51 protein-coding genes (2 of these 51 running past the window's edge) are annotated in these 57105 nt (G+C 71.2%); 21 read left to right on the top strand and 30 right to left on the bottom strand.

Annotation, left to right across the window (positions count from 1 at the left end; genetic code table 11):
- Both ACFQRI_RS23795 and ACFQRI_RS23800 read right to left on the bottom strand, forming a co-directional pair.
- Positions 1–477, bottom strand: the 5' portion of a protein-coding gene (locus tag ACFQRI_RS23795) for a DinB family protein (RefSeq protein WP_380672224.1). 90 nt of this gene lie to the left of the window's left edge; 477 of the gene's 567 nt are visible here — the first part of the coding sequence; the start codon lies at positions 475–477; its stop codon lies beyond the left edge, outside the window.
- A 41-nt stretch (positions 478–518) separates the two neighbouring features.
- Positions 519–3032: a DEAD/DEAH box helicase gene (locus ACFQRI_RS23800; RefSeq protein ID WP_380672226.1), complete on the bottom strand. Its 2514-nt coding sequence runs from the start codon at positions 3030–3032 to the stop codon at positions 519–521.
- A gap of 153 nt (positions 3033–3185) precedes the next feature.
- Between ACFQRI_RS23800 and ACFQRI_RS23805 the strand changes: the two genes are divergently transcribed.
- The 6 genes from ACFQRI_RS23805 (at position 3186) to ACFQRI_RS23830 (ending at position 11267) form a co-directional block, all read left to right on the top strand.
- The gene (locus ACFQRI_RS23805; RefSeq protein WP_380672228.1) at positions 3186–3380 is read left to right on the top strand and encodes a hypothetical protein; all 195 of its coding nucleotides are present in this window, start codon (positions 3186–3188) and stop codon (positions 3378–3380) included.
- Positions 3381–3500: 120 nt separating this feature from the next.
- On the top strand, positions 3501–5372 hold the full coding sequence (locus ACFQRI_RS23810; RefSeq protein ID WP_380672230.1) for a methylmalonyl-CoA mutase family protein: 1872 nt from the start codon (positions 3501–3503) through the stop codon (positions 5370–5372).
- Complete coding sequence (scpA, locus tag ACFQRI_RS23815) at positions 5369–7573, top strand: methylmalonyl-CoA mutase (protein WP_380672232.1); 2205 nt, start codon at positions 5369–5371, stop codon at positions 7571–7573. Before ACFQRI_RS23810 ends, scpA begins: the two co-directional genes overlap by 4 nt.
- Before the next feature lie 76 nt (positions 7574–7649).
- Positions 7650–8639 (top strand): methylmalonyl Co-A mutase-associated GTPase MeaB, encoded by a 990-nt coding sequence (gene meaB, locus ACFQRI_RS23820; protein WP_380672234.1) that lies wholly within the window; start codon positions 7650–7652, stop codon positions 8637–8639.
- A gap of 102 nt (positions 8640–8741) precedes the next feature.
- On the top strand, positions 8742–10823 hold the full coding sequence (locus tag ACFQRI_RS23825) for an ATP-binding protein (protein ID WP_380672236.1): 2082 nt from the start codon (positions 8742–8744) through the stop codon (positions 10821–10823).
- An 87-nt stretch (positions 10824–10910) separates the two neighbouring features.
- On the top strand, positions 10911–11267 hold the full coding sequence (locus ACFQRI_RS23830) for a GntR family transcriptional regulator (protein ID WP_380672238.1): 357 nt from the start codon (positions 10911–10913) through the stop codon (positions 11265–11267).
- Here the strand turns inward: ACFQRI_RS23830 and ACFQRI_RS23835 are convergent.
- From ACFQRI_RS23835 to ACFQRI_RS23850, 4 genes are all read right to left on the bottom strand, one after another.
- A complete protein-coding gene (locus ACFQRI_RS23835) occupies positions 11257–12993 on the bottom strand; it encodes a putative bifunctional diguanylate cyclase/phosphodiesterase (protein ID WP_380672240.1) in 1737 nt (578 codons plus the stop codon). The genes ACFQRI_RS23830 and ACFQRI_RS23835 overlap by 11 nt on opposite strands.
- A 218-nt stretch (positions 12994–13211) precedes the next feature.
- Positions 13212–14114 (bottom strand): oxidoreductase, encoded by a 903-nt coding sequence (locus tag ACFQRI_RS23840; RefSeq protein ID WP_380672242.1) that lies wholly within the window; start codon positions 14112–14114, stop codon positions 13212–13214.
- Positions 14115–14197: 83 nt separating this feature from the next.
- On the bottom strand, positions 14198–14869 hold the full coding sequence (locus ACFQRI_RS23845; protein ID WP_380672326.1) for a M50 family metallopeptidase: 672 nt from the start codon (positions 14867–14869) through the stop codon (positions 14198–14200).
- A gap of 206 nt (positions 14870–15075) precedes the next feature.
- The gene (locus ACFQRI_RS23850) at positions 15076–16038 is read right to left on the bottom strand and encodes a LacI family DNA-binding transcriptional regulator (RefSeq protein WP_380672244.1); all 963 of its coding nucleotides are present in this window, start codon (positions 16036–16038) and stop codon (positions 15076–15078) included.
- Between the two features lie 142 nt (positions 16039–16180).
- On the opposite strand from ACFQRI_RS23850, the gene ACFQRI_RS23855 reads away from it, so the two are divergent.
- Complete coding sequence (locus tag ACFQRI_RS23855) at positions 16181–17689, top strand: sugar ABC transporter ATP-binding protein (RefSeq protein WP_380672246.1); 1509 nt, start codon at positions 16181–16183, stop codon at positions 17687–17689.
- The gene (locus tag ACFQRI_RS23860) at positions 17682–19622 is read left to right on the top strand and encodes an ABC transporter permease/substrate-binding protein (protein WP_380672248.1); all 1941 of its coding nucleotides are present in this window, start codon (positions 17682–17684) and stop codon (positions 19620–19622) included. The genes ACFQRI_RS23855 and ACFQRI_RS23860 overlap by 8 nt, the downstream gene beginning before the upstream one ends.
- Before the next feature lie 49 nt (positions 19623–19671).
- On the opposite strand, the gene ACFQRI_RS23865 is transcribed toward ACFQRI_RS23860, so the two are convergent.
- Both ACFQRI_RS23865 and ACFQRI_RS23870 read right to left on the bottom strand, forming a co-directional pair.
- A complete protein-coding gene (locus tag ACFQRI_RS23865; RefSeq protein WP_380672250.1) occupies positions 19672–19851 on the bottom strand; it encodes a DUF397 domain-containing protein in 180 nt (59 codons plus the stop codon).
- Positions 19848–20690, bottom strand: a complete 843-nt coding sequence (locus ACFQRI_RS23870) for a helix-turn-helix domain-containing protein (RefSeq protein WP_380672252.1) — start codon at positions 20688–20690, stop codon at positions 19848–19850. The genes ACFQRI_RS23865 and ACFQRI_RS23870 overlap by 4 nt, the downstream gene beginning before the upstream one ends.
- Positions 20691–20801: 111 nt before the next feature.
- On the opposite strand from ACFQRI_RS23870, the gene ACFQRI_RS23875 reads away from it, so the two are divergent.
- The gene (locus ACFQRI_RS23875; protein ID WP_380672254.1) at positions 20802–21020 is read left to right on the top strand and encodes an HC3 family zinc finger protein; all 219 of its coding nucleotides are present in this window, start codon (positions 20802–20804) and stop codon (positions 21018–21020) included.
- Here the strand turns inward: ACFQRI_RS23875 and ACFQRI_RS23885 are convergent.
- The 4 genes from ACFQRI_RS23885 to ACFQRI_RS23900 form a co-directional block, all read right to left on the bottom strand.
- Complete coding sequence (locus ACFQRI_RS23885) at positions 21010–22263, bottom strand: MFS transporter (RefSeq protein ID WP_465269733.1); 1254 nt, start codon at positions 22261–22263, stop codon at positions 21010–21012. The two genes, ACFQRI_RS23875 and ACFQRI_RS23885, sit on opposite strands and share 11 nt — an antisense overlap.
- 280 nt (positions 22264–22543) lie before the next feature.
- Positions 22544–23857 carry a M20 family metallopeptidase gene (locus ACFQRI_RS23890; protein WP_380672256.1) on the bottom strand — a complete coding sequence of 438 codons (1314 nt, stop codon included), beginning with the start codon at positions 23855–23857 and terminating at the stop codon, positions 22544–22546.
- Positions 23858–23879: 22 nt separating this feature from the next.
- Positions 23880–24653, bottom strand: coding sequence for an EI24 domain-containing protein (locus tag ACFQRI_RS23895; protein ID WP_380672258.1), 774 nt, complete (start codon positions 24651–24653; stop codon positions 23880–23882).
- A gap of 117 nt (positions 24654–24770) precedes the next feature.
- The gene (locus tag ACFQRI_RS23900; protein ID WP_380672260.1) at positions 24771–24980 is read right to left on the bottom strand and encodes a hypothetical protein; all 210 of its coding nucleotides are present in this window, start codon (positions 24978–24980) and stop codon (positions 24771–24773) included.
- Positions 24981–25159: 179 nt separating this feature from the next.
- Here ACFQRI_RS23900 and ACFQRI_RS23905 point away from each other — a divergent pair, with 179 nt between their 5' ends.
- The gene (locus ACFQRI_RS23905) at positions 25160–26167 is read left to right on the top strand and encodes an iron-siderophore ABC transporter substrate-binding protein (RefSeq protein ID WP_380672262.1); all 1008 of its coding nucleotides are present in this window, start codon (positions 25160–25162) and stop codon (positions 26165–26167) included.
- Positions 26168–26222: 55 nt separating this feature from the next.
- A complete protein-coding gene (locus ACFQRI_RS23910; RefSeq protein ID WP_465269734.1) occupies positions 26223–26699 on the top strand; it encodes an Lrp/AsnC family transcriptional regulator in 477 nt (158 codons plus the stop codon).
- Between the two features lie 93 nt (positions 26700–26792).
- On the opposite strand, the gene ACFQRI_RS23915 is transcribed toward ACFQRI_RS23910, so the two are convergent.
- Entirely contained in the window at positions 26793–28223 is a 1431-nt protein-coding gene (locus ACFQRI_RS23915; protein ID WP_380672264.1) for a gamma-aminobutyraldehyde dehydrogenase, read from the bottom strand.
- Between the two features lie 191 nt (positions 28224–28414).
- Between ACFQRI_RS23915 and ACFQRI_RS23920 the strand changes: the two genes are divergently transcribed.
- Together ACFQRI_RS23920 and ACFQRI_RS23925 are read left to right on the top strand one after the other, a co-directional pair.
- Positions 28415–29788, top strand: a complete 1374-nt coding sequence (locus tag ACFQRI_RS23920; protein ID WP_380672266.1) for an APC family permease — start codon at positions 28415–28417, stop codon at positions 29786–29788.
- A 74-nt stretch (positions 29789–29862) separates the two neighbouring features.
- Positions 29863–31233 (top strand): aspartate aminotransferase family protein, encoded by a 1371-nt coding sequence (locus tag ACFQRI_RS23925; RefSeq protein WP_380672268.1) that lies wholly within the window; start codon positions 29863–29865, stop codon positions 31231–31233.
- A gap of 222 nt (positions 31234–31455) precedes the next feature.
- On the opposite strand, the gene ACFQRI_RS23930 is transcribed toward ACFQRI_RS23925, so the two are convergent.
- The 7 genes from ACFQRI_RS23930 to ACFQRI_RS23960 form a co-directional block, all read right to left on the bottom strand.
- Positions 31456–33684, bottom strand: a complete 2229-nt coding sequence (locus ACFQRI_RS23930; RefSeq protein WP_380672270.1) for a DUF8189 domain-containing protein — start codon at positions 33682–33684, stop codon at positions 31456–31458.
- A gap of 29 nt (positions 33685–33713) precedes the next feature.
- A complete protein-coding gene (locus ACFQRI_RS23935) occupies positions 33714–34370 on the bottom strand; it encodes a DUF4232 domain-containing protein (RefSeq protein WP_380672272.1) in 657 nt (218 codons plus the stop codon).
- A gap of 272 nt (positions 34371–34642) precedes the next feature.
- On the bottom strand, positions 34643–35905 hold the full coding sequence (locus ACFQRI_RS23940) for a pyruvate dehydrogenase complex dihydrolipoamide acetyltransferase (protein WP_380672274.1): 1263 nt from the start codon (positions 35903–35905) through the stop codon (positions 34643–34645).
- A gap of 26 nt (positions 35906–35931) precedes the next feature.
- A complete protein-coding gene (locus tag ACFQRI_RS23945) occupies positions 35932–36927 on the bottom strand; it encodes an alpha-ketoacid dehydrogenase subunit beta (RefSeq protein WP_380672276.1) in 996 nt (331 codons plus the stop codon).
- A gap of 151 nt (positions 36928–37078) precedes the next feature.
- Positions 37079–38176, bottom strand: coding sequence for a pyruvate dehydrogenase (acetyl-transferring) E1 component subunit alpha (gene pdhA / locus ACFQRI_RS23950; RefSeq protein WP_380672278.1), 1098 nt, complete (start codon positions 38174–38176; stop codon positions 37079–37081).
- Between the two features lie 18 nt (positions 38177–38194).
- Entirely contained in the window at positions 38195–39655 is a 1461-nt protein-coding gene (gene lpdA / locus ACFQRI_RS23955) for a dihydrolipoyl dehydrogenase (RefSeq protein WP_380672280.1), read from the bottom strand.
- Between the two features lie 331 nt (positions 39656–39986).
- Positions 39987–41204 (bottom strand): PucR family transcriptional regulator, encoded by a 1218-nt coding sequence (locus ACFQRI_RS23960; RefSeq protein ID WP_380672282.1) that lies wholly within the window; start codon positions 41202–41204, stop codon positions 39987–39989.
- A 306-nt stretch (positions 41205–41510) separates the two neighbouring features.
- On the opposite strand from ACFQRI_RS23960, the gene ACFQRI_RS23965 reads away from it, so the two are divergent.
- Positions 41511–41663 (top strand): hypothetical protein, encoded by a 153-nt coding sequence (locus ACFQRI_RS23965; protein WP_380672284.1) that lies wholly within the window; start codon positions 41511–41513, stop codon positions 41661–41663.
- A 92-nt stretch (positions 41664–41755) separates the two neighbouring features.
- Here ACFQRI_RS23965 and ligD read toward each other — a convergent pair whose 3' ends face one another.
- Positions 41756–42748, bottom strand: coding sequence for a non-homologous end-joining DNA ligase (gene ligD / locus ACFQRI_RS23970; protein ID WP_380672286.1), 993 nt, complete (start codon positions 42746–42748; stop codon positions 41756–41758).
- Positions 42749–42909: 161 nt separating this feature from the next.
- Here ligD and ACFQRI_RS23975 point away from each other — a divergent pair, with 161 nt between their 5' ends.
- The 4 genes from ACFQRI_RS23975 to ACFQRI_RS23990 all read left to right on the top strand — a co-directional run bounded on the left by ACFQRI_RS23975 (position 42910) and on the right by ACFQRI_RS23990 (position 45614).
- On the top strand, positions 42910–43650 hold the full coding sequence (locus tag ACFQRI_RS23975) for a DsbA family protein (RefSeq protein WP_380672288.1): 741 nt from the start codon (positions 42910–42912) through the stop codon (positions 43648–43650).
- Positions 43647–44273, top strand: a complete 627-nt coding sequence (locus ACFQRI_RS23980; RefSeq protein WP_380672290.1) for a vitamin K epoxide reductase family protein — start codon at positions 43647–43649, stop codon at positions 44271–44273. Before ACFQRI_RS23975 ends, ACFQRI_RS23980 begins: the two co-directional genes overlap by 4 nt.
- Before the next feature lie 97 nt (positions 44274–44370).
- Positions 44371–44805 (top strand): ATP-binding protein, encoded by a 435-nt coding sequence (locus ACFQRI_RS23985; protein WP_380672292.1) that lies wholly within the window; start codon positions 44371–44373, stop codon positions 44803–44805.
- A complete protein-coding gene (locus ACFQRI_RS23990; protein ID WP_380672294.1) occupies positions 44802–45614 on the top strand; it encodes an RNA polymerase sigma factor SigF in 813 nt (270 codons plus the stop codon). Before ACFQRI_RS23985 ends, ACFQRI_RS23990 begins: the two co-directional genes overlap by 4 nt.
- A gap of 87 nt (positions 45615–45701) precedes the next feature.
- Here ACFQRI_RS23990 and ACFQRI_RS23995 read toward each other — a convergent pair whose 3' ends face one another.
- Positions 45702–46478 (bottom strand): M23 family metallopeptidase, encoded by a 777-nt coding sequence (locus ACFQRI_RS23995; protein ID WP_380672296.1) that lies wholly within the window; start codon positions 46476–46478, stop codon positions 45702–45704.
- Between the two features lie 581 nt (positions 46479–47059).
- On the opposite strand from ACFQRI_RS23995, the gene ACFQRI_RS24000 reads away from it, so the two are divergent.
- Together ACFQRI_RS24000 and ACFQRI_RS24005 are read left to right on the top strand one after the other, a co-directional pair.
- Positions 47060–47152, top strand: coding sequence for a putative leader peptide (locus ACFQRI_RS24000; RefSeq protein ID WP_380672298.1), 93 nt, complete (start codon positions 47060–47062; stop codon positions 47150–47152).
- Between the two features lie 94 nt (positions 47153–47246).
- Complete coding sequence (locus ACFQRI_RS24005) at positions 47247–48152, top strand: sulfite exporter TauE/SafE family protein (protein ID WP_380672300.1); 906 nt, start codon at positions 47247–47249, stop codon at positions 48150–48152.
- Positions 48153–48391: 239 nt separating this feature from the next.
- On the opposite strand, the gene ACFQRI_RS24010 is transcribed toward ACFQRI_RS24005, so the two are convergent.
- A complete protein-coding gene (locus ACFQRI_RS24010) occupies positions 48392–49561 on the bottom strand; it encodes an NAD-dependent epimerase/dehydratase family protein (protein ID WP_380672302.1) in 1170 nt (389 codons plus the stop codon).
- Positions 49562–49713: 152 nt separating this feature from the next.
- Here ACFQRI_RS24010 and ACFQRI_RS24015 point away from each other — a divergent pair, with 152 nt between their 5' ends.
- Positions 49714–50166 (top strand): GtrA family protein, encoded by a 453-nt coding sequence (locus ACFQRI_RS24015; RefSeq protein ID WP_380672304.1) that lies wholly within the window; start codon positions 49714–49716, stop codon positions 50164–50166.
- On the opposite strand, the gene ACFQRI_RS24020 is transcribed toward ACFQRI_RS24015, so the two are convergent.
- The 7 genes from ACFQRI_RS24020 to ACFQRI_RS24050 all read right to left on the bottom strand — a co-directional run.
- Positions 50132–52432, bottom strand: coding sequence for a glycosyltransferase family 2 protein (locus tag ACFQRI_RS24020; RefSeq protein WP_380672306.1), 2301 nt, complete (start codon positions 52430–52432; stop codon positions 50132–50134). The two genes, ACFQRI_RS24015 and ACFQRI_RS24020, sit on opposite strands and share 35 nt — an antisense overlap.
- Entirely contained in the window at positions 52429–53382 is a 954-nt protein-coding gene (locus ACFQRI_RS24025; protein WP_380672308.1) for an NAD-dependent epimerase/dehydratase family protein, read from the bottom strand. Before ACFQRI_RS24025 ends, ACFQRI_RS24020 begins: the two co-directional genes overlap by 4 nt.
- Positions 53383–53446: 64 nt before the next feature.
- Entirely contained in the window at positions 53447–53908 is a 462-nt protein-coding gene (locus ACFQRI_RS24030; RefSeq protein WP_380672310.1) for an SRPBCC family protein, read from the bottom strand.
- A gap of 10 nt (positions 53909–53918) precedes the next feature.
- Positions 53919–54755, bottom strand: a complete 837-nt coding sequence (locus ACFQRI_RS24035) for a phosphoenolpyruvate hydrolase family protein (protein WP_380672312.1) — start codon at positions 54753–54755, stop codon at positions 53919–53921.
- Between the two features lie 34 nt (positions 54756–54789).
- A complete protein-coding gene (locus ACFQRI_RS24040) occupies positions 54790–55986 on the bottom strand; it encodes a Tm-1-like ATP-binding domain-containing protein (RefSeq protein WP_380672314.1) in 1197 nt (398 codons plus the stop codon).
- Positions 55987–56119: 133 nt separating this feature from the next.
- The gene (locus ACFQRI_RS24045; RefSeq protein WP_380672316.1) at positions 56120–56296 is read right to left on the bottom strand and encodes a hypothetical protein; all 177 of its coding nucleotides are present in this window, start codon (positions 56294–56296) and stop codon (positions 56120–56122) included.
- A 123-nt stretch (positions 56297–56419) separates the two neighbouring features.
- Positions 56420–57105 carry the 3' portion of an acyl-CoA dehydrogenase family protein gene (locus ACFQRI_RS24050; RefSeq protein ID WP_380672318.1) on the bottom strand. 493 nt of this gene lie beyond the right edge of the window, so the window shows 686 of its 1179 coding nt (coding positions 494–1179); its start codon lies beyond the right edge, outside the window; its stop codon occupies positions 56420–56422.

A 57105-nucleotide genomic window follows, 5' to 3' on the forward strand; every position in this document is an offset into this window, starting at 1 on the left:
GGCCATCGGGGCGTCCGGGTACGGCTCCGCCGGGCCGCACGGCTGCCGGAGCCCGGCTTCGCCCAAGCCCCGCACCCCCGTCAGCCAGGCGTCCAGCTGCGCCTCGAGCTGGTCGAGCGCCGCGTCCGCGTCGCCCGCGTACTCCCACGACTCGTAGGAGGCCGCGGGCGCGCCGAAGTGCGCCGCGTTGCGGGCGGCGAGCACGCCGACGATGACGTGCCCGAGCCGCCAGGCGATGGTGGTGAACGGAGCGGGCTCCGGCGTGGGGAAGGCGTAGTCGATGGTGAACTCACCGCTGCCGGCCTGGACCGGCGCCGACGACGTCCCGCGCGGCCGCACGCTCCACGCCGCGGGAACCGGCGACCAGAAGTACTCCTCGTCGGTGAGCCCGCGGAGGCGGGGCCGCAGCTGATGGTCCCAGTGGAACTCGATCTGCGCGCGCAACGACCGGTTCCAGTCGACGTTCTCGGCATCCATGGAGCCACCGTGGCACCGGGGGCCGACAGCAGCACTCCGGCCTACTGCGGTCCCACGTCGGTCACGCGCAGCACGGCGTGCCCGGCCTCGTCGGAGGCCTCCAGGTCCACCTCGGCGCTGATGCCCCAGTCGTGGTCCTGCTCCGGGTCGGCGAAGACCTGCCGCACGACCCAGCGGGTGGCCTCCTCGGTGATCATCAGCAGCGCCGGGCCGCGCGCGTCCGGGCCGATGCCGATCTCGTCGTACTCCTCGAAGTACTCCTCGATCGCCTCTTCCCACGCCTGGGCGTCCCAGCCGTCCTCGCCGTCGAGCTCGCCGAGCTCGGCGTAGCGGCGCAGCGAGGCCAGCTCGACGCGGCGGAACATCGCGTTGCGCACCTGCACCCGGAACGCCCGGGTGTTGCGGGTGACCCGCTCGGGCGCGTGCTCGACGATCGGCGTGTCGTCCTCGTCGCCGGGGTTGCGCAGCTTCTCCCACTCGTCGAGCAGGCTGGAGTCGACCTGGCGGACCAGCTCGCCGAGCCACTCGATGATGTCGGTGAGCTCCTCGGTCTTGGCGTCGTCGGGCACGGTGTGCCGCAGCGCCTTGTAGACGTCGGCGAGGTAGCGCAGGACCAGTCCCTCGGAGCGCGCCAGCCCGTAGTGGTTGACGAACTCGACGAAGTTCATCGCCCGCTCGAACATGTCCCGGGCCACCGACTTCGGCGAGAGCTCGTGGTCACCGACCCACGGATGCCCCTTGCGGTAGGTCTCGTAGGCGGCTTCGAGGAGCTCCTCCAGCGGCTTGGGGTGGGTGATCTCCTCGAGCAGCTCCATCCGCTCGTCGTACTCCAGGCCGTCGGCCTTCATCTGGGCGACGGCCTCGCCGCGGGCCTTGAACTGCTGCTGGGCCAGCACCTGCCGCGGGTTGTCCAGCGTCGACTCGATCACCGACAGCACGTCGAGGGCGTAGCTCGGCGACTGCTCGTCGAGCAGCTCGATGGCGGCCAGCGCGAACGGCGACAGCGGCTGGTTGAGCGCGAAGTCGAACTGCAGGTCCACCGTCACCCGCACCCGGCGGCCCTGCTCGTCGGGCTCGTCGAGGTGCTCCACGACGTCGGCGGCCAGCAGCGCCCGGTAGATCGCGATGGCGCGCAGGACGTGCTTGCGCTGGGCTGGCCGGTCCTCGTGGTTGTCCTCCAGCAGGTGCCGCATCGCGGTGAACGCGTCGCCGGGGCGGTTGATCACGTTGAGCAGCATCGAGTGGCTGGCCTTGAAGCTGGAGCGCAGCGGCTCCGGCTCGGCCTCGACGAGCTTGTCGAAGGTCTTCTCGCTCCAGGACACGAAGCCCTCGGGCGCCTTCTTGCGCACGACCTTGCGCTTCTTCTTCGGGTCGTCGCCGGCCTTGGCCAGCGCCCGCTCGTTCTCGATCTCGTGCTCGGGCGCCTGCACCACCACGAACCCGGCGGTGTCGTAGCCCGCGCGACCCGCGCGACCGGCGATCTGGTGGAACTCGCGCGCCTTGAGGTGCCGGGTGCGCACCCCGTCGTACTTGGTCAGCCCGGTGATCAGCACGGTGCGGATGGGCACGTTGATGCCCACGCCGAGCGTGTCGGTGCCGCAGATGACCTTGAGCAGCCCGGCTTGCGCGAGCTGCTCGACCAGCCGCCGGTACTTGGGCAGCATCCCGGCGTGGTGCACGCCGATGCCGTGGCGCACCAGGCGCGAGAGGGTCTTGCCGAACCCGGCGGTGAACCGGAAGTCGCCGATCGCCTCGGCGATGCGGTCGCGCTGCTCGCGGGAGGCGACCTTGACGCTCATCAGCGCCTGCGCCTGCTCCAGGGCTTGGGCCTGGTTGAAGTACACGACGTAGATCGGGGCCTGCTGCCCGGACAGCAGCTCCTCGATGGTCTCGTGCAGCGGCGTCTTGGCGTAGCGGAAGTTCAGCGGGATCGGCCGCTCGGCGGAGGTGACCACCGCGGTCTCGCGGTCGGTGCGCCGGGTGAGGTCCTTCTCGAAGAAGCTGACGTCGCCCAGCGTGGCCGACATCAGCACGAACTGCGCGCGGGAGAGCTCCAGGATCGGCACCTGCCACGCCCAGCCGCGGTCCGGCTCGGCGTAGAAGTGGAACTCGTCCATCACGACCTGGTCGACATCGGCCTCGGCGCCGTCGCGCAGCGCGATGTTGGCCAGGATCTCCGCGGTGCAGCAGATGATCGGCGCATCCGCGTTCACGCTGGAATCGCCGGTCATCATCCCGACGTTCGCCGCGCCGAAGACCTCCACGAGGCTGAAGAACTTCTCCGAGACCAGCGCCTTGATCGGCGCGGTGTAGAAGCTGCGCTTGCCCGCGGCCAGCGCGGCGTAGTGCGCACCGACGGCCACCAGGCTCTTGCCGGACCCGGTCGGCGTGCTGAGGATCAGGTTCGCGCCGGTGACGACCTCCATCAGCGCCTCTTCCTGCGCCGGGTAGAGCTCGATGCCCTGATCGAGGGTCCATTCGACGAACCCCTCGAACAACGAGTCCGAGTCCGGGTCGCCGGCGGTGGGGTCTGGGAGCTGGTCGGTGAGGTTCATCGCTCCCCCATCGTCCCCGGTCACCCGGAGGGCTGAGCAGGCGGGGTACCGGTCGGCGCGTGCTCCGGAGAGGTGGTCGAGCTGGTGCGCGGCGCTCCCGATCGGGGACCATCGGAGGAGGTCGTCCACGCGTGCTGGAAGGGAGCGTCGACCGTGGAGCGCAGCGTTCGGTTCGTCGGCGGGCCGCTGGACGGTCGCGTCCAGGACCTGCGGGAGCACGAGGCGGTGGCCGGGCGCCTGCTCAAGCACGTCCACCTGCACGAGGGACCCAAGATCGAGACCCACTACGAGCTGCACTACTCGCCGGAGAACGGCTGGGTCTACCGCCTGTGCGGAGCGGGCCCGTAGCGCCGTTCGGGGGAGGCCCGCCGCGCGCGGCGACGTTCTGCCGCAGGTGCGCGAGCCCTGCGACAGGGCTCACAGCTGTGATCGGTTTCGCCGCGTCCGTGTCGGCTTACCATTCTGGCCATGGTGGCGCACTCAACGTCGAGCGGCGGCAAGCCCGAGCTCGCCCTGGCCGCGGAGTTCGACGAACCCACCCGCGAGCAGTGGCGGGATCAGGTTCAGAAGGCACTGAAGCGCTCCGGGTTGCTCGGTGACGAGCCACCGGAGGGACCGGTCGAGGACGTGCTGGCCTCCCGGACCTACGACGGCATCGACATCCACCCGCTCTACACCGAGGCCTCCGAGGGGGCGGGGCTGCCGGGGCTGGCCCCGTTCGTGCGCGGTGCGCGCGCCCAGGGCAGCGCTGCCGAGGGCTGGGAGGTCCGGCAGCTGCACGAGCACCCGGACGCCGCCGAGACCAACCGCGAGATGCTCGCCGACCTGCACAACGGCGTCGGCTCGCTGTGGCTGCGGGTGGGCTCCGGCGGCATCGCCGCCGACGAGCTGCCCGACGCGCTCGACGGCGTGCACCTGGACATGATCACCACCGCCCTGGACGGCGGGGCCGAGTTCGCCGCGGCCGCCGAGGCGCTGCTGGCGCTGGCCGCCGAGCAGGGCGTGCCCGCCGGGCAGCTCCGCGGCAACCTCGGCGCGGACCCGCTCGGCGTGCTGGCCCGCACCGGGCGGCCGGGCGACCAGGCCGCCGCGGTGGCCCTGGCGCAGCGCTGCGCGAACGAGTTCCCGCAGCTGACCGCGCTGGCGGTGGACGCGCTCCCGCACCACGAGGCGGGCGGCTCGGACGCCCAGGAGCTGGGCTGCTCGCTGGCGGCGGCCACCACCTACCTGCGGTGGCTGACCGAGGCGGGCATGGACGTCGACACCGCGGCGCAGCAGCTGGAGTTCCGCTACGCGGCCACCGCCGACCAGTTCCTGACCATCGCCAAGCTGCGCGCGGCCCGCCGCCTGTGGGAGCAGGTCACCCGCTCCTGCGGGGCGAGCGAGCCGGCCCGGGCGCAGAACCAGCACGCGGTGACCTCGCGGGCGATGCTGACCCGGCGGGATCCGTGGGTGAACATGCTGCGCGGCACGATCGCCACCTTCGCCGCGGGCGTCGGCGGGGCGCGGTCGGTGACCACGCTGCCCTTCGACGCGGCGATCGGCCTGCCGGATGACTTCGCCCGCCGCATCGCGCGCAACACCCAGGCGCTGCTGCTGGAGGAGTCGCACCTGGCGCAGGTGATCGACCCGGCGGGCGGCTCCTACTACGTCGAGACGCTCACCGACGAGCTCGCCGAGGCCGCCTGGTCGTGGTTCCAGCGCATCGAGGCCGCCGGCGGGTTGCCGGCGGCGCTGGAGTCCGGGCTGGTCGGCGAGGAGATCGAGGCGACCTGGCAGCAGCGCCGAGCCGCGATCTCGCACCGCAGCGACGCGCTGACCGGGGTCAGCGAGTTCCCCGACCTGGACGAGGAGCCGCTGGAGCGCGAGCCCGCGCCCGAGCGGCCGACCGGCGGGCTGCCGGTGCACCGCTACGCCGAGGACTACGAGGCCCTGCGCGACGCCGCCGACCGGCACCGGGCCGAGACCGGCACCCGGCCCGCGGTCTTCCTCGCCACCCTGGGCCCGCTGGCCAAGCACAACGCGCGGGCGTCCTTCGCGCGCAACCTGTTCGCCGCCGGTGGCGTCGACGCCACCGAGGCGGGGCCGACCGAGACGGTCCAGGAGGTCCTGGCCGCGCACGACGGCGCCCCGGTGGTCTGCCTGTGCTCCAGCGACGCGCTCTACGCCGAGCGCGCCGCCGAGACCGCGCGGGCGCTCAAGGAGGCCGGCGCGAAGACCGTGCTGCTGGCCGGCGAGCCCGCGGAGCCGATCGAGGGCGTCGACGGTTACGTCCACGTCGGCTGCGACGCGCTGACCGTGCTCGAAGACGTCCACGCCGAGTTGGGAGTCCGAGGATGACCCAGATCCCGAACTTCGCCGAGATCCCCCTCGAAAGCCCGCGGTCCGCCGACGAGGACCGCTGGCAGCAGGAGGTGCGCGCGGCGACCGGCAAGGACCTCGACGCGCTGACCTGGGAGGCGCCCGAGGGCATCGGGATCCGGCCGCTCTACACCGAATCCGATGTGGACGGTCTGGACTTCCTGTCCACCTATCCGGGCATCGCCCCGTTCCTGCGCGGGCCGTACCCGACGATGTACGTCAACCAGCCGTGGACGGTGCGGCAGTACGCGGGCTTCTCCACCGCCGAGGCCTCCAACGCCTTCTACCGCCGCAACCTCGCCGCCGGGCAGAAGGGCCTGTCGGTGGCCTTCGACCTGGCCACCCACCGCGGCTACGACTCCGACCACCCGCGCGTGGCCGGCGACGTCGGCATGGCCGGGGTGGCCATCGACTCGATCTACGACATGCGGCAGCTCTTCGACGGCATCCCGCTGGACCTGATGAGCGTGTCGATGACCATGAACGGCGCGGTGCTGCCGGTGATGGCCCTCTACATCGTGGCCGCCGAGGAGCAGGGCGTGGCGCCGGAGCAGTTGGCCGGGACCATCCAGAACGACATCCTCAAGGAGTTCATGGTCCGCAACACCTACATCTACCCGCCGCAGCCCTCCATGCGGATCATCTCGGACATCTTCGCCTACACCAGCCGGAAGATGCCCAAGTTCAACTCCATCTCGATCTCCGGCTACCACATCCAGGAGGCCGGGGCCACCGCCGACCTGGAGCTGGCCTACACCCTGGCCGACGGCGTGGAGTACCTGCGCGCCGGGCAGCAGGCCGGGCTGGACATCGACGCCTTCGCCCCGCGGCTGTCGTTCTTCTGGGGCATCGGGATGAACTTCGCGATGGAGGTCGCGAAACTGCGCGCGGCGCGGCTGCTGTGGGCCAAGCTGGTCGAGCAGTTCGGCGCGCAGAACCCGAAATCGCTGTCCCTGCGCACTCATTCGCAGACCTCCGGGTGGTCGTTGACCGCCCAGGACGTCTACAACAACGTGGTGCGCACCTGCGTGGAGGCGATGGCCGCCACCCAGGGCCACACCCAGTCGCTGCACACCAACGCCCTCGACGAGGCGCTGGCGCTGCCCACCGACTTCTCCGCGCGCATCGCCCGCAACACCCAGCTGGTGCTGCAGCAGGAGTCGGGCACCACCCGCGTCGTGGACCCGTGGGGCGGCAGCCACTACGTCGAGCGGCTCACCGCCGATCTCGCCGAGCGCGCCTGGACCCACCTCACCGAGGTCGAGGACGCCGGCGGCATGGCCCAGGCCATCGACGCGGGCATCCCGAAGATGCGCATCGAGGAGTCCGCCGCGCGCACCCAGGCGCGCATCGACTCGGGCCGCCAACCGCTGATCGGCGTGAACAAGTACCGCTTCGACGGCGACGAGCAGATCGACGTGCTCAAGGTCGACAACGCCGACGTGCGCGCGCAGCAGCTGGACAAGCTGCGCAGGCTGCGCGAGGAGCGCGACGAGCGGGCCTGCTCCGACGCGCTGCGCAAGCTCACCGCCGCGGCCGAGGCCTCGATGTCCGGCGAGCGCCCCGACGACCTGGAGCACAACCTGCTCACCCTGGCCGTCGACGCCGCGCGCGCCAAGGCCACCGTCGGCGAGATCTCCGACGCGCTGGAGCAGGTCTTCGGCCGCCACTCCGGGCAGATCCGTACCATCACCGGCGTGTACCGGGAGGAGACCGGCGCCTCCGACCAGCTCGAATCGGCACGAGCGCAGGTCGAGGACTTCGCCGAGGTCGAGGGGCGCCGTCCGCGCATCCTGGTGGCCAAGATGGGCCAGGACGGCCACGACCGCGGCCAGAAGGTCATCGCCACCGCCTTCGCCGACCTCGGCTTCGACGTCGACGTCGGCCCGCTGTTCCAGACCCCGGCCGAGGTCGCCCGCCAGGCCGCCGAATCCGACGTGCACGTCGTCGGCGTCTCCAGCCTCGCCGCCGGACACCTCACCCTGGTGCCCGCGCTGCGCGACGAGCTGGCCGACGTGGGCCGCGAGGACGTGGTGATCGTGGTCGGCGGCGTCATCCCGCCCGCCGACTTCGACGCGCTCTACCAGGCCGGCGCGTCGGCGATCTTCCCGCCCGGCACGGTCATCGCCGATGCCGCCACCGGGCTGCTCGCCGAACTGCGCACGCGGCTCGAGCACTGATGGTCGGTCCTCGGTCCGCGCGCCGCGGCGCACCGAATCGACCGGTCGAGCGAGACGACTTCGGAGACAGCTTCTGATGCCACGCCGGATCGACGTCGACGCCTACGCCGCGGGCGTGCTGGAGGGCTCGCGGACCAAGCTGGCGCAGGCGATCACGCTGGTGGAGTCCACCAACGCCGCCCACCGCGAGCAGGCCCAGCAGCTGCTGGCGAAACTGCTGCCGCGCACCGGCGGTTCGCACCGGGTGGGCATCACCGGCGTGCCGGGCGTGGGCAAGTCGACCTTCATCGAGGCGCTGGGGTCGATGCTCACCGAGGCCGGGCGAAAGGTGGCGGTGCTGGCGGTGGACCCGTCCTCGACGCGCAGCGGCGGCAGCATCCTCGGCGACAAGACCCGGATGGGCAAGCTCGCCTCGGATCCCTCGGCGTTCGTGCGCCCCTCGCCCTCGGCGGGCACGCTCGGCGGGGTCGCCCGCGCCACCCGCGAGACGATCCTGCTGATGGAGGCCGCCGGCTACGACGTGGTGCTGGTGGAGACCGTCGGGGTCGGCCAGTCCGAGGTGACCGTGGCCGGCATGGTCGACTGCTTCCTGCTGCTGTCCCTGGCGCGCACCGGCGACCAGCTGCAGGGCATCAAGAAGGGCGTGCTGGAGCTCGCCGACGTGATCGCGATCAACAAGGCCGACGGCGAGCACGAGATGGAGGCCAAGAAGGCGGCCCGCGAGCTGCGCGGCGCGCTGCGGCTGCTCACCCCGGCCAGCCCGTCCTGGACGCCCCCGGTGCTGACCTGCAGCGGCCTGCGGTCGCTGGGCCTGGACGAGGTCTGGGAGCAGATCCGGCAGCACCACGACGCGCTGTCCGAGTCCGGCGAGCTGGCCGCCAAGCGCAGCCGCCAGCAGGTCGAGTGGACCTGGTCGATGGTGCGCGAGCAGCTGATGTCCGAGCTGGTGCACCACCCCGGCGTGCGGGCGATCGTCGACGAGGTCGAAACCGGCGTCCGCGACGGCGATCTCACCGCGGGCATGGCGGCCGGCCGCCTGCTGGAGGCCTTCCGCCAGCAGGGCTGAGCCCCGACTGCGGCGAACGGGTCAATCGCGCTCTCCGCGGGAACCTCCCCCTCCCCCGAAGGCGTCCCACGATCGATCGAACGATCTCGGTGGGAGGCAGTCGTGGGTGAGGCGCGCAACGAGTTCGCGGGCACCGCGGGCAACGTCGTGCAGGCCGGGCACATCAGCGGTGGGGTGCACTTCCACCAGCCCGCGAGGCCCGGGGTCCCGGTCCCCCGCCAGCTCCCGGCCCGGATCGCGCACTTCACCGATCGCACCGGTCCGCTCGCCCGGCTGGACTCCTGGCTGGACGACGCCGGGGACCACGCGGCCGCCGGGCTCGTGGTCGGTTCCGGTGGCATCGGCAAGAGCTCGCTGATCACGCACTGGGCGCACCGGGCGCGGGAGCGGTTCCCGGACGGGGAGCTCTTCGTGGACCTGCGCGGCTACCACGACCAGGGCCGGTGCAGCGCGGACGAGGCGCTGGAGCGGCTGCTGCGCTCGCTGGGCGTTCCGGGCGAGGAGCTGGCGATCGGAACCGACGCCAAGGCCGCGTTGTACCGCTCCTTGCTGCACGGTCGCCGTATGCTGATCGTGCTGGACAACGCCGCGACGGCGGACCAGGTCCGCCCGCTGCTGCCGGGCTCGCCGACCTGCCGCGTGGTGGTGACCAGCCGCAGCCACCTCACGAGCTTGACCACCGGAGAAGGAGCCCACCGGATGTCGCTGGACGTGCTGCCTCCGGAGCACGCGCTCGAACTGCTGCGCAGCGCCGCCGGTGCCGAGCGGATCGACGCGGAACGCGATGCCGCGGCCGAGCTCGCCGACTACTGCGGGCACCTGCCGCTGGCCCTGCGGATCGCCGCCGAGCGCCTCGCCGCGGCCGAGCACCTGGGCGTCGCCGAGCTGGTCGAGGAGCTCGCCGACGAGCGCGCTCGGCTGGACGCGCTCACCACCGACGACGACGCCGGCGCCGTGCGCGCCGTGCTGTCCTGGTCCTACCGCTCGCTGCCCGCCGAATCCGCGCGCGCGTTCCGCCTGCTCGGCCTGGTCGGCGGACCGGACGTCGAACTCGACACCGCCGCAGCGCTGCTCGACCTGCCGCGCGCCGGAGCCCGTCGCGTGCTCGGCGCGCTGGTCGGGGCGCACCTGCTCGACGAGCACCGCCCCAAGCGCTACCGCTTCCACGACCTGACCGCCCTGTACGCGGCCGAGTGCGCCCAGCGCGACGAGCCCGCGCCCGAGCGCGACGCCGCGGTGCAGCGGCTGCTGAGCTGGTACCTGCACGCCGCGATCGCCGCGGCCTGGTGCGCCGCACCGGAATTCAGCCGCCTCCCGATGCGGACACCGGACCCGGACGTCGAGGTGCCGGAGTTCGCCGACCGGCTCAGCGCGCTGCGCTGGTACGACGCCGAGCGGGAGAACCTGCTGGCAGCGGTGCGGTTGGCCGGTGAGCGCGAGCAGCACGTCCACGCCTGGCAACTGCCCACCGCCCTGTTCGGGCTGCTGCTGGTCCGCAGGCCGCTGGCCGACTGGATCGAGACGCACCGGATCGGTCTGGCGGCGGCCCGCGCGCTCGCCGACCAGCGTGCCGAGGCGTGGCTGCTGACCAGCTCGGCCATCGCGCACCGGCACCTGCGCGAGAGCGGCACCGCGCTGCGCGAGCTGGAGCGCGCCATCGAGCTGTGGCAGCGGACCGGACCGGCGTGGGCGCACGCGTGGGCGCTGCGCGACCTCGGCGAGCTGCAGGTCGGGATGGGGCGCGATGCCGAGGCCGACGAGGTCCTGGAGCGCGCGCTGGCCGCGCACGTCGAGCTCGGCGACGACTACGGCGAGGCGACGACGCTGTCGGTGCTGGCCAAGGCCGAGCACCGGCTCGGCCAGCACGAGGAGGCCCTGGACCACCTGCACCGCGCCATCGAGATCCGGCGCGCCCGCGGCGACGCCCGCAACGAGGCCAGCTGCCTGCACCACATCGGCCGCGCGCTGGGCGCGCTCGGCCGCACCGACGAGGCCCTGACCCACCTGCACCGCGCGATCGAGCAGCACGAGCAGCTGGACTCCCGCTTCGGGGAGGCCGAGGCCCGCGAGTTCCTCGGCGGACTGCTGCAGGACGTGGGCCGGTCGGCCGAAGGCCGCGAGCAGCTGCGCCTGGCCGCCGAGCGCTACGACGAGCTGGGCGTGCCGCACGACCTCGCCAGCTGAACCGCCGGCGAGAGCCCCTGCTCCGACCTGCCGGTGCCAGGTCGGTGATACTGAGCGGGTCAGCGACGGCGACCGGGACGGTGCAGCATGCGGATCCACGTCGACCAGAACTCCGACGTACCGCCGTTCGAGCAGATCCGCTCGACCATCGCCGAGGAGATCTCCTCCGGCGAGCTGGCGGTGGGCACCAAGCTGCCCACCGTGCGCGCGCTGGCCACCGAGCTCGGCGTCGCGCCGAACACGGCGGCCAAGGCCTACCGCGAGCTTGAGCAGGTCGGGCTGCTGGAAACCCGCGGGCGCGCGGGCACTTTCGTCAGCGACGCGGGCGACCAGGCCGCCGCGCGCGCCGCCGAGGCCGCCGCGTACTACGCGCAGGTCGCCCGCGCGCTCGGGCTCTCGCGCAGCGAGGCGCTGGCCATCGTGCAGGCCGCGCTCAAGTCCTGAACAACCGCTCGGGCACTTCGGAGGACGGCGCGGGCTCTCCGGCGCACGCCCCCTCGACGACCTCGCAGCCCATCTCGCGCCACCGCGCGGCCTGCTCCTCGGTCTCCACCCGCGGCACCCAGATCCGCACCCCGCAGGAGCGGATCATCGGCACCAGCGACCGCAGCGCCCGCACCTCGGCGACGTCGCCGAACCGCGCCTCGTGGGCCAGTCGCACGGCCTCGGCCGCGAGGTGCACCGAGGCGATCGGCAGCTCGCGCAGCAGGCGCAGATCCGCGGGCGAACCGCAGAACTCGTGCAGCGCGGCCCGCACGCCGCGGGCGCCGAGGTTGCGCAGGTTCTCCCGCGCCTCCTCGTCACCGCTGATCGCCGCGACCGGCGCGGACAGCCGCAACCAGCGCGGTTCCAGCTCGCCGTGGTCGAGCACGTCGTGCACCACCGCGGCCAGGTCCGGGTCCTGGGCCTGGTTCGGGCTCAACGACACCGACAACCGCACCCGGTGGCCCTCGCGGTGCCACTCGGCCAGCTGGTTCCAGGCGGTGCGCAGCACCCAGTCGCGCAGCGAAAGGGTCACCCCGGAGCGCTCGGCGAGCCGCTGGCAGTCGCGGTGCTCGACCACGCGGCCGTCGTCGGCGTCCCAGCGCAGCTCGGCTTCCAGGGAGGCGAGCTCACCGCCGTCGAGCAGCCGCTGCGGGCGGTAGACGACCTCGAACTCGCCCATCTCCAGCCCGCCGGGCATCACCGCGGCCAACCGGGCCTCGGTGCGCTCCTCGGTCGCGCCGTCCGGGTCGAACAGCGCCCACTGCCGCTTGCCCGCGGCGTCGGCCTGCCGCAGCGCCACGTCGGCCGACCACAGCAGGTCGGTCGCCTCGATCTCGCCGACCCGGCGGCGCACCACGCCGACGCTGGCCGAGGCCGCGATGCCGCGCCCGGAGACGTAGACCGGTTCGGCCAGCAGCTCGTTGATCTCGCGGGCCAGCTCGGGCACCTGCGGGGTGCCGTGCTGCTCCCGGACCAGCAGGGCGAACTCGGTCCCGCCGAAGCGGGCGACGATCGCCTCCTCGTTGGCCACCAGCTGTTCCAGCCGGCGCGCCACGGTCTTGATCAGCGCGTCGCCGACCTCGTAGCCCAGCCCGTCGTTGATCAGCTCGAAGCCGTCGAGGCCCAGGTGGTAGAGCGCCACCCTGGATTCCGGGGGCAGCTTGACCAGCAGGGTTTCCAACCTGCTCCGGAAGAACTGCCGATTGGGCAGACCGGTGAGCGCGTCGTGCAGCGCCTGGTGCTGGAAGCGCTCCTGCAGCAGGCGCAGCTCGGTGATGTCCTCGACCATCGTGACGACGTCGACCGGCTCGCCCGATGAGTCGCGCCGCACCGCCGCGCACAGGTGGACCCACGCGTCGGTGCCGTCGGCGCGCAGCAACCGCCTGCGATCGCCGATCCGCGCGCCGGCCGGCCCGTCGACGAGCTCGCGGTAGGCCGCCGAGAGGTGATCGGCGTCGTCGGGGTGGAAGACGTCCTGGATGGTCCGCTCGGAGAGCTCGCCGGCCGACGACCCCAGCAGCCGCTCCAGCGCGGGATTGACCCGCACCAGCCTGCCGTCGGTGTCGCTGACGGCCACGCCGATCGGGCAGGCGGTGAGCACCTCGTCGAAGCTCGCGCGCACCGCTTCGGGCGTCGCCGCCCGGGAGCTCCCGGCGAGCGCGCCGTCGGCCTCTCCCTCGGTCATCCCAACCCGTTCGTCGACTGGCAGCTCACCTGCTGCGTGCGGCGAGCGGAGGCGCTCCCGGCTCCCGCTTCCGAGGACGCCCCGCTCGCCGAATCGATCACCTCGCCGAACAGGTTACTCGGCGAGAGCAACCGATCGCGGAATTGATAGCACCTCGGCCCCTCCCGCGCGATCAACGGGCGGGGTCGAGGTGACTGCGAGCGGGTTGCGGCCGGAGCTCAGTGCCCCGCGGACTCCAAGGACTCGCCGTCGGCGACCAGCGCGTCCAGCTCGGCGATCTCCTGGTCGCCCAGCACCAGCGCGCCCGAGGCGGTGTTCTCGTCGAGGTGGGTCAGCGACGAGGTGCCCGGGATCAGCAGCACGTTCGGCGAACGCCGCAGCAACCAGGCCAGCGAGATCTGGGCCTGGGTGGCCTGGTGCTTCTCGGCGATCTTGGCCAGCAGGTCGTGCTCGCGCGCGTAGCTGTCGGCGAAGCCGGAGCCCAGCGGGAAGAACGGCACGAACGACACGCCGAGCTCGGCGGTGCGGTCGAGCAGGTCCGCCGAGGTCCGGTCGACCACGTTGTAGAGGTTCTGCACCGAGGCGATCTCGGCGTGCTGGCGGCCCTCCTCGAACTGCTCCAGGGTCACGTTGGACAGCCCGATCCCGCGCACCAGTCCCTGCTGCCGCAGGTCGGTCAGGGCTCCGAGCTGGTCGGCCAGCGGGATGGAGGTGTCCGCCTCGTGCAGCCGCAGGTTGACCAGGTCCAGGGCCTCGACCTTGAGCCGGCGCAGGTTGTCGTGCACCGCCGACCGCAGCGCGTCCGGGTGCTGCGAAGGCAGCCAGTTGCCGCGCTGATCGCGGTACGCGCCGATCTTGGTGGCCAGCACCAGGTCGTCGCCGTAGGGGTGCAGGGCCTCGGCGATGAGCTCGTTGACCACCCACGGCCCGTAGAAGTCGCTGGTGTCGATGTGGTCGATGCCGAGCTCGACGGCGCGGCGCAGCACCTGGATCGACCGTTCGCGATCGGCGGGCGGGCCGAAAACGCCCGGACCGGCCAGCTGCATCGCGCCGAAACCGACCCGGTGCACCCTCCGCTCGCCCAGCGGGAACACGCCACCAAGAGAATTCGCAGTCGTCACGCCGCGATGCTGCGCCAAATCCCGCGGTTCGGCAAGGAGCGCATTCTCATAGCGCGCGCCGTTCCGGGAGTACCGGCACCGGTTCAGACCTGGGGCATCAGCAGCAACCAGTATCCGCCGACGATCAGGGCGGCGGCACCGATCAGGAACCAGACGAACAACCACAGCCCGCCGGGCGCGCCGGTGAGCCGGGCGAGCTGGTCGGCGTCGGAGTCGCGCGCGCGGCCGCGGGCGCGCTTGCGGCTGAGCTCGCTGAGCGGGCGCAGCCCGCCGAGGAGCAGGAACCAGCACAGCAGCGACCCGCACAGCGCCTGCCAGGCCGGGGTGGCGAACCAGGACACCGCGAACAGCGCACCGCCGGTCACCAGCACCGACAGCACGCCGAAGGCGTTGCGCACGGCCAGCAGCAGCGCCACCAGCAGCGCGATCCCGGCCCAGAGCATCTGCCGCGCGAGATCGGCGTTGACCAGCCACGCCCCGCCCAGCCCGAGCAGCGAGACGGAGGGGTAGCCGGCGAGCAGGGTGAAGACCATGCCCGGCCCGTGCGCCTTGCCGGTCGACACGGTCAGCCCGGAGGTGTCGGAGTGCAACCGGATGCCGTTGAGCTTGCGCCCGCTGAGCAGCGCCACCACGGCGTGCCCGCCCTCGTGCGCGATGGTCACCACGTTGCGCAGCGGCAGCCAGCTGCCGCGGTTGAGGACCAGCGCGAGCGCGATCAGCCCCGCGACGAGCGAGGCGAGGTTGCCCGAGTCCATCAACCGCGCGGTGTAATCCCGCACCAAACCGTCCACAGCAGACACCCGAAGCACTCGACGACAGGACCCGGCCACCCTACCGAGCGACCCCACCCCCGAGGACCCGCGCGGGGGCATGCGGGTGAGGCGGCGTCCCTCTTGATGAAAGGAGTCCCGGGAGGGCCCGCCGGGACCTTTTCATCGAACGGGACGCCTCCCGAAGCGCCTCACCCCGAGCTGCGGGCCACCAGCGCCGGGGTGATCGCCGTGCGGCGGGAGGTGGTCTCGACGCCCGCGAGGCGGTCGTGCAGGACGCGCACCGCCTCGGCGGCGATCTCCGCCTGCGGCTGCCGGATCGTCGTCAGCGCCGGCTGCCCGAGCTCGGCGTACGGGATGTCGTCGAAGCCGGTCACCCGCACCTCCTGGGGCACGCGCACGCCCCGGCGGGCGAACTCGGCGAGCACCCCGAGCGCGATGACGTCGTTGCCGCACACCACCGCCTCGGGCAGCCCCTCCGACAGCAGCCGGCCGGCCGCCTTCTCGCCCCACTCCTTGCTGAAGTCTCCGAGCAGCACCTCGTCCCCGGCGCCCGCGCGCCGGTAGCCGTCGAGCCGCGACTGCGCCGAGGAGTCGGTCGGCTCTGCGCCGACGAAGACCGTCCGCCGCGCGTCGAGGTGCCCGAGCAGCTCGCGCATCCCGGCCTCGTTGTCCACGCCGACCCAGCTCGCGTCGAAGCCGTCGACGCGCAGGTCCAGCTGCACCACGGGAATGCGCGCGGCCGCGGCGGCCAGCGCTTCCTCGCTGCGCTCGCGGTGGCACGGGATGAGCAGCAGCGCGTCCACCCGGCGGTCCAGCAGCGCCTGCACCTGGCGGCGCTCGACCTCGGGCTGGTAGTCGGAGTTGGCCAGCAGCAGGCTCCGGTTGCCGCCCTGCAGCTGCTTCTCCACCTCCTCCACCAGGGTGGCGAAGAAGGGGTTGCCGATGCGGGGCACGACCATGCCGATGGTGTGCGTGGTGCGGCTGCGCAGCGACGCGGCCACCACGTTCGGCTCGTAGCCCAGCTCGCGCGCCGCGGCGACCACCTTGTCCCGGTTGGCCTGCCGCACTCCGCGCTGCCCGGACAGCGCCCGCGAGGCGGTCGCGACCGACACGCCCGCGTGCGCCGCGACGTCGTGAATCGTGACGCCCACGCGCTCCCCCTTCGTTGGATGGCGATCGGATTGTAATCGATTTCAGTCACATCGCCGGTATGGATGATCGATTCAGTGTGCTCCAATGTGCCGCGACGCGGAAACCGATTACACCCCTGCTCAATGACGAGTTGGAGCCTCGATGACCAACGAAGGGCGCCTGGAGCTGATCGGGGTCGGCAAGACCTACCCGGGCGTGCGCGCGCTGGAGGAGGTCGACTTCGACCTGCGACCCGGCGAGGTGCACGTGCTGCTCGGCGAGAACGGCGCCGGCAAGAGCACGTTGATCAAGATGATGGCCGGGGTGCACCGCCCCGACTCCGGCGAGATCCGGGTCGACGGGCGGGTCGTGCGCTTCAGCGGCCCGGAGGACGCCGAACGGCTGGGCATCGCGACCATCCACCAGGAGATGGCGCTGGTGCCGCAGCTGACCGTGGCCGAGAACATCTTCCTGGGCCGTCCACCGCGGCGCTTCGGCGTGATCGACCGGGCCAGACTGCGCCGCGAGGCCGGCGAGATCCTCGCCCGGATGGGCCTGTCGCTGGACCCCGACGCGGTGGTCGGCGAGCTGGGCGTGGCGCAGCGCCAGCTGGTGGAGATCGCCAAGGCGCTGAGCCTGGACACCCGCTTCCTGATCATGGACGAGCCGACCGCGGTGCTCTCCCGAACCGAGGTGGACCGGCTGTTCGGCCTGGTGCGCGAGCTGACCGCCCAGGGCGTCGGGGTCGTGTTCATCTCGCACCTGCTCGGCGAGGTCGCCGAGATCGGCGACCGGGTCAGCGTGCTGCGCGACGGCGCGAAGGTCGGCGAGCTGCCGGCTTCGGCCGAACCGGACGAGCTGGTGCGGCTGATGGTGGGGCGCACCGTCGACGACCAGTACCCGCCGCGCGAGGCCGAGATCGGCGAGGAGCGGCTGCGGGTGCGCGGGTTGACCACCCGCGGCCTGCTGGAGGACATCTCGTTCAGCGCCCGCGCCGGTGAGGTCGTCGGGATCGGCGGTCTGGTGGGCGCCGGGCGGACCGAGCTGGTGCGCGCCCTGTTCGGCGCCGACCACTACGACTCCGGCGAGGTCCTGGTCGACGGCGAGCCGGTCCCGCCGGGCGACATCGCCGCGGCCCGCGCGGCCGGGCTGGCCCTGGTGCCCGAGGACCGCGGCGGCCAGGGCCTGGTGCTGGGCGCCTCGGTCGCCGAGAACCTCGGCCTGGCAACGCTCTCGGACAGCACCCGGCGCGGGCTGATGGACCTCGACGAGCAGCGCAGGAGCGCCGAGGAGTCGGTGCGGCGGCTGCGCATCCGCGTCGCCGGGCTCGACCAGCCCGCGATGACGCTCTCCGGCGGCAACCAGCAGAAGATCGTCATCGGCAAGTGGCTGCAGGCGCGACCGAGCGTGCTGATCCTCGACGAGCCCACCCGCGGCATCGACGTCGGGGCGCGCGCCGAGATCTACGAGCTGATCAACGAACTCGCCCGCGCGGGCAACACGGTGCTGGTGGTCTCCAGCGACCTGCCGGAACTGCTCGGCCTCAGCGACCGGGTGCTGGTCATGGCCGACGGCCGCCTGCGCGGTGAACTCGACGGTGCCGAGGCGACCCAGGAGCGCGTGCTCGCGCTGGCGGTCTCGGCCGACTCCGAAGGGAACGACGATGCCTGACAACGAAGTCGGCGCCGGGACCCGGTTGCGGTCGGCGCTGGGGCGCGCCGGTGGGCCGCTGGGCGGCCTGGTGGTGCTGGTGGTGCTGCTCTCGCTGCTGTCGCCGGACTTCCTGACCGCGAACAACCTGCTCAACGTGGGCGTGCAGGCCTCGGTCGTGGCGATCCTGGCCTTCGGCCTGACGTTCGTGATCGTCAGCGGCGGCATCGACCTGTCGGTGGGCAGCGTCGCCGGGCTGGCCGGGATCGTGACCGGCTGGGCGGCGAGTTCGCTGGGACTGCCGATGTGGCTGGCGATCCCGGTCGGCCTGGCCTCGGGCGCCGCGGCCGGTCTGGCCTCCGGCGCGCTGGTCACCGCGGGCCGGGTGCCGCCGTTCATCGCCACGCTGGCGATGCTGTCGGTGGCGCGCGGCCTGGCGCTGGTGGTCGCCGACGGCCGGCCGATCTCGATGGACGGCTGGGTGGGCCGCATCGGCAGCGGCGAGCTGTTCGGCGTGCTGCCCTACCCGGTGCTGATCATGCTGGTGATCGGCCTGCTCACGGCGTTCGTGCTGCGCCGCACCTATGCGGGCCGCGCGATGTACGCCATCGGCGGCAACGCCGAGGCCGCCCGGCTCTCGGGCATCAAGGTCACCCGGCAGAAGCTGCTGATCTACGCGCTGTCCGGCCTGTTCGCCGCGCTGGCCGGCATCCTGCTGGCGTCCCGGCTGGCCTCGGCGCAGCCGGAGGCGGGCACCGGCTACGAGCTGGACGCGATCGCGGCGGTGGTCATCGGTGGCGCGAGCCTCGCGGGCGGTGTCGGTTCGGCGCTGGGCACCTTCGTCGGCGCCCTGGTGCTGGCGGTGCTGCGCAACGGGCTGAACCTGCTGGACGTCTCGGCGTTCTGGCAGCAGGTCGTGATCGGCCTGGTGATCGCCGCGGCGGTGCTGTTCGACACGCTGCGCCAGCGCCGCAGGGGCGGGCGCAAGACCCCGGTGCTGCGCACCCCGGCGGTGCGCCGCGCGGTGGCCGCGGTGACCGCGCTGGTCGTCGTCGCCGCGGGCTGGGCCGTCTACCAGCGCCAGCAGGCGGCGGATTCGGGCAAGCCGGAGATCGCGATGTCGGTCTCGACGCTGAACAACCCGTTCTTCGTGGATCTGCGCGCCGGTGCCCAGGCCGAGGCCGACCGGCTCGGCGTGGAGCTGCGCGTCACCGACGCCTCGGAGGACTCCTCGCAGCAGGCCAACGCGGTGCAGAACGCCATCGCGCAGAACTCCGACGCGATCATCGTCAACCCGGTGGACTCGGACGCGATCGTCCCGTCGGTGAAGGCCGCCAACGAAGCGGGCATCCCGCTGGTCGGCGTGGACCGCGCCCCCAGCGCGGGCGAGGTGGTCACCACGGTGGCCTCGGACAACGTCGAGGGCGGCCGGATGGCCGCGCGGAAGCTGGCCGAGCAGGTCGGATCCGGCCCGGTAGCGGTCCTGGAGGGCGAGCCCGGCACCTCGGCCGCCCGGGAGCGCGGCGAGGGCTTCGCCGAGGAGATCGCCAAGCACCCGCAGATCGAGGTCGTGACCTCCCAGCCGGCCGACTTCGACCGCACCAAGGCCCTGGACACGACGCAGAACATCCTGCAGGCCCACCCCGAGGTCCGAGGCGTGTTCGCGGCCAACGACGAGATGGCCCTCGGCGCGGTCAAGGCGCTGGGCGCCCGCGCGGGCACGGACGTCAAGGTCGTCGGCTTCGACGGCACCCCGGAGGGCCTGACCGCGGTCGGGTCCGGCCAGATCAACGCCGACATCGCCCAGCAGCCCAAGCTCCTGGGCGAGGCGGCGGTGCAGAAGGCGGTGGAGGCGGCCCGCACGGGCGACATCGGCGCCCGCGAGGCGACCAACATCCCGGTCCAGGCGGTGACGAGGGGAACCCTCGAAGCCTTCCGAGCGGCCAACCGCTGAGATGACAGGAAGGTTCCCTCGCTCGCGCGCGAGCGAGGGAACCTTCCTGTCAGTCGTCCAGCTTCTGCACGAAGGCCTCCCACTGCCGCCGGGAGAACACCAACGTCCCGCCCTCGCGGTCCTTCGTGTCGCGCACTCCGACCAGCTCACGCCCCGGAGCGACCTCGACGCACTCGTGGCCCGAACCGCTGCGGGACGACTTCCGCCACCCGATTAGCTCGTCGCTCATGCCGCCTCGCTCTCGTACAACTGCACGTACGAATTCAGTATCGCGCGTGACGCTTCCGCTGCTGAAGCTTGCTTGTCGAGGAGCTTCGCGGTTTCCAGGAACGGCTCGACGTCCTCCGGCTCATCGACGAAGGCTCCGGATCCTGGTCCTTCGAGGAAGATGACGGGACGCGATCTCACGAACTCGAACAGCACGAACCCACCGCTCAGCGCCGCGTGCGCACCCAGGTTCCGAGGAAGCACGCGAAGAATGACGTTCTCGGTTTCTGCCACCAGAGCAACCTGGCGAAGCTGTTCTGCCATGACATGTGGCCCGCCGACAGCTCGCGCGAACACCGCCTCATCCATGAAGGTGTGGAACTCGACGGGGTCGCGCTTGGTCAAGACCCCTTGCCTCGCCTGACGAGCTGCTACCCGCTCTTCGAGCACCGGCTCTTCGACTCCACCGGCTTCCATGATCTGCCGCGTGTAGTTACGGGTCTGCAGAAGCCCTGGAACCAGGTTGAGCGACACGTGCGTGATGCGCTTCGCCCGCTGCTCCGCGTCGATGATGCCCTTCAGCATGTGCGAGACGTCGCGGCCGAAGCCCCACCACACCGGTTCTTGGACCTCGCACGCCATCTTCAGCAGGCGGTCGCGATCCTCGCCCTCGACCTCCAGAACGCCCAGCAGGGCTTCGAGGTCATTCGGGCGCACACCGCGCTTCGCCGTTTCGATCCGGCTTAGCTTCGCAACGGACCACCCCAATGCCCGCGCGACCTCGCGGAGAGCCAGCCCCTTCGCGTTCCGAGCCGCACGAAGCTCCTTCGCCAGTGCTCGTGCCCTGGGAGTGTCCGCCATGGGCCATAGCCTAAGAGGCCAGCTCGCTTCCGAACCTCCCACCATCAGGTAATTGATCAGTTTTCCAACCTGCTGGCAATCTTTGCCAAACCGACAACTGGGGAGGCAACGATGCCCGCGAACCTCACCTACGTCTGGCGGCCGATAACCGGTGGCCGCCACGCGTTCCCGATCGACACCACCTGGCTGGAGGCCGACGAGGAGGCCACCGCCTACTGCGGTGCGGTGACCGTCGCCGACAACCTCCACCACACCACGGAACTCGCCTGGATCATGGAGCCGACCTGCACGGACTGCTGGCAGCACGTGGCGGCCAAGCTCATGGGCTGAGCATCCGCGCGGTTCCGCCGGCCGCTCGGCACCGGCGCGGTCCGGCCGTCACCGGTTCGCGCTGAGCCGTCCGGCATCGCGCCGCACCAGGCGCGATGCCATCAGCACGAGGAAGCCGCAGCAGGCGCTCAGCGCGGGAGCGGCGAAGGCCGCTCGGAGGTCGGCGTTCTCCAGCACGCTTCCGGCGAGGCTGGTTCCGATCGCGTTGCCCATGACGAAGATCGTGACCAGCCAGGCGAAGGCTTCGGTCGTCGTGCCCGCCGGGACGACATCTCCGATCACGGCGAACACGCAGGCCAGCGCGGGGGCCAAGCAGATGCCGCTGACCACCGCCAGCGGCAAGGATCAGCGCAGGCGGCGGGGTGAGGGCCAGCGGGACGTAGCCGAGCGCGAGGCCGAGCAGGAGCCAGGTCAGGCGCGACTGCGCGGTGCCCGGCCACTCGCGCGCGCCGTAGACCAGTCCGCCGATCAGCGCGCCGAAGGCGTTGGCGCCCAGGATGATTCCCGACAGCGTCGTCGAGTGCTGCGCCTCCGCGTAGGCGACGACCACCATGTTGAGCATGCCGATCGTCCCGCCGACGAACACGAAGGCCAGCAGGACCGACCGCAGCGTCGGCGACCGCAGCGGCCCGAGCCAGTCCGCTTCGCGGGGCTCCGCCCGCCAGGTGCGGGTGGGCGGAGCGGCCAGGAACCCGAGAGTTGCGAGCGCCGCGATCACCCCGGTCACCACCACCGCACCCGGAGTGCCGAGCGCGCTGGCGAACGCGACCACCAGCAGCGGTCCGGCCACGAAGATGACCTCCTGGAGCGCGGCGTCCAACGCGTAGGCCGCGCCGACCGCGCGGGGACCGTCCAGCACGTGCGGCCACAGCGAACGCAGGCAGGGCTCCAGCGGAGGTGTGAACAGCCCAGCAACCGCGATGGCCGCGGCCGCGAGCAGCACCTGATCGCGAGCGGTCACCGACAGCACGAGGAAACCCGCCGTCGACGCGGCGACGCTGCCGAGCAGCACCCGCGTCTGACCGCGCAGGTCGACGAACCGCCCGAGCACGGGACCGCCCACCGCGGTCGCGAGCCCGTACAGGGCGGCGAGGACGCCGACCACGGCGTAGTCGAACCCCTGCGCCCGCAGGAACAACGCGACCACGAGCGGTCCCATGCCGTTGGGCAACCGCCCGACGATGTTCGTCGAGACCAAGTGCTTCACGTGCCGCTGCCGAAGGCACTCGGCGTACGCCCGCATCCCCGCTCCCCCGTCGCCGAACCGATCGATCGACTCGCCAGCCTCGCAACGCGCGACACCCCGCACCAGAGATCGAACGAGTGAAGGCGTTCGCGATTCACCCGCGCACGACGACCATCCCGGCGTCGACGCCGGCCCCACCTCGATCGTGTGGCCCCCGTCCCCCACCAGCACCAGACACACCCGAAAACCCTCGGAAACACCACCCCGATTGGGAGGCCATTCCGTGCACGGATTGGGAGGTGATTCCGTGCACGGATTGGGAGGGGAATCGGGTGGGTCAGGTGAAGTAGTTGGGGACGTCCAGGGGGCCGCCTTCGGATTGGAACTCCTTCTGGACCGCGTGGCGGAGGGTTTCGTCCGCGAGGTAGTCCACTGCGGTCATCGCTAGGCCGGAGGCGCCGTCGAGGACCGCTGCGTCGCCCGCCTCCGAGGCCGCTGCGGCGGCGAACTCCTCGGTGTGCAGGGAGAGGTTGGGATCGCCCAGGCCGATCATGGGGTGGATCGACGGGAGGCGGTAGCTGATGTTGCCGAGATCCGTCGAACCCGTGAGGTATTCCGGGACCACGCCGCGCGGCAGCGAGGTGCGTCCGCGGGCCCGCTGGTGGCGGACCCAGCGGGCGGCGAGAGCTTCGTTGTGCCGGATCGGCAGGTAGGCCGGGTTGTGGTCCCAGCGCAGCTCGACTCCGCAGCCGGTCGTCATCGCCGCGCCTTCGGCGATCGACTCGATGCGGCTCGCCAGGTCCTGCAGGGAGCCCGGCTCCGGCGAGCGGGCGTAGAACAGCAGCGCTGCCCGATCGGGGACCACGTTCGGGCGCTTGCCGCCGTCGGTGATCACCCCGTGCACCCGGTCGGTGGAAGGCATGTGCTGGCGCAGCGCCGCGATGCCCTGGTAGCAGGCCACCGCCGCGTCCAGCGCGTTGCGGCCCATGAACGGCTGCGCCGAGGCGTGCGCGGCGATGCCGTGGAAGACGATCTCGACCTGGCGCCGCCCCAGGAACGGGTGGGTGGCGATGTCGTGCGAGAACGGGTGCAGCATCACCACCGCGTCCACGTCGTCGAAGAGGCCCGCGCGGGCGAGGTGCTCCTTCCCGCCACCGCCCTCCTCGGCCGGGGTGCCGAGCAAGCTCACCCGCCCGCCGGTGCGCTCGACCGCGCCGACCGCGGCCAGGAACGCGCCGACCCCGGCGGAGCAGATGATGTTGTGCCCGCAGCCGTGTCCGATGCCGGGCAGCGCGTCGTACTCGGCCAGCACCGCCACGTGCGGACCGCCGGAGCCCGCCGAGGCGCGCAGCGCGGTGTCCAGGCCGCCCACGCCCACCTCGGCTTCGCGGCCGTGCCGTCTCAGCAGCTCGGCGACCTGGCCGACCGAGCGGTGCTCGGCGAAGGCCTCCTCCGGGTGCGCGTGCAGGTCGTGGCTGAGCGCGAGCAGGTCCTCGGCGTGCTCGGTGACCCAGCGCTCGGTATCGGCGAGCAGCGCCTCCGAGGCGCCGGAGAACTCCGAGCGGATCGGCTCGGCGGTGGCCACCGCCTTCTCCGTCGCCGCGGCCACGGATCGCAGGTAGGAGTCGTCGGGCTGTGCGGGCTCGGTCACGCCCCGACTCTAGGCCGACGAACTACTGGCCGGAATACCGCGAATCGACGACATCGCGGCCGGAGTCGAGCACGCGGTGCGCCAGCACCGTCCCGCCGACCACCGCGGCCGGGATCACCACCAGCTGCAGCACCGGGACCAGGCACAGCAGGTAGGCGGGCAGGCCGAAGCCCAGCACCATGGCCCGGTGCTCGCGAAGCCTGCGGTGGCGCTCGCCGAAGGGCAGCCCGCGCCTGCCGAACACGAGTCCGACCATCTCCAGGCTGATCACCCACGCGCCGAACAGCGCGCCCAGCACCACCGCGGCGACCTGCCCGGCCACCGGGATCAGGCCGATCACGAAGAGCACGACCGCCCCCGGCAGCGCGACCGCGACCAGCTTGAGAGAGTCCCGCACGCCGCGGGCCAGCTGCCGGGTGGATCCCGCGCCGTCGCCGGAGGTGTCCAGGCCCATCTGCCGCTCGGCGTGCTCGGCGATGGCCTCGTAGAACGGCCCGCCGATGAGCAGGGTGAGCGCGATGAACGACAGCGCGCCCAGCAGGCCGGCCGCCCCGACCAGCGCGATGCCCAGCAGCACCCGCAGGACCTGGCGGGCGAACTCGGCCCAGCCGTCGGCGAACGGCGTCAGCCAGGAGACCAGGTCCGGGCTGAAGTAGATCAGCGCGCCCAGGCCGCCCAGCAGCAGCACCGCGCTGAGCAGGGCCGGGACGGCCCCCAGCAGCAGGTGCTTCGGACTGCGCAGCAGGACGGCGAAACCGGTGCCGAGCAAGCGGGCACCGCCGGTGAACGACCTCATCGGCTCCACGGTAGCCGGAGACGATCACCGGTGTGCGGCTCGGAGTCGTTCGATCGGCTTCGCGGCGAGGACGGCCGCGAAGCCGCGGGTTCGCCGAGCAAAGCCCCCGAGCAGCCCCTAGCGCACCACCCGGTGCCGGTTGAGGTGGCGGGCCGGGCGGGGGACCCGGGCGGCTTCCCGGCCGTCTCGGCGGTCCTCGCGCCGCTGGGCGTGGAGCTCCAGCAGCAGCACGTCGGGATTCTCCCCCGCGTAGCTGCGCCAGAGCAGGCGCAGCAGGTCGTCCTCGGCGAGGACCCAGCGGCGGCCGAACACGTCGTCGTCGGACATGGCGCCTCCAGCGGTCGCGCTGCGCGCACGGGCGGACGCTCCGCGCGCCCAGCACCGACGATACGCGCCGCGGTGATCGGATTCACCGGAAGGCGACTCCCCACTTCCGGCTTCTTAGGTTAGCCTTGCTTCGCAATTTGCGGGCGGCGCGCCCGAACCGGACCCAGAAGGACTCGCTGATGACTCCTACGCACAACGTGATCGGCCGCCGGGGTTTCCTGGCGGGCGCGACCGGCCTGATCGCGGCGGGCCTGGCCGCCTGCGGCACCGGCGGCGGTTCCGGCAGCGCGGGCAACGCCCAGTCCGGTCCCGGTTTCCCGGTCGAGATCCCCAACCGCTTCGGCGCCGCCGAGATCGAGGCCGCGCCGAAGAGCGTGGTGAGCCTGGGCATCACCGACCACGACGTGCTGCTGCCGCTGGGAGTCGTCCCGGCGGGCCTGACCGCCTGGGGCCCCTGGGACAGCGGCGTCGGCCCGTGGGTGGAGCCGATGCTGGGCGGTCAGCGGCCGAAGGTGCTGGGCAGCGAGGTCGACGTGGAGAGCGTCATCGCGCTGCGGCCGGACGTGATGATCGCGCTGCAGAGCGCGCTGACCCAGGAGCAGTACAACCGGCTGTCGGCGTTCAACCCGGTCGTCGCCCAGCCGCCGAACTCCATCGACTACGGCGTCGACTGGCGCGAGCAGGCCGAGACCATCGGCCGGGCCGTGGGCAAGCACGCCGAGGCCGCCGAGCTCATCGCGCGGACCCGGGCGCGCATCGACCAGACCCGGCAGGCCAACCCGAAGCTGCAGGGCAAGACGCACGTCACCGTGCGCACCGACTCGAAGGGGACCTACGCGGCCTACACCAAGCCCGACGCGCGCACCGCGCTGCTCGAACAGCTGGGCCTGAAGCTGTCGCCGGCCGTCGAGAAGCTCGACGCGGGCGGCAAGTTCAACGTCAAGATCAGCAAGGAGCAGGTCGGCCTGCTCGACGCCGACGTGGTCATCGTCACCACCGCCAAGCCCAGCGACGTCGACGCGGTGCGCCACGACCCGCTGCTGAACAACCTCCCGGCCGCCAAGCGCGGCTCGCTGGTGCTGCTCGACGACTACGACCTGACCATGGCCCTGGGGTCGGCGACGCTGTCCAGCATCCCCTACACCCTGGACAACCTCACCCCGAAGCTCACCGCCGCGGTCCGCTGACACGTAGGTGGGGGCGGTGCTTGCACCCGCCCTCACCTACGACAACGATGTTGCCGTGACACGCAAGCCCGCAGAACCGGATCCCGCCGCGCTGGACGAGGTTTCCAAGCGCATCATCGAACAGCTCCAAGAGGACGGCCGCCGGTCCTACGCCGCGATCGGCAAGGCGGTCGGGCTCTCGGAAGCCGCCGTGCGGCAACGGGTTCAGCGGCTGCTGGACTCCGGCATGGTGCAGATCGTCGCGGTCACCGACCCGATGCAGGTGGGCTTCCAGCGCCAGGCCATGATCGGCGTGAACGTCGCGGGCGACGCCCAGGAGGTCGCCGACCGGCTCGCCGAGCAGCCCGAGATCGAGTACGTGGTGATCACCGCCGGCTCCTTCGACCTGCTCGTCGAGGTGGTCTGCCGCGACGACGACCACCTGCTGGAGATCATCAACCAGCGCATCCGCAGCCTCGACGCCGTCACCGGAACCGAGAGCTTCGTCTACCTCAAGCTGCGCAAGCAGACCTACGCCTGGGGCACCCGCTGAGCCGGACGGCTCCCGGAGCCCCGTTCGGGAGCGCTGCTCCGGGTGCGGGACCAGAGCCCGCACCGCCGGGCAGAGCAGCTCCCGAACGAGCGCCTAGTCCAAACTGGACATCACGTGCTTCACGCGGGTGTAGTCCTCCAAGCCGTACATGGACAGGTCCTTGCCGTAGCCGGACTGCTTGAACCCGCCGTGCGGCATCTCGGCGACCAGCGGGATGTGGGTGTTCACCCAGACGGTCCCGAAGTCCAGCTCCGCGGCGGCGCGCATCGCGCGGCCGTGGTCGGCGGTCCACACCGAGGAGGCCAGGCCGTAGCGCACGTCGTTGGCCTTGGCGAGCGCATCGGCCTCGTCCCGGAAGGGCTGCACGGTGAGCACCGGCCCGAAGACCTCCTGCTGCACGATCTCGTCGTCCTGCCGCAGCCCAGAGATGACCGTGGGCGCGAAGAAGTAGCCGCGCTCGCCGACCCGGGTCCCTCCGCAGTGGACGGTGGCGTGCTCGGCTAGCCGATCGACGAACCCGGCCACCTTGGCCAGCTGATCGGCGCTGTTGAGCGGCCCGTAGAGCACGTCCGGGTCCGACGGCGGACCGGTGCGGGTGGCCGCCGCCTGCTCGGCCAGGGCGGCCGCGAAGTCGTCGTGCAGCGACTCCTGCACCAGCACCCGCGTCGCGGCGGTGCAGTCCTGCCCCGCGTTGAAGAACCCGGCGGTGGCGATGCCCTCGGCCGCGCCCGCCACGTCGGCGTCGTCGAAGACGATCACCGGGGCCTTGCCGCCCAGCTCCAGGTGCACGCGCTTGAGGTCGCGGGCCGCCGAGCCCGCGACCTCCGCGCCGGCGCGCACCGAACCGGTGATCGAGGTCATCTGCGGCACCGGGTGCTCCACCAGCGCGCGTCCGGTGTCCCGGTCGCCGGTGACGACGTTGAGCACCCCGGCGGGCAGGTGCTCGGCGGCCAGCTCGGCCAGCAGCAAGGTGCTGGCCGGAGTGGTCTCGGAGGGCTTGAGCACCACGGTGTTGCCCGCGGCCAGCGCCGGGGCGATCTTCCAGATCGCCATCAGCAGCGGGTAGTTCCACGGCGTGACCTGGGCGCAGACGCCGATCGGCTCGCGGCGGATCATCGAGGTGTGCCCGGCGGTGTACTCGGCGGCCGCGCGCCCCTCCAGGACCCGGGCGGCCCCGGCGAAGAACCGGAGGTGGTCGAGCACCATGGTCATCTCCTCGCCGCGGGTGAGCTCGATGGGCTTGCCGGTGTTCTCGCTCTCCACCCGCACGATCTCGTCCGCGCGGGCCTCGACGTCGTCGGCGATGCGCAGCAGGGCGAGCTGGCGCTGCGCCGGGGTGCTGCGCCGCCAGTCGCCGAAGGCCTTCTCGGCGGCGCGCATCGCGTTGTCCACATCGGACTCGCGGGACAGGGCCTGGGTCGCGCAGACCTCACCGGTCGCCGGGTCGACGACGTCGAGGGTCGCACCGTCGACGGCGTCGACCTGGGCGCCGTCGACGAAGTTGCGGAGAACCTGTCGGGCCACGGGGAACCTCCGATCGCTGTTCAACTGATTCAGTGGCACGTGAGCGTATTAGCGAGCTATTCCGTTGACCAGATCCGATTTTCGGAACGCTTTCCGCACCCCTAGCCCTTGACTCGACCCGCCGCGGACCTTTCAATGTGAAGCCACGTGCCGGCGCCCGTCCCCATCCCCTCACCCAGATGAGGTCGCCCATGACAGGGATCAACGAGGCCACCGCGGCTTCCGACACCAGCTCCAGACCCGAAAGACTCCCCCGCGTGCTCACCGTCTTCGGCGGCGTGCTGCTGACCCTCTCCTGCATCACGCCGGGGTCGTCGCTGTTCATCCTCGTCCCCGAACTCGTGCAGTCCCAGGGCACCGGCGTGGTGATCACGCTGGTGCTGGCCGCCGTGATCTCGGTCGGCGTCGCGCTGTGCTACGGCGAGCTCGGCACCCGCTTCCCCGTCGCGGGTGGCGAGTACTCCATCGTGTCGCGGGTGCTGGGCCGCGGCGCGGGCTGGCTGACCTTCGTCCTCAGCCTCGGCATGATCTTCGTGGTGCCCCCGGTGATCGCCCTGGGCACCGCCGACTACCTGGCCTCGGTGGTCGAGCTGCCGGTCGCCGCCACCGGAGCGGGGGTCATGGTGCTGGCGACGCTGATCGCGCTGCTCGACGTGCGGTCCAACGCGCTGGTGACGGGAACCTTCCTGGCGATCGAGGTGGTGGCCGCCGCGCTCGTGGCGGGATTCGGCTTCGCCCACGCGCAGCGGCCGGTGAGCTCCCTGATCAGCCCGACGATCCCGGACACCGCTGGCGCGCACGCGCCGTTCACCTGGGGCGTGCTGCTCACCGGGCTGGCCGTCGGGATGTTCACCTTCCAGGGCTTCAGCAGCGCGGTCTACCTCTCCGAGGAGCTCAAGCGGCCGGAGCGCAGCGTGGTGCGCACGGTGATGTGGTCGCTGCTGGCCTCGGTGCTGATCATCGGCGTGCCCACGGTGGCCGTGGTGCTCGGCACCGGGAGCGACGCCGAGCTCGCCGGCGCCGACTTCGTGGCGATCGTGCGCTCCTGGGGCGGTCCCGCGCTGTCCACGTTCGTCGGGCTCAGCGTGGCCGCCGCGATCATCAACGCGGTCATCGTCATGGTGCTGCAGAACGCCCGCGTGCTCTACTCCTCGGCTCGCGACCAGGCCTGGCCGGCCCCGGTCAACCGAGCGATGACCAAGCTGCACCCGCGCTGGAAGTCGCCCTGGGCGGCGACGCTGGTGGCCGGACTGCCCGCCGCGGCGCTGGCCGGACTGGTCAGCAGCGAGACCCTGGTCGGCGTGACCGGGGTGATCGTCGCCGGGCTGTACCTGGCGGTGGCCGTCGCGGCGCTGCGCGCGCGTGCTCTCTCCGCGGAGTCCGGCTGGAGGATGCCGCTGTGGCCGGTGCCCGCGGTCCTCACCATCGCGGCGATCGCGCTCGCCCTGGTGAACCAGACCCCGGTCGACCTCGCGGTGACCGCGGTTGTTCTGGCGCTGGCCGCCGTCTACTACGCAGCACATCTGCGACGGCATCCGAACCAGTGGACGATCATCGGCAACTGATTCAGTTGCCAGAACACGCACTAACGACTAATTTCGCATCAGAGCATCGCTGCGACCGAACGACGAGGTTGATCATGACCGCATCCACCCGCTCACTGGGCGACCGCGCCCGCGACCACCTGTGGTTGCACTTCACCGACCACAGCGGCTTCACCTCGGCCGAGGTGCCGGTGATCGTGCGCGGCGAGGGCCCCTACGTCTACGACGAGCGCGGCAAGCGCTACTTCGACGGCCTCGCCGGGCTCTTCGCCGTCCAGGTCGGCCACGGCCGGGAGGAGCTCGCCGAAGCCGCCGCCCGCCAGACCCGCAAGCTCGGCTACTTCCCGCTGTGGTCCTACGCCCACGAAGGCGCGGTCGAGCTGGCCGAGCGGATCACCTCCCGGACCCCGGGCGACCTCGACCGCGTGTTCTTCACCGTCAGCGGCGGCGAAGCGGTCGAGACCGCCTGGAAGCTGGCCAAGCAGTACTTCAAGAAGACCGGCAAGCCCCCCGGCAAGCACAAGGTGATCAGCCGCTCGCTGGCCTACCACGGGACTTCCCAGGGCGCCCTGTCGCTCACCGGGATCCCCGGGATCAAGCAGGACTTCGAACCGCTCGTGCCCAGCTCGATCAAGGTGCCCAACACCAACTTCTACCGGGCCCCGGTGCACGCCGACGACTACGAGCGGTTCGGCGAGTGGGCCGCCGAGGAGATCGGGCGCGCGATCGAGCGCGAAGGGCCGGACACCGTCGCGGCGGTGTTCCTGGAACCGCTGCAGAACACCGGGGGCTGCTTCCCACCGCCGCCCGGCTACTGGCAGCGGGTGCGCGAGATCTGCGACGCGCACGACGTGCTGCTGGTCTCCGACGAGGTGATCTGCGCGTTCGGGCGGCTGGGCCACGAGTTCGGCGCCCACCGCTACGACTACCGGCCGGACATCATCACCGTCGCCAAGGGACTGACGTCGGGCTACGCCCCGATGGGCGCGATGATCGCCGACGAGCGGCTGATGGAGCCGTTCACCCGCGGCAGCACCTTCACCAACGGCTCGACCTACGGCGGGCACCCGGTGTCCTGCGCTGTGGCGCTGGCCAACCTGGAGGTGATCGACGCGGAGGACCTCTACGGGCACGTCCGGGCCAACGAGGCGAACTTCCGCACCACCCTGGAGAAGCTGCGCGACCTCCCGATCGTCGGCGACGTGCGCGGGGCCGGGTACTTCTACGGCATCGAGCTGGTCAAGGACAAGGCGACCAAGGAGACGTTCACCCCGGCCGACGCCGAACGAGTGCTGCGCGGCCACGTCTCCCCCGCGCTGTTCGAGGCGGGGTTGTTCTGCCGCGCCGACGACCGCGCCGAACCCGTAATCCAGCTATCCCCGCCGCTGATCTCCGGCCAGGAGCACTTCGACGAGATCGAGCAGGTGCTGCGCTCCGTGCTCACCGAGGCCTGGCGCCTGCTGTGAGCGGCGCTCGGAGGTGCTGCGCACGCACGTGCTCCAAGCGCGCAGCGCAGCACCTCCTCCAGGCGCAGCGAAGCCGCTGCTCCAGGTGCGGGACTTGAGCGGCTTCGTGGCGAGGACGGCCCCGGCGCCGCGTGGGCGGCTGATCGAGGAGGGCACCCGCAGTCCACGAAGCCGCTCAGGACCTGCTACCGACACCTGCGAGAGGCGACCACGAACCCGTTCCTACGCCTTCAGCGAGTCCAGGAGTTCCTTCCACGGCTCCCAGCTGGTGTCCGGTCCCTGCTGGGTGGTCGTGTGCATCTCGCCGCCGCGCGCGACGGCAAACAGGGTGCAGGTGCCGTCCGGGCGGCTGATCGCGACCGGGTCGCCTTCGAGCTCGCCGCCGAGGGAGGTCCAGCCGGACCAGCCGCCGACGTCGGTCTGCTGCTCGGCGGTGTGCATCGCGCCGTTGGTCCCGCGGGCGAAGACCTGGACGCGCCCGTGCTGGTTGAGCGCGACCGCCGGGGTTCCGGTGAACTCGCCGCCCAGCGCCGACCAGGTGCCGCCCCGGTCCGCGTGCGACATGACGTAGAGCTGCTCGTCGTCGCCGATCGCCAGCAGGACCACCACGCCGTCGGGCGACGTGGTCACCACCGGGTCGCCGGACATGCTGCCGCCCGAGCTCTGCCAGTCCGACCAGCCGGCGCCCGCCGTGCCCTGGGTGGACATCACGATCTCGCGCTGCGAGTTGCGCGCGAAGATCGAGACCTTCCCGCCCTCGCCCAGCGCGACCGCGGGACGCCCGATCAGGTCGCCGTCCTGCTCGTCCCAGTCGGTCCAGTGCCCGCCGCGACCGGCCTGGGCGGCGGTGTGCAGCTTGCCGTTCCGGCCGACGGCGTAGAGCGCCATCGCACCGTCGGGGCGCACCACCGCGACCGGGTCGGCGACGATCTCCCCTCGCAGCCCGATCCACGGGCCCCACTTGGCGCCCGGCTTCGGGCAGCTTGCGGTGATGACCTCGCCGTTGTGGTCGCGGACGAAGACCGTCATGGCGCCGGAGGGTTCGCGCACGACCACCGGGCGCCCCTCGGGGTCGCCCCCGATGCCGAGCCAGCCGACCCAGTCGCCACCGGCCTCGACCTGCCAGGCGGTGACGACCTCGCCCTGGGTGCTGTTGCCGAACGCCCACAGCGCGCCGTCGCGACTGGGCAGCACCCACGAGCAGAACACGGTGGGCACCACCGGTTCCGGCGCCGGGGGCGGCGGGTTCGGGTTCGGCTGCGGCGCCGGCGGACGGCCCTGGTGCGGAGGCTGCCCCTGCTGCGGGGGTTGCCCGTGCTGCGGGGGCTGGCCGTTCTGCGGCGGCTGGCCCTGCGGGGGCTGCTGGCCGTTCTGCGGCGGCTGGTGCGGGGCGCCGAGGACCGCCCGCTGGGTGTCGGCGATGAGCTTCTTCGCCTCGGCCTCGCGCTCGTCGTAGCGTCCGCCGAAACCGGACTGCTGCACCGCCTGCGCGAGCGCACCGGCGCTCGGGTGACCCTTCCTCTCCTCCTCCACGGCCCGCTCGAAGAACTTCCTGGCCGCGTAGCGGACGTCCATCAGCTGCTCGGGCTTGCCCCACCACTCCGGACGCTGCTGGAAGACGCCGAGCGAGCTCTTGTCGCCCCAGTTCAGGTTCGACATCTGCGACTCGACCAGCCCGGCCTCGAAACCGGCCAGCATCACGAAGTCCGAGACGTGCATGTGCTCGCCGACCAGGAAGACCACCCGCATCACGGCGGGATCGGGCGGACCCGGTCGTCCACCGCGCGGCGGCGGGCTGTCCGGGATCGGCGGCAGCGGTGGCGGCGCCTGCGGAGGACCGGGCGGCTGCGGCTGCCCCTGGTGGGGCGGCTGCTGGTGCGGCGGCTTTGGATTCGGCCGGTTCATGGCTTCCCCCACGTGTTGGCGGAACTGGTTCATGTCCACGTGCCCCGGGTCGACCTTCCCGGTCACGCTGGTCTCCTTGTGCCCGCGCGCGTGCTCGGCGGGGACGTTCAGGTGCCGCAGCACCGCGGCGGTGGCGCGCACCGCCGCGTCGTACTGCTCGCGGGAGGGGTGCTGCTGCACGCCCTGGTAGTCCCACTCGAACCCGACGTAGATGCCGTTCCCGCTGCCCGCGGCTGGCATCGGCCCGGAGGCCTTGGCCTCACCCGCGTGGTTCGCGCGCCCGGCGGCGATCAGGTGCACCACCCCGTCCAGCCCGATCAGCGCGTGGCACAGCGGACCGTCCAGGTCGGCGCGACCGTTGATGCACGTGCCGACGGTGGGCGCCGGGTTCTCCGGCGACGTGGGCGTGGCCGTGTGGTGCTGCAGCACCCCGATCGGCGCCGGCGGGTCGCCCGCGGCGGCGCGTTCGCGCCAGCCGTCCGTCTCGATCACCTTCAGGCCGGCCTGCCTCAGCACGTCGACCAACCACACCAGTGGCTGCGGCATTGTTCCTCCCTCTCACCAGCTGACGACGATCAGCTGCCGCCGTTGCCGTAAACCATTCGGAACGCGGTGGCCTCGACGAGCCCGTTGCGGCAGACCGCGCCGTACCAGGGGGCCGAGAGCGTCTCGGTGTTCGACGGCGGGGTGAACTGCAGCGTCTCCACCTCCGCGCACGGCTGCTGGTAGATGTCCCAGGTCAGTTCCATGGCCGCCGACTGGCTCCGCTGGAGCGTGAGGACCGGCGGGTTGGCCTCCTCGCGGCGGATCTCGGTGGGCAGCGGGCTCCCGTAGTAGTCCAGGAACTGCAGGCCGCCGTAGCCGTGGATCTGGCAGGGGCGCGCACCGACGTTGGTGACCTTGAGCTGGGTCCACTGATCGCCGCCCGGCCCCATCGGCTCCAGCCGCATCTGCAGCTCATCGGTGGCGCAGGCCAGCCCGTCCTCGGCCTCGGGTTCCCTGGTCCGCGTCGGCGCGCTCTCGTCCACTGCCGACTCCTCGCCGGTGGACTCGCCCGCGGAGGTCTGCTCGCTCGTGGCGGGCTGCTCGGGTGCCGGCTGGGTCACCGTCACCGTGGCCGGTGGTTGCTGCGACTGCGACTGCGGCATCAGCTGCCCGCAACCCGCGGACGTGGCCGCCGCCGCCAGCGCCGCGACCATCGCGACGCGGCGATTCCCCCTGTTGGTCAGCACTTTCCGGTTCCCTCCCAGTTGCCGTAGCCCGACGCGAATCGCGTCGCCGGCTGAAATCCGGGGCGGGAGTTTTCCAATCCGCGGCGATTCGCACGCCGGGTTCGGCGAAACCCGAGATCTAGATCACCGGGTGAGACGAGCAACCTGCGGAGAGTGACCAGGTGCGCAACCCGATCAGCGGTTGCGACCGAGATCGCTGCGGTTCTCGCAGGCCGTGAAAAGCCGAAAGCCCCAACGCGCGAGGCACGTTGGGGCTTCCCGGGCGGGACCGGTCAGGCGATGATCCGGATCGGGTCCTCCAGCAGACCGGTGAGCTGCTGCAGGAACGCAGCGCCCACCGCGCCGTCGACCGCGCGGTGGTCCGCCGAGAGCGTGACGCGCAGGATCTTGCGGGCCACGAACTCGCCGTCGCGCACCTGGACCTCGTCGCGGGCTGCGCCGACGGCCAGGATCGCCGCCTCCGGCGGGTTGATCACGGCGCTGAACTGCTCGATGCCGAACATGCCCAGGTTCGAGATGGAGAAGGTGCCGCCGGACATCTCGTCCAGCTTCAGCTTCCCGTCGCGGGCCTTGCCGGCCAGCTCGCGACTCTCCGCGGCGATCTCCGACACGCTCTTGCGGTCGGCGTCGGAGACCACCGGCACCACCAGGCCACCGTCGATGGCCACCGCCACGCCGAGGTTGATCCGCTTGTGCTGCAGCAGCTTGTCCCCGGCGAAGGAGACGTTGACCGACGGGTTGGCGCGCAGCGAGGTCGCCACGGCCTTGACGATCAGGTCGTTGACGCTGACCTTCGGGCCGCCGGCGGCCTGCAGCCGCTCGTTGAGGTCGGCCCGGAAGCCCATCAAGTCGGTGACGTCGATCGCGCTGGTCAGGTAGAAGTGCGGCGCGTTCTGCTTGCTCTCCGTCAGGCGCTTGGCGGTCACCTTCCGGATGTTGGACAGCGGCACCTCCTCGACGTCCTCGCTGGCCGCGGCCGGCGCCGAGCCCGCAGCCGACGGAGCCGGAGCGGACGGAGCAGCCGGGGCGGCCGGGGCGGACGCCGCGGCCTCGATGTCGGCGCGGATGATCCGCCCGCCGGGACCGGTGCCCTGCACCGCGTTGAGGTCCACGCCCTTCTCCCGCGCGACGGCCTTGGCCAGCGGCGAGGCCTTCGGCTTCGAACCGGCCTCGGCCGGAGCGGCGGTCTCGGCCGGAGCGGCTGCCGGAGCGGACGCGGGCTCCTCGGCGGCCGGAGCCTCCGCTTCGGCCGGCGCGGCCGGGGCGGGCGCCGACGAGGCGGCCTCCGCCGCCGACCCGGAACCATCGCCCAGCACGGCGATCGGCGTGCCGATCGGGACCGTGGTGCCCGGATCGACGAGGATCTTCTCCAGCACCCCGTCGTCGAAGGCCTCCAGCTCCATGAGGGCCTTGTCGGTCTCGATCTCGGCCACCACGTCGCCGCGGTTGACCTGGTCGCCGACGTTCTTGTGCCAGTTCGCGATGACGCCCTCCTCCATGGTGTCGGAGAGCCTCGGCATCTGAATCTCAGTCATCGTCTTCCTCGGGGAGAGCGCGGGTCTCAGCGGCGTCGACCGACGGCGTCCAGCGTCTGGTGCACCGCGGTGGTCAGCGATTCGGCGGACGGCAGCGCGGCCTTCTCCAGCGGCTTGGCGTAGGGCAGCGGCACCTCGGCCGCCGCGACCCGCCGCACCGGGGCGTCCAGGTAGTCGAACGCTCCGTCGGAGATCGACGCGGCGATCTCCGCGCCGATGCCGTAGGTCAGCCAGTCGTCCTCGGCGATCACGGCGCAGCCGGTCTTGCGCACGGACTCGACCAGGGTGTCGCGGTCCAGCGGGCGCAGGCTGCGCAGGTCGATGACCTCGGCGTTGATGCCCTCGTCGGCGTGCAGCTGCTCGGCGACCTGGCTGGCGACGTTGGCCATCCGCGAGTAGCCGATGATGGTCACGTCGGTGCCCTCGCGGGTGACCTTCGCCTTGCCGATCTCGGCGGGCTCGACGACGTCGGGGACCTCGCCCTTGGTGTTGTAGAGCGAGAGGTTCTCCAGGAACAGCACCGGGTCGTTGTCCCGCAGCGAGGCCATCAGCAGCGCCTTGGCGTCGGCGGGCGTGCTCGGCGCGACGACCTTCAGGCCCGGCACGAACGCGTAGTACAGCTCGATGTTCTGCGAGTGTGTGGCGCCCAGCTGCTGACCGCCGCCGCCCGGGGTGCGCAGCACCATCGGCACGCTGGTCTGGCCGCCGAACATGCCGTAGATCTTCGCGGCGTGGTTGACGATCTGGTCCAGCGCGATCAGCGAGAAGTTGATCGTCATCAGCTCCACGACCGGGCGCAGGCCGAGCATGGCCGCACCGACCGCGGCGCCGACGAAACCCTCCTCGGCGATCGGGGTGTCGCGGACGCGCTTCTCGCCGAACTCCTTGAGCAGGCCGGCGGTGATCTTGTAGGAGCCTTCGAAGACTCCGATTTCCTCGCCGATGAGGAGCACGTCCTCATCGCGCAGCATTTCCTCGCGGAGCGTGTCGTGCAGCGCTTGGCGATAAGTGATGACTGCCAAGGGTGATTCTCCAGGACAAGAGGGCATGGGTGGCCCGCGCAACGGGTGGTGAGTTCCCGAGTGGCGTCGGAACTCACCACCCGATCTGCGGCGAACCTGTGGCGGGGTGTCGCAAAGACCGCAACGGGGCTGCGGGAAGACCCGGGTGGCGTCAGAAGACCGGGTCGGCGGGCAGCCTTCGCGAGTCGTTGGCGACCGGCGTGGCGTAGGTGTAGTCGAACAGCGTCGCCGGGTCCGGGTGCGGACTGTCGTCGGCGAAGGCCACCGCGGCGTCCGCCTCGGCCTGCGCCTTGCGCTCGATCTCGGTCGCGGCGTCCTCGTCGAGCACGCCGGCCTCGATCAGCTTGGCCCGGAAGTTGGCGACCGGGTCGGCCTGCTTGGCCTTCTCGATCGACTCCTCGCTGCGGTACTTGGCCGGGTCGACCACCGAGTGGCCCTTGAGCCGCTCGCTGACCAGCTCCAGCAGCGCCGGACGGCCGTCGCCGCGGGCCTCCTCGACGAGGCGGGACGCCGCGTCGCGCACCGCGAGCACGTCGTTGCCGTCCACCCGTTCGCCGTGCATCTTGTAGGCGGCGGCGCGCTTGTAGAGCTCGGACTCCGCCGAGGACATCTCCACCGTGGTGCCCATGCCGAGCTGGTTGTTGATGACCACGAACACCACTGGGAGGTTCCACAGCGACGCGATGTTCAGCGCCTCGTGGAACGCACCGATGTTGGTGGTGCCGTCGCCCATCTGGCACATCACGACCTGGTCGCCGCCGCGGTAGTCGATGGCCAGCGCGGCACCGGTGGCCAGCGGGATCTGGCCGCCGACGATGCCGTAGCCGCCGAGCAGCCCGGCCTCCACGTCGAACATGTGCATCGAGCCGCCCCAGCCCTTGGAGGTGCCGGTGGTGCGGCCGTAGAGCTCGGCCATCACGCGGCCGGGCTCGATGCCCTTGGCGATGGCGTAGCCGTGCTCGCGGTAGTTGGTGAACAGCAGGTCGGTCTTGCGCAGCGCGCGCATCAGCCCGACGACCGAGGCCTCCTCACCGAGGTTGAGGTGGCAGTAGCCGCCGATCTTGGCCTGGGTGTAGCCCTGCGCCGCGCGCTCCTCGAAGCGGCGGATCAGGGTCATCTCCTGGAAGTAGTCGCGCAGCAGTTCCGGCGACTCACCGGAGAACGGCCCACGATTGGCCTGCGTCGAAGTGCGACGCGACTTGGTCGTGGTGCGCGTGGACGGCTTGCTGCGGGTGGCAGTCTGTGCCATCACTTACCCCTTTTCTGGTTAGCGCTTCTTCGGCGGGGCTACGTGGATCGGCAGTCCGAGGGCGCTCATCGCGGCCTCCATGCCGACTTCGCCCAGGGTCGGGTGCGCGTGGATGGTCTCGGCCAGCTCGTCGAGCGTGGCCTCCAACGCCATCGCCAGCGCGCCCTCGGTGATCAGGTCGCTGGCCGAGTGCCCGATGATGTGCACGCCCAGGACCTCGCCGTACTTCTTGCCGGCGACGATCTTCATGAAGCCCTCGGTGTCGCCGTAGCTCTGCGCGCGGCCCAGCGCCGCGAACGGGAACTTCGACGCGACGACCTCGTGGCCGGCCTCGGTGGCCTGCGCCTCGGTGAGACCGACGCTGGCGATCTCCGGGTGGGTGAAGGTCGCGGCCGGGATGACGTCGTAGTCGATCGAGGCGTGGTGCCCGGCGATGGTCTCGGCGGCCACGACGCCCTGGTGCGAGGCCACGTGCGCCAGCAGCGCCCTGCCGGTCACGTCGCCGATGGCGTAGACGTGCTCGACGTTGGTGCGCAGCTTGTCGTCGACGCCGATGAAGCCGCGCTCGCTGGTGGCCACGCCGGCCTCGTCCAGGTCGAGGGAGGCGGTGTTGGGCTTGCGGCCCACGCCGACCAGCACGTAGTCGGCGTCGATGGTCTGCGGCTTGGCGCCGTCGACGGTGACCTGCAGGCCGTCCGAGCCCTGGTCGATGCGCGAGACCTGCGCCTCGGTCAGGACCTTGATGCCCTTCTTGGTGAAGGTCCGGCCCAGCGTCTTGCCGATCTCGGCGTCCTCGGCCGGGACCAGGGTCTTCTGCATCTCGATGATGCTGACCTCGGCGCCCAGGGTGTTGAACAGGGTCGCCCACTCGGCGCCGACCGCGCTGCCGCCGATGATGGCGATGCGCTTGGGGACCTCGGTCAGCCCGAACGCGCCGTCGGAGGTGATCACGCCGGGCAGGTCCGCGCCGGGCAGCGGCAGCTGGACCGGGACCGAGCCGGTGGCGATGATGACGTCGGTGGCCTTGACGCGGTCGATCGGCTCCGCGCCGGAGGGATCGGCGGCGTAGCGCGGACCGTCGGCGCCCAGCGGGGACTCACCGGTGGCGTAGACGTCCACGGTGGTCGGGCCGGTGAAGCGGGCGTGGCCGTCGATGACCTTCACGCCGTTGGCCTTGAGCAGGCCGGCCACGCCATCGGTCAGGCCCTTGACGACCCCGGCCTTGCGGCGGGTGATCGCGTCGTAGTCGACCGAGACGTTCTCCGCGTTGATGCCGAAATCGGCTGCGTGCAGCACGGTTTCGTAAACCTCGGCCGAACGCAGCATCGCCTTGGTGGGGATGCAGCCCCAGTTCAGGCACACGCCGCCGGGGCGCTCCTTCTCCACCACGGCCACCGAGAGGCCGCGCTGCGCGGCCCGGATCGCGGCGACGTAGCCACCGGGGCCGCCGCCCACAACCAGAAGGTCGAACTCCTGCACTTCGCTGTGCTCCTTTAGATCGCACGCGCCGATTACCCAGGGCCACGCGAAGCGGCCCAGCTTCACACAGAGTTTCGTGACAACGACCACTCGCGCGCCATGCCCGCTCGCCCAGACTTTGGACAACCCGACTGTGCACACCGCACACCCCCAGGCGTGACCAGCACCACGTGTAACGCCGCAGTCACCCCGAGTGCCCGTGACGGCCGCCACGCCCACGGCGAATCCACCCACGGAAACCCGACCCTCGGCCGCTCCCCCACGACAACGGCACGAATCCGACGAACCGCACCCCTGTGGAACCTGCACAACGCGGGCCGCACGAGAGCGGTCAGGTGCGGAGGCCGTCCTTGAGGCGGTGGGCCGAGAGGGCCAGGGAGAGCGAGACGTAGGCCGTTCGGCCGTGGAGGGGCTGGCCGATCAGCGAGGTGATGCGGTGCAGGCGGTTGAGGACCGTGTTGCGGTGGCAGTGCAGGCGGACCGCCGCGTTGGCCGTGGAGCAGTTCTCCTCCAGCCAGGCCGACAGCGTCTCCAGGAGCATGTCGCGCTCCTTGACCGGCAGCGCCAGGATCGGCCCGAGCTGGGTGTCCAGCAGCCGTTGCGCCAGGTCGGGCGATTGGACCAGCAGCGCCTCGGCGAAGCGCTCCTCGAGGGTGACCAGCTCGGCGCTGCCGTAGGCCGAGGTGCCCAGCGTGGTCAGCGCCAGCTGGTGGGCCAGCCCGACCTCGGCCAGGCCGCGGACCCTGGGCGAGACCGCCACGCGGCCGCGGGCCAGCGGGCGCAGCGCGTCCAGGGCCTGCTCGGCCTCGTGCTGCTCCAGGGCGATCAGGCCGACCAGGGAGTCCGCGCGGACCTGCCAGACCGAGCGGAAGTGCAGCGCACCGAGGGCGTCGGCGTGGCCGCGCAGCGCGAAGCCGCCGTCGTCGGTCATCTCGGCGACCACCACCAGGTAGCCGCCGCCGGTGGGCAGGTCGAGCTCCTTGGCGGTGCGCTGCGCGAAGGCGGTGTCCCTGGCGCGCCCGGCCAGCAGGTCCTCGACCAGGGCGTGGCGGCGCTGGTCGTCGCGGCGCAGGCGTTCGAGCTCGGTGTTGCGGTATGCGGTGGACAGCGCCGAGGACAGGCCGTCGATGACGGTCCAGACCGAGGTCGCCACGCCCAGCAGCGCGTCCGGGTCGGCGCCGTCGCGGTGCGCGCGGTCGACCAGCGACTCCCACACGACCCGTCCGCCGAGGCGGAAGGTGCGCAGCATGACCTCCAGCGGCACGCCCTGCTCGGCGCGGCGGCGGCCGATCTTGGCGGCCACCGCGTCGCGGTCGGAGACCTCGACCTCGCCGTTGAGCACCCGCAGGACCCGCTCCAGGTACTGGCGGCAGCCCTCCCAGAGGTCCTCCTTGGGCACCGGGCTGTAGTCGGTCCACTCGGGGTTGTCGGTGAAGATCGCCGACATCAGGCGCTCGGTCAGCACCGGGACGTCGTCCAGCCCGGCCTGGGCGAGCGCGTGGGTGACCGCGGCCGCGCGGCCGGACTCGGGGGCAGGATCGGCTACCACGCGCGCAACGATACCGGCCGCGCGGCGGCCCGCGCGGAGTTGATCAGCGCTCCGACCCGCCGCAACATCAGGTCCACAGTGGACCATGATCGTCCGCGACGCTGCGTGATGACCTCATCACGGTTTGCGCTTTTCGCCGTTTTCGTTGCGCTACAAGGGAGTTGCGCGTCACAACGGGAACAGCGGCAAGGTCGTTAACGTTGAGCCCGCAGCGAACGACACACAGTTCGGAAACGCCGCTTCCGGCGTTCTCACCAGCAACGATCTTTCCACTTCTGCGCGAGAGAGAAATCGGGGTACGCCACCATGCAAAGCAGCAGCCGCACCTTCGTGTCGGTTGTCGGAACCGTGTCCATGGTCGTCATGACCATCGTGCTAGCTGCTGTGAGTCCCGATCATGAAGATCAACAGGTGGAACCCGCGTCGATCGAGCAGCCGATCGCGGTCTCCGAGCGCTGAGCCGTGATCCCGCGCCGCAGCGGCGCGGAACGCAGCCGACGAGGTCCCCGGGCGCCGAACGCGCCCGGGGACCTCTCTTCGCGCGAGGCCGGCTAGTCCTCGCGTCGCACCTCGACCGGCCGCTTGTCGTTGCGCAACCCGCGGAACCTGGGGTGCCGGAGCCTGCCGTCGGGCGTCCACTCGCTGAAGCCGACCTGGGCGACCAGCTCCGGGTCGACCCAGTGCGCGCCCGGCTCGGCGACCGGGTCGGCGAACGGCGACTCCCCGCGGGCGAGCCCGTCCAGCCGGTCGCGCAGCTCGCGCAGGGTCCGCCGGTCGTAGCCGGTGCCGACCTTGCCCGCGTAGCGCAGCGCGTCCCGCTGGTAGTAGCCGACCAGCAAGGCCCCGAAGCCGGTGCGCGAGCCCTGCGGGTCGGTGTAGCCGCCGACGACGAACTCCTCGGCGCTGACGCACTTGAGCTTCAGCCAGTCCCTGCCGCGCCCGGGGCGGTAGGGCGCTTCGGCGCGCTTGGCGATCAGGCCCTCCCACCCGTCGGCGCAGGCCTGCCGGAAGAACTGCGCGCCGTCGGTCTCGCGGTGCTCCCCGAGCACCAGCGGATCGGCGAACTCGAAGCACTCGGCCAGCAGCGCTTTGCGGGTGCGCAGCGGCAACCGGGTCAGGTCCACCCCGCCGAAGGCGATCAGGTCGAACACGTGCAGCTGCACGGTCACCCCGGTGCGCCGGGCGGCGGCCGGGTCGGTGAGGTGCATGCGCTGCTGCAGCCGGGCGAAGCTGGTCCGGTCGCCCTCCAGCGCGACGACCTCGCCGTCGATCACGAACTGCGCGGCGGCCTGCCCGGCCAGCGCCTCGACGATCTCCGGGTAGGCGGTGTCGGCCCGCTTGCGGTTGCGCGACCACAGCTGCGGCCCCTCGCCCTCGGCTCCGGCGATCAGCCGCACGCCGTCGAGCTTGCGCTCGAACAGCCAGCCCCGGCCGGAGAACGGCTCGGCGGGCGTGGCCAGGGCGGGCGCCTGCCAGGTTCCGCCCGGCCACCTGCGCAGCGAGGTGCGGGCGCGGTCGTCGAGCAGGCGCAGCGGATCGGTCATGCTCACGTCCTAACCCGCGGCGATGCGGTCGGCGACCGGGAAGCTGAGAACCGGCTGTGAACCTGCTGTGACTCGCACCCCGTGAGATTTCTCGATCGGGTGAATGGGCCAAACTGAGTGCGTCGGCTCTCCCCCACGACCGCCGAAGGTGAATGCGCTCGATGTCGAAGAACAAGAATCCGCTCACTCAGAAGAGCAGCGGAGCCACCACCAACATCATCCTGACGGTCATCGTGGTGATCGTGGCGATCGCGGTGATCGGCGGTGTGCTGCTGTTCAACCGCGGCGGCGGCAGCGGTGGCGACAGCGGCGGGCAGACGGTGGCCGCCGACGTGCTGCGCAAGCCCGACAGCAACCTGCTGTCCGAGGCGCCGGACGGCAAGGTCACCGTCGTGGAGTTCCTGGACTACCAGTGCCCGGCCTGCCACCAGTACTACGACAACCTCACCAAGAAGGTCGAGCAGGACTACCAGGGCAAGATCACCTTCGTGGCCCGCAACTACCCGCTGGACATGCACAAGCTGGCGCAGCCCGCCGCGCGCGCCGCGGAGGCCGCCGCGCTGCAGGGCAAGTTCAAGGAGATGTACCACGCGCTCTACGACAACTACTCGTCGTGGGCCGGCAGCGGTGAGCAGCTCAGCAGCGACGTGAACAAGGCCAACGCCGAGTTCGACAAGTACGCCCGGCAGATCGGCCTGGACATGGACAAGTTCCACCAGGACCTGAACTCGCCGCAGGTGCAGAAGAAGATCGACGCCGACGTGGCCGACGGCGAGAAGGCCGGCGTCAGCGGCACCCCGACGATCTTCATCAACGGCAAGCAGTTCCAGCCCGACGTGCAGACCTTCGGCGAGCTGGAGCAGGAGTTCCGCAAGCAGATCGACCAGGAGCTCGCCAAGTGACCAGCACGCACGCCCCGCAGGCCGCGGCCCCGGCGACCCCGGGGCCCGCGGCGCGGCCGCGCGGCCTCGCCTGGCTCTTCGTCATCGGAGGCCTGATCGGGCTGGCGGCCTCGTTCACGCTGACCCTCGAGAAGCTCGAGAAGCTGACCAACCCCGCCTACGTGCCCTCCTGCAGCCTCAACCCGGTGGTCTCCTGCGGCTCGGTGATGGACAGCGCCCAGGCCGCGCTGTTCGGCTTCCCGAACCCGCTGATCGGGCTGATGACCTTCCCGGTCGTGGTCACCGCCGGTGCCGCGATCCTGGGGGGCTTCGTCGCGCCCCGCTGGTTCTGGCTGGGCATGCAGCTGGGCACCACGCTGGCCGTGGTGTTCATCCACTGGCTGGTGGTGCAGAGCCTCTACTCCATCGGGGCGCTGTGCCCCTACTGCATGATCGTTTGGGTCGTCACCATCGCGATCTTCTGGTACACCACGCTGCACAACCTGAAGGCGGGCCACTTCGGCGGCGGTCGTTCCGTCGGCGTGGCGCTCGGCCGGTTCCACAGCGTGGTGCTGGTCGTGTGGTATCTCGTGATCGTGGTGCTCATCCTGCAGCGCTTCTGGGACTACTGGAGCAGCCTGTGACGGCCGTTCCGCTGTCCGTTTGTGCGAAGCGGGGCTCGGGTACCAGGTGACTGCGAGTGAGTGGTCGCGCCGCACCGACCGAAACGAGGTGGCCCGGATGAGCGTGGAACGCGAGGTCGCGCACGTCGATCCTGCGACGCAGGCGGCGAACCAGGTCGAGGTGCGAGTGCCCGCCGAGGCGGCGCAGCTGGCGGTGCTGCGCGCGGTGGTCGGCGACCTGGCCATGCGCGCGGACTACGACGTCGACTCGATCGCCGACCTGCGGCTGGCCGTCGACGAGGCGTGCTCCTCGCTGGTCCGGCTCGCCAACCCCGAGGCCACCCTGGTCTGCCGCTTCCACTCCGATGGCGCCCGCCTGTCGGTGGTCGCCGAAGTCCTCAGCGCGGACAAGCTCGGTCCGCGCAAGGACACCTTCAGCTGGCGCGTGCTCAGCGCGCTCGCCGACGCTGTGTCAACCTCGGTCGAGTCGGACCCCGCCGCCAACGGCAGCAATCTGGTGCGGATCGAGTTGACCAAGGAAAAGTCGGTGTGAAACGAGCGGATTCCAAGCCGAACCAGCATTCGCGCAACGAGCGCTACGACGAGTTGGCGCCGCTCTTCGGCGAGCTCGCGAAACTGGACGAGCAGGATCCGCGACGCGCCGAGCTGCGCGATCACCTGGTCACCGAGCACATGCCGGTCGCCGAGCACATCGCCCGCCGGTTCAGCCACCGCGGCGAGGCGCAGGAGGACCTCACCCAGGTCGCCGTGCTCGGGCTGATCAACGCCGTGGACCGGTTCGACCCGGAGCGCGGCGTCGACTTCCTGTCCTACGCGGTTCCGACGATCATGGGCGAGGTCCGCAGGCACTTCCGCGACACCGGCTGGGCGGTGCGGATGCCGCGCAGGCTGCAGGAGCTGCACCTGTCGGTCTCGGCGGCCATCGCCAACCTCTCCCAGGAGTACGGGCGCGCGCCCACGCCCAGCGAGCTGGCCTCGCACCTGGGCATCAGCACCGACGACGTCTACCGGGGGCTGGAGGCCGGCAACGCCTACCGCAGCACCTCGCTCGACGAGCTGCTCACCGACACCGACGAGATCCCGCTGGGCGATGCGATCGGCTCCGACGACGCCGAGCTGGCCGAGGTGGAGAACCGGGAGATGGTGCGCCCGCTGCTCGACCAGCTCCCGGAGCGCGAGCGCCGCATCCTGGTGATGCGCTTCTTCCGGGGCATGACCCAGACGCAGATCGCCGACCAGGTCGGCATCTCGCAGATGCACGTCTCGCGGCTGCTGACCCGCACGTTGACCTGGTTGCGCAGCAAGCTGGAGGAGGACTCCCCGCAGCCGACGGAGTCCTGACGCCTCCGGCCGCCCGCAGGACGGGCGGCGGTGCGGACGAGGGCGCCGCCCGGGCCCCGTCGGGGGTGAGGTCCGGACGGCGCGGCATCAACCGACGTCGACGCCGTGCTCCGCGAGCCACGGCACGGGGTTGATGTAGCCACCGCTCTGCTCGACGCCGAAGTGCAGGTGCGGTCCGGTGGACTGGCCGCGGTTGCCCATGGTGGCGATCTGGTCGCCGGCGCCCACCTGCTGGCCCTCGCTGACCAGGACCTCGTTGACGTGGCCGTAGACGGTGATGGTGCCGTCGTCGTGCTGGACCCGGACCCACATGCCGAAGCCGCTCGCCGAGCCCGCGTCGATGACCTCGCCCTTGGCCACCGAGTAGATCGGGGTCCCGATGGAGTTGGCGATGTCGATGCCCTCGTGGCTGGTGCCCCAGCGGGAACCGAAGCCGGAGGTGAAGGTGCCCTCGGCGGGCTCGACGAAGCCGTGCTCGCGGCGCCAGGCCTCCTCGGCGGCCTTGCGGGCGGCCTCCTCGGCGGCCTTGCGCTCGGCCTCGGCGCGCGCGATCCGCTCGGCCTCGATCTGCTGGCTCTTGACCGCCTTGGCGACCTCTTCCTGCGGTTCGATCGGCTGGCGGTTGCTCAGCAGGCGGACGGCGGCCGGGCTGTGCCAGGTGCCGGCGACGGCGGCCTTGAGCTCCTTCTGCCCGGCGAGCGGCTTGACCTCGCGCGGCTGCTGCTCCTCCGCGCCGGCGTTGGCCACCAGCGGCTGACCGACCGCGGCGAACGCGCCGCCGGCCACGACCATCGCGACCATCTTGTTGCGAAGCGGGAGACCGGCCTTCGGGGTATGGCCGCTCTCCTTCCGGTGCTTGCCCATTTCCACCTTCCGTCTCGGGGACGGCGCGATCGGACCCGCGTATCGGGGGTGCGGGCGCAAGACCACTCGGGGGAAAGAGATCTTGCTGTGATCGAACCGTGACGTGCAGGGCGCGAACGTAGCTGAGCGTTATGAACAGGCGCAAGCGCTGATCCGTTCGGGCTATCGAACACCCGTGATCTAGGTCAAATTCACGCGATCGTGTAACGCACGGTGTCCATCGACCTCGGCCGGAAGATAACGGCCGAGGAGCTCGCCAGCTCCGGGCGGAACAGCGCTCAACACCGCTGCCACCTGCCCGCGCGACCTCCGCGGTCGCGTGGTCCGCGCTGGTCAACGCGAGGATCAGCACCCGAGCGCCCCGCGCGCGGGACGGCGCGGCGGCGCTTCAGATCGTCGTGATCATCCACATCGGACATCGCAGCACGCGTGGCGGCGCCCCGCACGCCGAGGCGGCCGAGGACGCCGGATCGGGGGTCTCGGTGGCGTTCACCACAGCTCGCCCGCGAAGCTCCCGCTCAGGCCTCTCGGATTATGGGAGACCTTTCCACGCCGACGCAGATCGTGTTTGACTGTCGCCCATGACGCCCGGTGATCAGTGGCGGCTGCTTTCGCAGCGCCTCCACGTGGACCTGCGGCGCGTCGCCTCCGCACGGTGTCGGCGCCACCGCTGAACCAAGTCGCGCCCCTCATCCCGTTCCCGCTCCGCGTCGAGCTCCGGCTCGCCGCGCCCCGAACCAGGGTCCGATCCCGTCCTACGGAGACATCGTGCAAGCATTCCTGATCTTCGCGATCGGCGGTTTCATCGCGCAGCTGGTCGACGGCTCGCTGGGCATGGCCTACGGCGTCACCTCGACGACGATCCTGCTGACCGCGGGTCTGACCCCGGCGCTCGCCTCGGCCTCGGTGCACCTCGCCGAGATCGGCACCTCGGTCGCATCGGGCATCAGCCACTGGAAGTTCGGCAACGTCGACTGGAAGATCGTGGGCCTGCTCGGCGTGCCCGGCGGCATCGGGGCCTTCCTCGGCGCCACCGCGCTGAGCAACGTCTCCACCGAGGCCGCCGAGCCCTGGATGGCCACGATCCTGCTCGCGCTCGGCCTCTACGTGCTGCTGCGCTTCGCGGTGCGCCCGCTGCAGCGCCGCAAGCTCACCGGCGTGAGCCCCAAGCTGCTGGCCCCGCTGGGCCTGGTGGCCGGGTTCATGGACGCCACTGGCGGTGGCGGCTGGGGTCCGGTGTCCACCCCGACCCTGCTGAGCACCGGCAAGGTGGAGCCGCGCAAGGTCATCGGTTCGGTGGACACCAGCGAGTTCATCATCGCGGTGGCGGCCAGCCTCGGCTTCCTGACCTCGCTGGCCGACGCGCGGCTGAGCTGGGTGACCGTGGGCGGGCTGCTGCTGGGCGGGGTGCTGGCCGCGCCGCTGGCGGCCTACCTGGTGCGCATCGTGCCGATGCGGCTGATCGGCGTCGGCGCGGGCGGCATGATCGTGCTGACCAACACCCGCGTGCTGGTCAAGGCCCTCGACCTGCCCGCACCCGCCCCGGCCCTCGTCTACGGCGCGATCGTGCTCGCCTGGATCGCCCTGCTGACCTACACCGTCCGGGTGATCGTCGGGGAGCGCCGGGAGCTGGACAACCTGGAGGAGGAGGCCGCGGAACCCGCGGCCAGCTGACCGCCCTCGTGCGAGAGAAGCCCCGTCACGCGCCGCGTGACGGGGCTTCTCTCGCGTGCGGGGATACCAGGTTTACCCACGTGCCGTATCGCCGACCTCGCCCGAACGAGCTAAGTTTTGAGCTGGCCGTGTGCAAGCCCCCCGGCGCACGGTGAGGGGCCCCGGGCGTTCCCGCCCAGGGCCCCGTTTCCGAGCACCACGCGCGCCCCCGGACTGGCGCCGGCCGGGGACGCCGCGGATCACTCCTCCGCGCGCAGCGGGCTGGCGGCGGTCCGCCAGTTGACCGTCGGCCGCATGGCGGCCAGGTCGACGCGCTCCTTGTACTTGTCCGCGATCGAGAACATGTTCTCGATCAGGGTGTTGGACAGCAGGTGCGGCTGCAGGCCGAGCTCGATCAAGCCGGTGTGCTTGACGTTGTAGTAGTGCTCGCCCTGCTCGACGCGCGGGTTGTCGACGTACTCGATCTCCACGCCGCCGTCGAAGTTGTCGGCGACGATCTTGGCGACCTGGTCGATCGAGTAGCTCTCGGTCATCTGGTTGAACACGCGGAACTCACCCTTGTCGGCCGGGTTCTCGCAGGCCAGCCGGATGCACTCGACGGTGTCGCGGATGTCGAGCATGCCGCGGGTCTGCCCGCCCGGCTTGTAGACCGTCAGCGGGTGGCCCAGGACGGCCTGGATGACGAAGCGGTTGAGCACGGTGCCGAAGATGGCGTCGTAGTCGAACCGGGTCGCCAGCCGCTGGTCGCGAGCCGTCTGCGGGGTCTCCTGGCCGTACACGACGCCCTGGTTGAGGTCGGTGGCGCGCAAGCCCCAGATGCGGCAGGCGAACTCGATGTTGTGGCTGTCGTGCACCTTGCTCAGGTGGTAGAACGAGCCGGGCTTCTTCGGGTAGAGCATCCTGTCGGTCCGCCCGTTGTGGGTGACCTCCAACCAGCCCTCTTCGATGTCGATGTTCGGCGTGCCGTACTCGCCCATCGTGCCCAGCTTCACCAGGTGGATCTCCGGGTCCACCTGCTGGATCGCGAACAGCACGTTGAGGTTGCCGACAACGTTGTTCTGCTGGGTGTAGACCGCGTGCTTGCGGTCGATCATCGAGTACGGCGCCGCCCGCTGCTCGGCGAAGTGCACGATCGCATCCGGGCGGAAGTCGGCGATCATGTCGAGGGTGAACTCACCGTCGCACAGATCGCCGTAGTAGGACTTGATGGTCTTGCCGGAAACCTCGCGCCAGGCGTCCAGACGGACCTGCATGGGCTCGATCGGCACAAGGCTCTCGACGCCCATCTCGTGGTCGTAGCCCCGACGGGCGAAGTTGTCCGCGACCGCGACCTCGTGACCGCAGTCGGACAAGTGCAGAGCGGTCGGCCATCCGAGGTAGCCGTCCCCTCCGAGGACGAGGATTCGCACGCCTGTCTCCCTCATTTCAGCCGTTAGTGCAGCAACAGCACACGGATGTTCTCAGATACCAGCCGGTCGGCGAAGAGACCTCCAACCGATCGGTATCGTGCAGTCCAGCACACATCCGTGTGAAATTGGTAGGAGGCAAGATGACCCAGCGAATGTCCACTGCCCGATTCGGGCGTTATTGGCATTTGCTGAGCAGATTCGCCGCCGCCTCGGTGGTCGCCACCGCGGTCAGCCAGGTCGTCTTCCTGGTCTCCTACTCGCTGGGTTCCCCCCCGACCGCTTCGACCGTGCTGGCCTGGCTGGCCGGGGCGATCCCCAACTTCGTGCTCAACCGCCGCACCTGGGGTGGCGGCGGCCGGTCCGCGTTGCGCGGTGAGATCCTCCGCTTCGGAGCGATCTCGGTCGGCACCGCGCTGCTGGCCGCGCTGGCCACGCACGGTGCCGAGATCCTTGCGACCTCCCAGTTCCCCGACAACCGGCCCGCCCAGATCGCCATCGTCTGGGGCGCTTTCGCCGGAACCTACGTGGTCATGTTCGCCGTGAAGTTCGTGCTGATCGACCGGCTCGTGTTCACCGGTCACCGGCAGCAGCGGCGGGCTCGCTGACCTCCGCGGTCGGCTCGACCACCACGGCCTCGCGCTTCGCCCGGCGCTCCCGCCACCAGGTGCCCACAACGACCTTCGCGTACCGGTAGCCGTAGGCGAAGCTGCCGCCCTTCTTGCTCTCCCCGGCCACCCGCGGCAGCATCCGCATCGGCTGCTCCAGGACCCGGTAGCCGTGGCTGAGCACGCCCACCAGCAGCTCCGAGGACTGGTACTGCGGCTGCTGCAGGGTCACCGCGTTGGGCACGTCCACCCGCATGCCGCGGAAGCCGAACGAGGTGTCGGTGATGCGCTGGCGGGTCAGCGCGCTGACGAGCCAGGCGAACACGTAGGTGCCGACCCGGCGGATCAGCGCCGGGCGCTCGTTGACGCCCAGCACCCGCGAGCCGCTCACGAAGTCCGCGCGGCCCTCGACCAGCGGCTCCAGCAGCAGCGGCAGCTCGTTGATGTCGTACTGGCCGTCGGCGTCCGTGGTGACCACGAAGCGCGCCCCGCGCTGCGCGGCCAGCCGGTAGCCCAGCCGCAGCGCCGCGCCCTGCCCGCGGTTGCTGGGCGCCACGCAGGTGTAGGCGCCGTGCTTGAGCGCCTGCCCGGCGCTGTCGTCCTTGGCGCCGTCGACGACGACGAGCTTGTCCACGTCGAGGCCGCCGCTGCGCGCGGGGATGGAGTCGAGCACCTCGCCGATCGACTCCTCCTCGTTGTAGGCCGCGATCAGCACCACCACGGGTGCGAAGCGGTGATCGCCGTAGCGGTTCGCGTAGTCGTCCAACGCGCGGCGGTCGACCTCGTCGGGGAAGGTCGTCAGCATGCGGCTCTCCTTCAGGAACTGTGCGGTCGTGTCCAACGGACGGGGCAGGACTGGAGCACGCCGCCCGAAGATGGCGGTCGCGGCCAGCGCGCCGGCAATGGGAATCAATACCAGACCGGGCAACTGATAGCGCCAGGAGAACTCCATCGCCGCGGCGGTGGACAGCAGCGCCATGATCATCCCGGTGGGGAGGAGGACGACCGCGCGCAACCCGCTGCGCACGGCACGGCCGACACCGATCAGCGCGACGACGGCCAGCAGCAGGCCGAACCCGAGCACGATGCCCGGCGTGTAGCCGCCGCCCAGCTGATAGGTGCGCAGGAAGGAAGCGAGTTCGGTGCGCACGCCGACGGGACCGCCGTCGTAGATCTCGGCCCACTCGTCGGTGTACCACTTGTCGTTGTAGAGCGGGTAGTCCACCTGGAAGTGCCAGCGGTCCAGGGGGACGTCACCGACGCTCTGGGTGCGGGTCGGGGCGAAGCCCTTGAAGAAGTCCCGCACGATGCCCTCGACGATGTCGAAGGGCTGGTGGTCGAGCACCTTGCTGGTCATGCCGCGCTGCGCCGCCGAGATGTCCATGCCCTCGGGCAGGGTGTCGCGCGTCCACGGCACGTCCCAGTAGTGCAGGTAGTGGTCGATGCCCAGTTCCCGCCGCTTGTCCGGCGGGTCGTCGTGCGGGCAGACCAGGTACTCCTCGGGGGTCAGGCCGAGGTTCTCGCAGTCGGCGACCACGGCCGCCCGCCCGTAGAGCACACCGCCGCCGGTGGAGCCGCCGATGCCGAAGCGGCCCGCGGCGATGGCGCTGAACGTGGCGTAGCCCAGCACCCCGGAGGCGAACACCGCCATGAGCGCTCCGGTGGCCACCAACCGGGACTTCCAGCCGTCGCGGGGCCGCAGCCCGGCGGCCAGCAGCACGAACACCGCCACCGGCACCACCAGCGTCACGCCCACCGAGCGCGTGATGACGCCGAAGGCCAGCACCGCGCCCGCCCCGGCCGCCAGCCGCGGACCGGGCGTGCCCCAGAAGCACAGCAGGTAGATCGCCGCCAGCAGCAGCACCTGGAACAGCAGATCGGACATGACGTTGGTTTCGATCTGCAGCTGGTAGGCGTCCAGCAGGATCGGCGCGGACGCCAGCGCGGCCAGCCAGCGGCGCACGGCGAAGCGGCGCAGCAGGACGTAGATGCCCACGCCCAGCCCGATGCCCAGCAGCTGCTGCGCGATCGCGACCGCGCCCAGCCCGCCGATCCACAGCAGCGGGAGGATGAAGAACTCGTACCCGACCGGGTTGATGCCGCCGGGGTAGAACACCCCGACGTCGCTGAGGTACCGGAACGAGTCGATGTAGAGCAGTGCCGGCCGGTAGGCCAGGTACACCACGATGCGCAGGGCCGCACCGGCCAGCACCAGCAGCGCCAGCAGCCAGTGCTGGCGCAATGCGCGCAACAGCGCGGTGGTCATCGGTCTCCGCTGAAGTCGGACCAGACGGTGCGCAGCCCGTCGGTCAGGTCCACCACCGGCTGGTACCCGAGCTCGCGCTGGGCCTTGGCGACCTCCACGATCACCGCGGGCATCTCACCGTTCTTGGCGGGCACGTGGGTGACCGGGATGTCGATCTCGGTCGCGGCGCGCACCGCCTCGATGAGCTCGAGCACCGTGATCGAGTTGCCCGAACCGATCACCGCGGTGCCGGTGTACTGCTTGTCCCACGAGGCCAGGATGCCCTGCACGACGTCGTCGATGTGCACGAAGTCGCGGCGCTGCGAGCCGTCGCCGTAGACCTCGACCCCGGTCCCGGACAGCGCGGCTCGCATCAGGCGCGGGATGAAGCTGTCCTTCTGGTTCATCCCGGGGCCGTAGATGTTGGTGAACCGCAGCGCGGTCGTGGCCAGGCCGTAGGAGCCCGCGTAACCGGCCAGCAGCATCTCGCAGGCGGCCTTGGTGGCCCCGTAGGGCGTCAGCGGCCGGACCGGGAGCTCTTCGTTGATCGTTCCGTGACCGATGTCACCGACCACGGCGTTGGTGGAGGCGAGCACGAACTGACCGACGCCCCGCTGCCGGCACAGCTCCAGGAGCTCCTGGGTGACCTCGACGTTGTTGGTGTAGGTCTCGGCCGGCTTCTCCACCGACTTGAGCACCGAGGTGATCGCGGCGAGGTGGATGACGCCCCTGGTGCCCGCGGTGATCGCGCGCTCGCGGATGGAGGCTTCGCGCAAGTCGCCCTCCACGAAGGTCACCCGGGGATCGTCGAGGTCCGCAGGCGGCGCCTGCAGATCCACGATCGTCACCGGGGTGCCGCGTTCGAGGAACGCGCGGACCACGGAGCGGCCGACGAAACCGGATCCACCGGTGACGACGACGCGGTCGGCTTGTGCGGTGTCTGCTTCGGGAGGAATAGACCTGCTTGGCACGAGCCGACTCTAACCGGCCGACTCCGGGACGCCATCCACACCTGTCCGCAACGCACCGACTCCCTCAACCGGAGAGGTGATCCGATAGGCCGTTCAGCCCAGTTGCGTAGACCCCCTGGGTGAACGTGCGGTCGAGCTCGGCCTCGTCGGCGGCGTCCGCGTCGAAGTCGGCGAACCACCGCACGAAGGTCGCGCCCGAAGCCGTCACCGGCAGCGCCTGGATGGTCGAGCGATAGCTGCGAACGTTGAACGGGCTGGTCACGAATTCGTAGGTGCAGCTGCGCGCCGCGTCGTCCAACCCGATCAGTCGCTCGCGGACCTCGCCGCCGTCGGCCAGCGCCAGCTTGCGCACGCAACCGACCCGCGCGGGGTCCCCGCCATCCTCGATCTCGCTGCTGGCGATCGCCGGGTGCCAAACCGGCAGACCGTTGAAATCCCGGATCGCCTCCCACACCTTCTCAACCGGGACGTCCACCACGATACTGGAAAAACTGCGCATTTCTACCTCCCGCTGATCGGATCGCACCGCGCTCGACCTAGGCCGAACCGCTGATGCCCTTGAACGCCCTGGTCTGCTCGGTCAGCGCCCGCTCGGTCGGCAGGCGCTCCATGCTGCTGGCCCCGTAGAAGCCGTGGCAGCGCTTCGTCCGGGACAGCACGTAGGAGGCGTCGGCGGGCATCGCGATCGGCCCGCCGTGGCACAGCACCAGCACGTCCTCCCGGACCGCGGCGGCGGCCTGCGACCACTCGTCGATGAGCTCCACGCAGTCGTCGAGGCTCTTGGCCGTCTCCGCGCCGATGCTGCCGCCGGTGGTCAGCCCCATGTGGCAGACGACGATGTCCGCGCCGGCCTCGGCCATCACGCGGGCGTCCTCGGCGGAGAACACATACGGCGTGGTCAGCAGGTCGGCCTCCCGGGCGGCCGCGACCAGCTCGACCTCCAAGCCGTACCCCATGCCGGTCTCCTCCAGGTTCGCCCGGAACACCCCGTCGATGAGCCCGACGGTCGGGAAGTTCTGGATGCCGGCGAAGCCCATCTCGCGCAGCTGCCGCAGGAACGGCTCGCGCACCATGAACGGGTCGGTGCCGTTGACCCCGGCCAGCACCGGGGTCCGCTGCACCACCGGCAGCACCTCGCGGGCCATGTCGACCACGGTCTCGTTGGCGTTGCCGTAGGCGAGCAGCCCGGCCAGCGACCCGCGCCCGGCCATCCGGTAGCGGCCGGAGTTGTAGATGACGATCAGGTCGATGCCGCCGGCCTCCTCGCACTTCGCGGACAAGCCGGTGCCCGCCCCGCCGCCGACGATCGGCTCACCGCGCGCTGCCTTGGCGTGGAACTCGCGCAGCAGCTCTGCGCGGTCGAATCGACTCACTGGGACCTCCTGAACCTCGTGCACCACCAGCGTTTCAAGCCGGACGCCCGCCCACCACTTCGCCGAAGCGGGCCAGCAGCGCCTCGGTGAACTCCGGGTCGTTGACGTTGTGCGCCACGCGGATCACCTCGCGGTCGGGCGCGGGCCGAACCCGGCTCTCGATCGTGTCGAACAGGACCGCGTCGGCGTCCGGGTCGTGGAAGGGCTGCCCCGGCGCGTCCAGCGCGGACACTCCCCCGGTCGGCAGCAGGAAGCGCACCGGCCCGGTGCAGGCGTTGAGCTTGTCGGCGATGAACTCGCCGATCCGGCGGCACTCGTCGGCGGAGGTGCGCATCAGCGTGACCTGCGGGTTGTGCACGTAGAGGTGCCGCTCGGCGTAGCGCGCCGGGACGGTGTCGCGGGCACCGAAGTTGACCATGTCCAGCGCGCCGCACGAGCCCACGTAGGGCACCCCGGTGCGCGCGATGGCGTCCAGCCGCTGCTCGCCGGCGCTCATCACGCCGCCCGCGACCAGGTCGCAGACCTCGGTGGTGGTGATGTCCAGGACCGCGCGCACCAGGCCGTCGTCGACGAGCTTCTCCATCGCGCGCCCTCCGGTGCCGGTGGCGTGGAAGACCAGCGGGTCGAACTCGGCGGCGAGGCGTTCGGCGGCGGCGGTCACGCACGGGGTGGTCACGCCGAACATCGACAGCGCCACGGCCGGCTTGTCCTCGGCGGGCGGCACGGGGTGGCTGACCGCGCCGAGCAGGGCGTGCGCGGCGTTGGCCAGCACGCGGCGGGAGATGCGGTTGAGCCCGGCCACGTCGGTGACCGAGGGGAACATCGCGATGTCGGTGGCGTCGACGTAGCCCGAGACGTCGCCGGAGGCCACGGTGGAGACCATCACCTTGGGCAGGCCGACGGGGAGCTCCCGCATGGCCGGGGTCACCAGCGCCGTGCCGCCGGACCCGCCGAGGCCGAGCACGCCGTCGACCTCGCGGCCGGCCAGGAAGCGGGCGAAGGCCTCGGCCATCGCGGTGACCGCGGCGCCGCGGTCACCGGTGAACACCGCGCCGGCGCCGTCCGGGTGGTGCGCGGCGACCTCGGCGGCCGGGACGTCGGCGCCCTCGCCCGGCTCGCCGGTGGACAGGTCCACGGTGGTCACCGGGTGCCCGCGCGCGACGAGCTCGGCGACGTACGCCAGCTCCGCGCCCTTGGTGTCGAACGTCCCGACCACGTACGCAGTACCCACAGCGATCCGACCTCCGCGGCGTTGAGACGGCCCGGGCCGGACTCTACTGTCGATCATCCGTCGGTACAGGACTCCGAACAGGGGAAGCCGAAAACGCCCCCGGCACGTGCCGGGGGCGTCGCGGCGGACCGGGTCAGTGGCTGCTGCCGCTCGAGGAACCGCCCGAGCCGCCCTTGCCCATGAACTTGTTCTTGACCTGGTCGATCTTTTCCTTGTTCTTCGGGTCCGAGGCGTACTTCTTGGCCTGGTCGACCACCTTCTTGCCCTGCGGGCTCTTCGCGAAGTCGGTGACCTTCTTGAACAGCGACATCATCACTCCCGATATGTCGAGGCCGGTTGCCACCAGCCTACCGGCACACGGGCACCGGTCACACAACACCGACCCCACCGGCCACGTCGGTCGCACCGGCACCACGACCGGGGCCCGGAGGGCTCAGCCCAGGACGCCGCTGACCGAGGCGTGCCCCTTGAGGACGTTGCGGGCGATGGTGCGGCGCTGGATCTCGTCGGTGCCCTCGAAGATGCGCAGCAGCCGCAGGTCGCGGTACCAGCGCTCGATCGGCAGCTCCTTCGTGTAGCCCATGCCGCCGTGGATCTGCAGCACCCGGTCGACGATCTGGTTGGCGTGGGTGGCGCCGAAGAGCTTGGCCATCGACTGCGCGTGCCGGGAGTCCATGCCCTGGTCGACCTGCCAGGCCGCCTGCAGGACCAGCCAGCGCAGCGCCTCGATCTCCACCGCCGAGTCGGCGATCATCCACTGGATGGCCTGCCGATCGGCGATCGGGGCGCCGAAGGTCTCGCGGCTCTTGGCGTAGTCGGAGGCCATCTCGACCATCCGCTCGCAGGCGCCCAGCGCGTGCGCGGGCAGCAGGTAGCGGCCGCGACCGATCCACTGCATGGCCAGGCCGAAGCCGTTGCCGACCTCGCCGAGCACGTTCTCCGCGGGCACCCGCACGTTGTCGAACACCAGCGCGGCGGGCTGGCGCTCGTCGGGGCCCATGATGTCGATCGGCTCGGACTTCCAACCCATGTCGCGGTCGACCAGGAAGCAGGTGACCCCGCCGTTGGCCCCCTTGTCCTTGTCGGTGACCGCGAAGACCATCACGAAGTCGGCGTCGA

The sequence above is a fragment of the Saccharopolyspora griseoalba genome, assembly GCF_042665275.1.
GTDB classification, from domain to species: domain Bacteria; phylum Actinomycetota; class Actinomycetes; order Mycobacteriales; family Pseudonocardiaceae; genus Saccharopolyspora; species Saccharopolyspora griseoalba.

Excerpts from the sequence above, each read along its gene's own strand:
- ACFQRI_RS23925 (WP_380672268.1), top strand. The coding sequence starts at position 29,863 with ATGACCGCATCCACCCGCTCACTGGGCGACCGCGCCCGCGACCACCTG.
- ACFQRI_RS23835 (WP_380672240.1), bottom strand. The coding sequence starts at position 12,993 with ATGACCGAGGGAGAGGCCGACGGCGCGCTCGCCGGGAGCTCCCGGGCG.
- ligD (WP_380672286.1), bottom strand. The coding sequence starts at position 42,748 with ATGACCGATCCGCTGCGCCTGCTCGACGACCGCGCCCGCACCTCGCTG.
- ACFQRI_RS23965 (WP_380672284.1), top strand. The coding sequence starts at position 41,511 with ATGCAAAGCAGCAGCCGCACCTTCGTGTCGGTTGTCGGAACCGTGTCC.
- ACFQRI_RS23870 (WP_380672252.1), bottom strand. The coding sequence starts at position 20,690 with ATGGCGGACACTCCCAGGGCACGAGCACTGGCGAAGGAGCTTCGTGCG.
- ACFQRI_RS23895 (WP_380672258.1), bottom strand. The coding sequence starts at position 24,653 with ATGAGGTCGTTCACCGGCGGTGCCCGCTTGCTCGGCACCGGTTTCGCC.
- ACFQRI_RS23875 (WP_380672254.1), top strand. The coding sequence starts at position 20,802 with ATGCCCGCGAACCTCACCTACGTCTGGCGGCCGATAACCGGTGGCCGC.
- ACFQRI_RS23845 (WP_380672326.1), bottom strand. The coding sequence starts at position 14,869 with ATGGACTCGGGCAACCTCGCCTCGCTCGTCGCGGGGCTGATCGCGCTC.
- ACFQRI_RS24045 (WP_380672316.1), bottom strand. The coding sequence starts at position 56,296 with ATGTCGCTGTTCAAGAAGGTCACCGACTTCGCGAAGAGCCCGCAGGGC.
- ACFQRI_RS23920 (WP_380672266.1), top strand. The coding sequence starts at position 28,415 with ATGACAGGGATCAACGAGGCCACCGCGGCTTCCGACACCAGCTCCAGA.
- ACFQRI_RS23995 (WP_380672296.1), bottom strand. The coding sequence starts at position 46,478 with ATGGGCAAGCACCGGAAGGAGAGCGGCCATACCCCGAAGGCCGGTCTC.
- ACFQRI_RS23860 (WP_380672248.1), top strand. The coding sequence starts at position 17,682 with ATGCCTGACAACGAAGTCGGCGCCGGGACCCGGTTGCGGTCGGCGCTG.
- ACFQRI_RS24020 (WP_380672306.1), bottom strand. The coding sequence starts at position 52,432 with ATGACCACCGCGCTGTTGCGCGCATTGCGCCAGCACTGGCTGCTGGCG.
- ACFQRI_RS23855 (WP_380672246.1), top strand. The coding sequence starts at position 16,181 with ATGACCAACGAAGGGCGCCTGGAGCTGATCGGGGTCGGCAAGACCTAC.
- ACFQRI_RS23865 (WP_380672250.1), bottom strand. The coding sequence starts at position 19,851 with ATGAGCGACGAGCTAATCGGGTGGCGGAAGTCGTCCCGCAGCGGTTCG.
- ACFQRI_RS24000 (WP_380672298.1), top strand. The coding sequence starts at position 47,060 with ATGACGCCCGGTGATCAGTGGCGGCTGCTTTCGCAGCGCCTCCACGTG.
- ACFQRI_RS23985 (WP_380672292.1), top strand. The coding sequence starts at position 44,371 with ATGAGCGTGGAACGCGAGGTCGCGCACGTCGATCCTGCGACGCAGGCG.
- ACFQRI_RS23940 (WP_380672274.1), bottom strand. The coding sequence starts at position 35,905 with ATGACTGAGATTCAGATGCCGAGGCTCTCCGACACCATGGAGGAGGGC.
- scpA (WP_380672232.1), top strand. The coding sequence starts at position 5,369 with ATGACCCAGATCCCGAACTTCGCCGAGATCCCCCTCGAAAGCCCGCGG.
- ACFQRI_RS23975 (WP_380672288.1), top strand. The coding sequence starts at position 42,910 with ATGTCGAAGAACAAGAATCCGCTCACTCAGAAGAGCAGCGGAGCCACC.
- pdhA (WP_380672278.1), bottom strand. The coding sequence starts at position 38,176 with ATGGCACAGACTGCCACCCGCAGCAAGCCGTCCACGCGCACCACGACC.
- meaB (WP_380672234.1), top strand. The coding sequence starts at position 7,650 with ATGCCACGCCGGATCGACGTCGACGCCTACGCCGCGGGCGTGCTGGAG.
- ACFQRI_RS23905 (WP_380672262.1), top strand. The coding sequence starts at position 25,160 with ATGACTCCTACGCACAACGTGATCGGCCGCCGGGGTTTCCTGGCGGGC.
- ACFQRI_RS23830 (WP_380672238.1), top strand. The coding sequence starts at position 10,911 with ATGCGGATCCACGTCGACCAGAACTCCGACGTACCGCCGTTCGAGCAG.
- ACFQRI_RS23885 (WP_465269733.1), bottom strand. The coding sequence starts at position 22,263 with ATGCGGGCGTACGCCGAGTGCCTTCGGCAGCGGCACGTGAAGCACTTG.
- ACFQRI_RS23800 (WP_380672226.1), bottom strand. The coding sequence starts at position 3,032 with ATGAACCTCACCGACCAGCTCCCAGACCCCACCGCCGGCGACCCGGAC.
- ACFQRI_RS23900 (WP_380672260.1), bottom strand. The coding sequence starts at position 24,980 with ATGTCCGACGACGACGTGTTCGGCCGCCGCTGGGTCCTCGCCGAGGAC.
- ACFQRI_RS23810 (WP_380672230.1), top strand. The coding sequence starts at position 3,501 with ATGGTGGCGCACTCAACGTCGAGCGGCGGCAAGCCCGAGCTCGCCCTG.
- ACFQRI_RS23930 (WP_380672270.1), bottom strand. The coding sequence starts at position 33,684 with ATGCCGCAGCCACTGGTGTGGTTGGTCGACGTGCTGAGGCAGGCCGGC.
- ACFQRI_RS24015 (WP_380672304.1), top strand. The coding sequence starts at position 49,714 with ATGTCCACTGCCCGATTCGGGCGTTATTGGCATTTGCTGAGCAGATTC.